This is a genomic window from Spirillospora sp. NPDC000708, from assembly GCF_040299565.1.
In the GTDB taxonomy this organism is placed as follows: Bacteria; Actinomycetota; Actinomycetes; order Streptosporangiales; family Streptosporangiaceae; genus Spirillospora.
This window is the reverse complement of the sequence record NZ_JBEPCJ010000010.1, coordinates 1-57671: the sequence shown is the minus strand read 5'-3', so window position 1 is coordinate 57671 and position 57671 is coordinate 1. Positions and strand designations below refer to the sequence as shown.

Below are 57671 nucleotides of genomic sequence, written 5' to 3'. Positions count from 1 at the left end.
GCCGGGTCGTTCTGCAGGAACAGCGCGTCGTTGAGGCCGGGGAGCCGCTGCGTGGCGTAGCCGGTGTCCATGCCCGGGGCGTAGATCTGGTGCCGGTACCAGGGCCGGCCCGGCAGGCCCGACTGGGCCAGCAGGTCGCGCTCGTCCTGCATGAGCTTGGCGTTCAGCCGCCGGAACTCCGCCGTGTCGCCCTTGCCGAGGGCCTGCTGCGCGCGCGCCTGCAACGCGTCGGCGGCCTTCTGCCACGCCTTGGCCTGGTCGATGTCGCGCGAGACGTCCACCACGACCTTGCCGAGCCGCGTGCGCTGCTGCTCGGTGAACGCGGTCAGGTACTGGGCGGTCTCGGCGGCGTACGGCGAGTACCGCATCGCGATGACGTCCGCGTCGGCGAGCCGCAGCGCCGCGATGCCGACGAGCCGGGACATCGCCGCGTGGTACTGCCAGGTCGGGTCGCCGAAGTGCGACATCCAGTAGAAGTCGTCGCACGAGCAGTGGTAGTTGCCCGACGACCCCGGCGACGAGGAGCCGAGGTTCATCGCGGGCACGCCGTAGCGCTGGAAGAACGCCTGGAAGTCCGAGCCGCCGCCGATGCGGTCGATCGGGGTCTTGCCGTCGTTCTGCGCCTTCCACGCGTCGTAGGCCGTCCCGCTCGTGCCGGGCCAGGCGACCTCCTTGGCCGCGTCGATGACGGACTGGTCCAGCGCGGGCGTCGCCTCGGCGCCGAACTGGGAGCCGCCCGCGCCGTCCATGTTCACGTACGCGACGGCGTTGCGGAGCCGTTCGCCCTGCTGCTCGGCGTACTCGGTGGAGCCGAACAGGCCGTACTCCTCGCCGTCCCAGGTGGCGAGCACGACCGTCCGCTTGGGCCGCCAGCCCTGCTTGAGGAGCGTGCCGAGCGCGCGGCCGATCTGCAGGACGTTCTCCGTCCCGGACAGGTTGTCGTCGCTGCCGTACGCCCACGCGTCGTGGTGCGCGCCGAGCACGACCTCCTGGTCGGGGCGCTCGCTGCCGGGGATCGTCACGGTGACGTCCCACAGCTTGCGGACCTGGAAGGTGTTCTGGAGGTCGAGGTGCACCTTCGTGCCGCCGGGGCCGAGGCGGTAGGTGAAGGGCAGGCCGCCCTGCCAGCCGTCCGGCGCCTGCGCGCCGGTGAGCGAGCGCAGCAGCGGCTCGGCGGCGCCGTAGGAGATCGGCAGCGTCGGGACGAGTCCCTGCAGCATCGGCGCCTCGGACGGCTTCAGCCGCCGGGCCTTCGGGGAGTCGTCCGACCAGCCGGGCGTCAGCGGGTCGCCGGAGGCGAGCTGGATCTGCGCGACGCTGCCGCGCTGGATGCCGTCGGACGCGCGCCACGGCCCGTCCGGGTACACCGGGCCCCGGGCGAACCCGTCGTCGGCCGGGTCGGAGTAGATCAGCACGCCCTTGGCGCCGTACCGGGCGGCGTCGCGCGGCTTGATCCCGCGGAACACCTGCCCGTACCGGACGAGGACGATCTTGCCCTTGACCGAGACGCCGGCCTTCTGGAGCTGCTCGAAGTCCTGGGGGCGGCCGTAGTTGGCGTAGACGACCTCGCCCTGCACGTCCCCGGACGGCGACAGCCCGTTGTGCGCGGGGATGACCTCGTCGAAGTGCTTCTGCCAGGGCCTCGGCTTCTCCTTGACCGGCAGCGTCGCGGACTGCGGCGCGGTCATCTGGAGGCTGACCTTCTTCGGCAGGGACGTGTAGGCGTAGTAGGTCTTGACCTGCGGCTTCAGGCCGTACGACGCGAACCGCTTCACGATCCGCCGGACGCGATGCCAGTCGCCGGTCGTCGTGGTGACGGCGGGCTCGCTCGACAGCTCGGCGTCCAGCGAGCGGGCCACCTGCGGTGACGGGAGGGCGCTGAAGAGCTTCTCGTACTGGCGCTGCCAGCGGGAGCCCTGCGCGGTGAAACCGGCGATTGGATCGTTCCCAGCAGCGGGCTGGGCGGTGGCGGGGGCGGCGTCGAGGGCGGCTGCGGCGAGAGTGACGGCGGCGGCGCTCAGGGCCGCCAGTGCCGGGGTTCGGGAGCGGAACACCAGCGTTACCTCCCAGTACGTGCGGTACGGGTGCGCCCGGAACGTACGTCGCGATCAACGGAAGATCCAGAACCGCTGCCGGATCCGGCCACGGTCCGGCCGACAAGATCACTTCCCGACCGCGATGATCTGCATGTTCCGCTGACGATCAAGAAAATCGGCCCGGCCGCGCCGCACGGACCCGAGATCCGGAGGTTTGCGCCGACACGTCCCGCGAACGCCCGCCCGCGTCGTCCCCGCGCCGGGATGTCGAACGAGCCGTCAGGGATCGGGTCGGAGCGGTGCCGCGGATCCGACATCATGAGGTTCGTGACGTCGCGCCCCCCGAACCCGGCTCAGCCCGAACCGCCGCGTCCGGTCGTGCTGGAGGCGGTGCTGGAGCGCGTCACCTATGCCAACGAGGACACCGGCTACACCGTCGCGCGGGTCGCGACGGAGCGGACCGGCGGCGACCTGCTCACCGTGGTCGGCGCGCTGCTCGGCGCGCAGGTGGGGGAGAGCCTGAAGCTGACCGGGCGGTGGCGGTCGCACCCGAAGTACGGCAAGCAGTTCGAGGTCGACTCCTACACCACCGTGCTCCCGGCGACCGTGCAGGGCATCCGCCGCTACCTGGGCTCCGGCATGATCAAGGGCATCGGGCCGGTGATGGCGGACCGGATGGTCGGCCACTTCGGCACCGACATCCTGCGGATCATCGAGGAGGAGCCGGAGCGGCTCGTCGAGGTCCCCGGGCTCGGCCCCAAGCGGACGAAGCGGATCGCCGACGCGTGGGAGGAGCAGAAGGCCATCAAGGAGGTGATGGTCTTCCTGCAGGGCGTCGGCGTCTCGACGTCGCTCGCCGTCCGCATCTACAAGCAGTACGGAGACCGGTCGGTGGAGACCGTCCAGAAGGAGCCCTACCGGCTCGCGGCGGACGTGTGGGGCATCGGGTTCAAGACCGCCGACACGATCGCGCAGGCCGTGGGGATCCCGCATGACAGCCCGGAGCGCATCAAGGCGGGCCTCCAGTACACGCTGTCGGAGGCCGCCGACGACGGGCACTGCTTCCTGCCCGAGCCGAACCTCGTCACGGCGGCGGAGAAGATCCTCGGCGTGGAGCGGGAGCTGATCGTCCCGGCGCTGGACGAGCTGGCCCGCGACGAGGGCGTGGTCCGCGAGCCGATCCCGGGGGAGGGCGACGACGCCGCGACGATCCCGGCCGTCTACCTCGTCCCGTTCCACCGGGCGGAGCGGTCGGTGGCGCGCGGCCTCCGCGAGCTGCTCGACGCGAAGGAGGACCGGCTCGGGGCGTTCGCGGACGTCGACTGGGACAAGGCGCTGCCGTGGCTGAAGAAGCGCACCGGGCAGGCCCTCGCGCCCGAGCAGGAGGAGGCCGTCAAGCTCGCGCTGACGTCCAAGGTCGCGGTCCTCACCGGCGGGCCCGGCTGCGGGAAGAGCTTCACCGTCCGGTCCGTCGTGGAGCTCGCCGCCGCGAAGCGGGCGAAGATCGTGCTGGTCGCGCCGACCGGGCGGGCCGCCAAGCGGCTCGCCGAGCTGACCGGGCACGAGGCCGCGACCGTGCACCGGCTGCTGCAGCTCCAGCCCGGCGGGGACGCCAAGTACGACCAGGACAGCCCGCTCGACGCCGACCTCGTCGTGGTCGACGAGAGCTCGATGGTCGACCTGATCCTGATGAACAAGCTGGTCAAGGCGGTCCCGCGCGGCGCGCACCTGCTGCTGGTCGGCGACGTCGACCAGCTCCCGTCGGTCGGCGCGGGCGAGGTGCTGGCCGACCTGCTCGGTGCCGAGGCGGTCCCGCGCGTCCGGCTGACGAAGATCTTCCGGCAGGCGCAGCGGTCGGGGATCGTGGTGAACGCGCACCGCGTCAACACCGGCGAGCACCCGCAGACGCGCGGCTACCCCGACTTCTTCCTGTTCGCCTGCGACGAGCAGGAGGAGGCTGCGGACCTGACCGTCGACGTCGTCGCCAACCGGATCCCGCGCAGGTTCGGCCTCGATCCGCGCCGCGACGTCCAGGTCCTCACCCCGATGCACCGCGGCGTCGCCGGGGCGGGGGCGCTGAACGCGCAGCTCCAGGAGGCCCTCACCCCGCACCGGGACGACCGTCCGGAGCGCCGCTACGGCGGGCGCGTGTTCCGCGTCGGCGACAAGGTCACGCAGCTGCGCAACAACTACGACAAGGGCGAGGCGGGCGTGTTCAACGGGACGGTCGGCGTCGTCACCGCCGTGTCCCTGGAGGAGCAGTCGCTGACCGTCCTCACGGACGAGGACGAGAGCATCGACTACGGCTTCGACGAGCTGGACGAGCTGGCGCACGCCTACGCCATCACGATCCACCGGTCGCAGGGCAGCGAGTACCCGGCGGTCGTGATCCCGCTGACGACCGGCGCGTGGATGATGCTGCGCCGCAACCTGCTCTACACCGGCATCACCCGCGCGAAGAAGCTGGTCGTGCTGGTCGGGTCGCGGCGGGCGCTCGCCGCGGCCGTCCGCACGGCGGGCGCGGGCCGCCGCCACACGGCCCTCGCCCACCGCCTCAACCACCCGTAGCGGGCGGGCGGCTCAGCAGCCGCACCGGACGGACGACGAGGAGACGAGCGTCGCCTCCTCCGCTTCGGACGGCGGCGCGTCGGGCGATGGCGCGTCCGCGTCCGCCGGGGCGGGGGGATGGGCGACGATGCCGCCGCGGTAGGGGTGGACGAAGCGGGGGGAGTGCCCGTTCAGCCCGTGGACGACGGCGTGGACGCTGAGGGCGGTGATGTCGCAGACCTCTCCGATGGAGAACAGCGACCTCGTCTCGCTGATCACGGCGCTGTCGCCCGCGCGCAGGACGACGTGCAGGCGCGGGGCGATGGCCAGGGCCGCGATGGCGACCTCGACGTTGTCGAGGTCGTCGGCTCCCATCGCGGCGAGCGCGCGGGCCCGTTCGAGGCCGAGCCCGGCGAGCACCTCGCGGTCCTGCGCGTGGGCGATCAGGACGGGGATGCCGGCGGACCTGGCGAGCCGGAGGTTGGCGGCCCGGGGGTCGCGCTCCACCGCGATCACCGGGATGCCCAGCTTCCTGAGGGCCATGCACAGGCGCAGGCTGACCTGCCCGAGCCCCACCACCACGACGTGGTCCCGGCTCGGGCGGATCCGCGGGCCGACGATGTCGATGCTCCGCGCGGACAGGAAGCGGTTGACGATCCCGGCGGTAAACAGCGCGGTGTAGACGACGCCGAGCAGCATGTTGACGCTGGCCGCGGCGAGGTACCAGCCGGGCGCGTGCCCGGTCTCGCCCGGCCCGACCGTGGCGACGATCCGGGTCGCCGTGTAGAAGGCGGTGAGCGGGTCGGCGTGCAGCGCGAGGGTCGCCAGCAGCCATTCCACCAGCAGGGTGAAGGCCAGCCCGCCGAGCCCGGTCAGCAGGAGGCGGCTCGTGCGGTCGTGCGGGCGGATCTGTCCCGCGAGCGTCCTGGCGAGGTTGCGGACGCGGTGCCGCGGGCGCCAGTCCCGGGTGTCGATCCCGTCGGGCGTGCCGCTGATGACGCGGGGCGGGGAGGACGCGGTGTCGACGGCGAGGACGGGGTCGCCCATGCAGGCGCCGATGATGGCCGGCACCGCGATGTCGGCGGGGGAGGTGATCTGGCAGTTGGGCATGGTCGTCAGCAGTTGGTCGGCGATGGTGCGGTCGAACAGCAGGACCACCAGGCGGATCCCGGGCCGCAGGTACTCGACCAGCAGCGCGTACCGCAGCGCGATCACGTCGCCGCGCACCAGCAGCGCCACCGCGTCTACGTCGTCGGTCAGCGCGCTCTGGAGCCGCTGGTCGTCGGGCTGGGGCAGGTGGAGGGCGCGCGTCCCCTGCCGTGTCAGTGCGCCGCAGGTGCGGCGGGCTATCTCGGTGTCCCCTACCACGAGCACGCGCTGTTGACGGCTCACGTTCCTCCGCTCACTCGAAGCCGATGTCCCGGCCGGGCATGCCGACGAGGGCGCCCGGGACGTCTCGTGATGACAGTCCCGGACACCCTTGCGATCGCACTGCGGTGAAGAACGACGGCTGGTCAGGGGCGGTGGGCGCCGGCTCGGGCGCGGCGCCCCCGTTGGTTCACCGGTAGCGGGCGAACTCCCAGGGGTCGTGCGCCGAGAACACCTCGACGCCGCTGCCGGGGTCGAGGACCAGTTCGCGCAGCCTCGCCACACCGGCGAGCCGCTGCTCCCGGTCGACCTCCCCGCTCGCCTGGACGAGGTCCATCAGCGGATGCCCGACGGGATCGGGCCGGTCGACCTCGCCGTGGTACATGTACGCGTCGCCGGCGTGCAGCAGCCAGCGGTCCCCGTCCCGCACCGCGACCCCGGCGTGGCCGGGCGTGTGCCCGTGCAACGGGATCAGCAGGACGTCCTCGGCAATGCCGTCGAGCGGCCGCACGCCGTCGAACCCGTTCCAGTGCTCGCCGGGCCCGCTGTCGTAGGTCACCCACTTCGGGCCGTGCGCGAGCTGCGCCGGGGTCTTGCCGCCGTCCGCCCGCTCCGCCTCGAACAGGTGCACGGCCGCGTCGGGGAAGTCGCTCAGCCCGCCCGCGTGGTCGCGGTGCAGGTGCGTCACCACGATGTGCCGGACGTCCGAGGGGGACAGGCCGAGCGCCTCGATCTGCGCGGCGGCCGTCGTCGCGGGGTCGAGCGCCGGCCGGGTCATCTCCACCCAGTCGTCCATCAGCCGCCCGGACGGGTCCGCGATGTCGCCGGTGCCGATCCCGGCGTCGACCAGGACGAGCCCGGACGCGTCCGTCTCCACGACGAGGACGTGGCTGACGCCGTGGGCGGGTCTCAGCGGGCTGTCCGGCCCGTCGGCGGGCTCGATCTCCCGCATCCGGGCGCAGTCCAGATGGTGCACGCGCATGACGAAACGCCTCCCTGTATGCGCTGATCCGCGGCGGCTCGCCGCGGGTCAGCGAGTGGTGGTCTGCTCGACGAGGTCGGCGAGGTGGGCGGTGACCGTGTCGATGACGGTCGTGTCCTTCTGGACGCGGGCGAGCATGATGGCGCCCTGCAGCGAGGACAGGACCGTCGCGGCGAGCGGCTCGGCGCGGTCGTCCGGGACGCCCCAGCCGCGCAGCGCCAGCGCGATGCCCTGCCGCCACTCCCCGTAGACGGTGTCGCACGCCGCGCGGATCGGCTCGCTCTCCGCGGCGGAGTCCAGGGCCACGGTCGCGACCGGGCACCCCTTCGCGAAGTCCGAGTCGAGGAGGTTCTGGGCGAAGTACCCGCCCATCGCCGCCAGGCCGGACCGCGCGTCCCCGGCGGCGAGGACCGCCTCCGCGAGGGAGTCGCCGACATCCCGGCCCGCCAGCGCCACCGACTCCGACGCCAGCTGCTCCTTGCCCTCCGGGAAGTGGAAGTACAGCGATCCCTTCGGCGCCCGGCTCTCGGCCAGCACCTGGTTCAGCCCGGTGCCGTGGTAGCCCTGCCGCTGGAACAGCTCCGCCGCCGTCCGCAGGACCCGTTCTCTCGTCTCGCCCCGTGGTGCCATGCCGCCACTCTAGACCGACCGGTCTAACGATTCAATAGACCGGTCGCCCTATTTTTGGAGCGCTCGAGAGTTCGGTGCGGTTACGAGGCGTACCGCTCGATGGCGGCGATGAAGATCTCCTCCGCCAGGTCGTACACCTCTTCGACGCCCTCGGGGTCGCCGGTGAACCGGCCGTTCGCCTCCGAGGCGGCCAGGCCCATGCCGACCGTGTCGAGCAGCCGCTGTAGCGGGCGGACGACGTCCTCCGGCACCCCGGCGTCGCGCAGCATCGCCTGGATCGCGTTGCGCGGGCGGCGCGACTCCTCGGTGACGGTCGGCCGGGTGAGCAGCAGCATGAACAGGTCGGGGTGCCGGCGCGCGATCGCGCGGATGCCGGACCCGAACGCGCGCAGCCGGTCCCGCCAGGGGAGCGCCGGGTCGTCGTCCGGCATGTCGCGCAGCAGGCGCTCGACGAGCCCGTCCAGCAGCCCCTGCTTGTCGCCGACGTAGCGGTACAGGGCCATCGGGGTCACGCCGAGCCGGTCGGCGACGGCGCGCATGCTCACCGCGTCGAGGCCGCGCTCCTCCGCGAGGTCCACGGTCGCGTCGAGCACCTCGTCCCTGGTGAGGCCGCGGGTGCCGCGCCCGCGCTGGGCCGGGGTCTTCACGGATCGCAGTCTAGCCCTTAATATACGCCGTATATCTACGCTGTATATTAAGGAGGCGCCATGCGCGTCGCGCACCGTCCGGCCTGGACCACGGCCGTCGCCTCGGCGGCCGGCTACCTGCTCGTCCTCGACCTCGTCGGGGTCAACGTCGCGCTGCCCGACCTGCGGCGGCGCCTGGACGCGGGGCTCAGCGGGGTGCAGTGGGCCATCGACGCCTACGCCATCGCGCTCGCCGTCCTGCTGCTGCCCGCCGGGGCGCTGGCGGACCGGCTCGGACGCCGCCGGACGCTCCTGGCCGGCCTCGCCGCGTTCACGGCCGCGTCCCTGGCCTGCGCGCTCGCGCCGACCGCGGGCGCGCTGGCCGCGCTGCGGGCCGTCCAGGGCTGCGGCGCGGCCGTGCTGTACGGGACGGCGTCGCCGCTGCTGGCCGCCGCCTACCCGGCGGGCCGCGCCCGCAACCGGGCGATCGGCGTGTTCGCCGCCGCGTCCGGCGCCGCGATCGCCACCGGCCCGCTCGCCGGCGGCGTCCTCACCGGGCTGTTCGGCTGGCGGGCGATCTTCCTGCTGAACGTGCCGGTCGGGCTGGCGGCGCTCGCCGTCGCCCTGCCGGCCGTCCGCGAGTCCCGCGACCCCCGGCCCCGCCCGTTCGACGCGGTGGCCGCGGCCTGCCTCACCACCGCGCTCGGCGGCCCGATGTGGGCGCTGATCGAGGGGCCGCGCCTCGGCTGGGACGCCCCCGGCGTGCTGCTCCCGCTGGCGGCGGCCGCCGTGGGGGCCGCCGTGCTCGCGGTGCGCCGCGTCCCCGAGCCGATGATCGACCTGTCGCTGCTGCGCGACCGGCTCTACGCGGCCAACGCGGCGGCCGCGTTCGCCTACCACGCGGCCGGAGCCGCCGCCCTCGGCTACTTCTCGCTCTACGCGCAGGGCGAGATGAGCACCTCGCCGGCGCGGGCCGGGACGTGGTTCCTCACCTACAGCCTCCCCGCCCTCGCGACGCCGCTGCTGCTCGCCCGCGTCTCGCACCGGTTCCCGCCGGCCGTCCTCGTCGCGCTCGGCCCGCTGCTGATCGCGGTGTCCTCGCTGCTGCTCCTGGCCGCCTACCCGGCCCGCTCGTGGCCGGCGCTGGTGCCCGGATTCGTCGTGGGCGGCCTCGGCGGGATCGGCAACCTCGTCTCCAGCCAGGTCGCGCTCGCGGCGGCGCCGCCGGAACGCGCGGGCGTCGCGGGCGGCATCACCAGCGCCGCCAAGCAGGCCGGGATCGCCGCGGGCGTCGCCGTGCTCGGCGTCCCGTACCGGCTGGGCGGGCTGGGCGCGATGCTCGTCACCGCGGCGTGCATCGCCGTCCTCGGCGCCCTGCCCGCGCTGCGGCTGGCGCTCCGCCTACGCGCGCGGGGCGGCGAGGTGGGCGGCGAGCGCGCCGAGCGCTCCGGCGATCTGGTCGCGTAGGGCGTCGGCGTGGACGAGGCCGTCCGCGCCCACGTCCGGGCGCGTGACCGGGACGCGGGCGCAGGCGGCCTCGACGATCTCGGCGCTCGCGTAGCCGAGCACCTTGCGCAGCGACGCGTGCGCGTCCTCGCCTCCGGCCGGGGCGGCGGGCGACGCGACGTTCATCCACGCGACCGGCCTGCCGTACATCTCGCCGCCGCCGATCGTCCAGTCCAGCAGGTTCTTGAACGAGCCGGGCAGCGCGCCCGCGTACTCGGGCGTGCACAGCAGCAGGGCGTCCGCCGCGCCGATCGCGGCGCGCAGGCCCGCCACGGCCGGGTGCAGCGGCTCCCGGTCGTCGTCGGGGTTGAAGTGCGGGAGATCGCCCATTCCGGTGTAGATCGTCCCGTCCAGTACGGGCGGGGCCACGGCCAGGGCGGTGCGCAGCGCCGCCTCGTTCGTCGAGCCCTTGCGCAGGCTCCCGCAGATCATCAGCACCCGGAACGTCGCCATGATCCCAAACTAGCCGGGCCGGCGCCCCGCCGCGTTCAGCGGTAGAAGTCGTCGGAGTCGCGGGCGGTCCGCTCGGCCGCGGCGGCGGCGGACGCGGCCGCGCGGCGCAGCTGGTGCCCCGCCTGCTGGACGACCCGGACCGGCCGCTCCGGCAGGTGCCGGGTCGCGCCCCGGTGCCGCCGCCAGTGCTCGCGGGCGCGGGCGCGGTGCTCGACGCGCAGGTTCTCGATCAGCCGGTCGATGTCCATGGACACCTCGCCGTACAGCGGCCACAGGTCGCCCGCCGCGGCCCTCTCGTGCAGGCTGCGGGTGAGCCGGGCGCGCCGCTCGCGGGCGATGTCCACCCGCACCTCCAGCTCGTTCTCCGCCAGGTACGGGCGGGCGTCGGTGGCCAGGTCCGAGCGGGCCAGCCGGCCGTAGGCGGCGACGCTCGCGGCGATCCCCGCCAGCGCGTCGCCGAGCTGGCGGCGCAGCGTCGGATCGGTGAGCAGCCGGCCGCGCGGGCCGAGCCGCTCGTCGTCGGCCAGCGACCGGGTCAGCCCGCGCAGCGACAGCGTGAAGTGCTCCATCGTCTCGACGGCGTTGCGCAGCGCGACGCCCGCGTCCACCAGCCGCCGCGCCTGGGTGCGGGGGTTGAGCCGGACGCTCTCCTCCGCGTCCCGCAGGTCCTGGTCGGTGCGGCCGATGTCGCGGGCGAACCGCTCCGCCTCCTCCTGCCACCGGGCCGCCTCGCCCTCGGTGCGGTCGCCCTGCAGCCCGTCGGCGATGTCCTGGATCAGCTCGCGGAGCTGCTCGGCGACGTCCTGGACGGCCTCCTCCGCGGGCCGCACCCGCACCGACGGCACCAGGAACGTGGCGACCAGCCCGGTGGCGGCGCCGACCAGCGTCTCCAGGATCCGGTCGGTCGCGCCGGGCCAGTTGGACGCGCCCAGCGCGAAGATCAGCATCGCGCTGATCGGCACCTCCAGCAACTGGTCGCCGAGCCGCAGCACCTGCCCGATGACCAGCGCCGCGAGGATCGACAGGCCGAGGCTCCACCAGGAGAACCCCACCCCGTGGGCGAACAGGACGGCGATCATCACCCCGGAGGTGACCGCGCCGACCCGCAGCAGGCTGTGCTTGATCGTCTCGTAGACGGAGTGCTGGACGACCAGCAGCGCGGTCAGCGGTGCGAGCAGCGGCGGCTGGCCGGTGCTCGGCAGCACGAACCGGGCGATCAGGAACGCGGCGACGGCGGTGAGCGTCAGCCGCGCGATCCGGTACACCGACGACGGGGCTTCGGTCGCCACCTGGATCGGCGAGCGGACGGCGCGGCCGGACCGGTCGCGGAGACCGGGGCGGTCGAGGAAGCCGGGACGGCGGAAAACGAAAGGCATCTGTGCACACGTGGGTAGGGATCAGCGGTACGTGGGTCGGCATGCCCTTTCGGGCACTCGATACTCAAGAGGACGCCGATCCGCTTCCTTCCCGGTGCGGGGCAAAGTCCCGGCAAACCCCGCGATCGGGTGTGCCGAAGCGCTCCGGCCGGCCGCCTCGGCCGCCGGCGGCGGGCCGCGGTCAGCCGCGGCGGCGGGCGCGGAACGCCGCGACGTTCGTCCGGTTCGCGCACGACTCCGAGCAGAACCGGCGCCGCCCCGCCCGCGACGTGTCGGCGTACACGCGGTCGCAGCCCTCGGCGTCGCAGACGCCCGTCCGGTCGATGCCGTGCTCGACGACCAGCTCCGCGAGGTGCATCAGCGTCGTCGCGCGGAACCGGTCCGGCAGCCGGGACGAGGGCGGCGCGTAGTGCATGTGCACGCCGTGCGGGTCGTGCTCGGCGAGGTGCGGGTGCAGCGGCAGCTCCAGCATCAGCCCGTTCAGCAGCCGCATCGCCTCGTCGAGGTCGGCGGCGTCGAAGAACCGGCGCAGCGTCCGCCCCCACCGGCGGAACTCCCCGGCGTCGGCCGGGTCGAACTCGTGCCAGAAGAACCCGTTCACGCGCAGCAGCTCGCGCAGCGCGTCCACGGAGTCGTCGCCGTCGGCGCTGGTCACGGCGTTGACCAGGGCGACGGCCGCCGCCACCCCGTGGCTTTTGTACCCGGTTATCCGCATTGCCCCGGCTCCCGCTCCCATGCCATCCTGTAAATGGCATCCTGATTTTAACCCTTACAAGCTTCCCTGAGGACGCGCCGTGGAGGATTGCCCGCACTGTGGCTGGCCCCGCTCCGAGGTCTACGAGGTGCTGTCCCGGCACCTCACCTCCGAGGGGGTGGTGAGCTACACCCGCTGCGCCTGCGGCGAGCTGGAGGTGCGCGTCCAGCCGTTCGCGCCCGGCGCCGTCGCCGGCACCGCCGGCACCGCCGACCCGCCGGAGCCCGGCCGCTAGTGCCGCCAGCGGGTCGCGGCCGCGATCTCCTCCGGCGCCGCGCCGTCGAACAGCGCGACCTCGCCGCGCCGGACGGCCGCGACCGTGTCGGTCACCGCCTCGCCCAGCGCGTCCCGCAGGATCGCGTCCTCCTCGAACACCGCCACCGCCTCCGCCAGCGAGACCGGCAGCGGCCGGACGCCGCGCGCGGCGCGCTCCTCGCCGGAGAGCCCGGCCGGGTCGACCTCGACCGGGTCCGGCAGCGTCAGCCCCGCGTCCAGCCCGGCCCGCCCGGCCGCCAGCAGCCCCGCGAGCGCGAGATAGGGGTTCGCGGCCCCGTCGAAGCACTTGACCTCCAGGTTCGCCGCATGGTCGCGCTCGCCCTCCGCGCCGGTGACGAACCGGAGCGCCGCCTCCCGGTTCTCCAGCCCCCAGCACGCGAACGCCCCCGCCCAGTGCGACGGGACGAGCCGCAGGTAGCTCGCCGCCGCCGGCGCCCCGATCGCCAGCAGCGCGGGCAGCCGGTCCAGGATCCCCGCCGCGAACGCCTGGCCCGCGTCCGTCATCCCGCAAGGCCCCGGACCGCCCGCCATCGCGTTCGCCGGGCCGTCCCCGGTGTCCTCCCGCCAGAGGCTCAGGTGGACGTGCGCGCCGTTGCCGACGGAGCCCGCCACGACCTTCGGGGAGAACGAGGCGTGCATGCCGTGCTCCAGCGTCACCGCCCGGATCGTCTCCCGGACCAGGACGGCGGTGTCGGCGGCGCCGACCGGGTCCTCGGCCGCCACCGACACCTCGTACTGCCCGGCGGCGTACTCGGGGTGCAGCTGCTCGACCGAGACGCCCGTCCGGTCCAGCGCGATGAGCAGCGCCCGCAGGTAGCCGGCCAGCTCGCTGACGCGGGTCATCCCGTACGCGGGGCCGTGGCAGGCGGGCGTGAACTCGTCCGGGGTGGCCGACACCGCCCATTCGATCTCGAACGCCGTCCGGGCCGCCCAGCCGCCCGCGGCGAGCCGGTCGGTCTCGCGGCGCAGCAGCGCCCGCGCGTCGAGCGGGTGGGCGGCGCCGTCCTGCGCGTACCGGTCGGCGGGGGCGTGCGCCCAGCCCGGCAGCGCCGCCAGCGGGACGAGCCGGTCCAGGTCGGGGTGCAGCCGCAGGTCGCCGACCGGGCCGCCGGCGTACCGGCCGGACACGATCGAGTCGTCCAGCAGGAACACGTCGAACACCGGCGACATCCCGACGCCCCAGGTCGCCGCGTGCTCCAGCCGCCCGACCGGGACGGTCTTGGTGCGCGTGATCCCGCTGACGTCCACCCAGGTCAGCGCGACGGCGGCGATGTCCTCCCCGGCCAGCCGCCGGGCGGCCTCGGCCGCCCGCGCGCCCCGCCGGGCGCGCTCCTGCCCGTCGAGGACGGTGTCGAAGGTCTGTTCCACGGTGCGGCTCCCGGTCATGGCGGCGGACGCGGGCCTTCCCGCAGGGCGGGTGCCCGCAGAGGCATCGTAGGAAGAACGCCCCGCGATTTCAGGGACGCCGCCGCGTTTCCGGGGACGTAGGGAGGGTGCTCGAATACCTGGAGTCGCTGCCGCTGATCGACCACCACTGCCACGGCGTGTACGAGGACGACCTCGACCGCCCGGCGTTCGAGGCGATGCTCACCGAGGCCGGGTCGGGCGGGCCGCCCGGGACGAGCATGTTCGACACGCAGGTCGGGTTCGCGCTGCGGCGCTGGTGCGCGCCCGTCCTGGACCTGGACGCGCACGCGGAGCCGGACGCCTACCTCGCCCGCCGCGCCGAGCTGGGCGCGGCGGAGGTGAACCGCCGGTTCCTCTCCGCCGCCGGGCTGGAGGCCCTGTGCGTGGACACCGGCTACACGCCGCGCGCCCTGCTGGACCCGCCCGCCCTCGGGCGCCTGGCCGGGGCGCGGGCGCACGAGATCGTCCGGCTGGAGACGGTCGCCGAGCAGGTCCTGTCGGACGGCGTGGACCCCCACCGGTTCGCCGACGAGGTCCGCGCCCGGCTCGCCGCCCGCGCGCCGGACGCGGCGGGCGCCAAGTCGATCGCCGCGTACCGCGCCGGGCTGGAGCTGTCGGGGGTGCGGCCGTCGGACGCGGAGGTCACCGGCGCGGCCGGGATCCTGCTGCGCCAGGAGGAGATGCGGGTCTGCGACGAGATCCTGCACCGCTTCCTCATCTGGTCCGCGGTCGACCTGGGGCTGCCGGTGCAGTTCCACGTGGGGTACGGGGACGTCGACGCCGACCTGCGCCGCGGCGACCCGCTGCTGCTCATCTCGCTGCTGCGGGCCATGGACGCGGCGGGCGCCCCCGCGCTGCTGCTGCACAACTACCCGTTCCACCGGCAGGCCGGGTACCTCGCACAGGTGCTCCCGAACGTGTACGTGGACGCGGGGCTCGCCACGCACAACCTCGGGCACCGGGCGCCCGCCCTGATCGCCGAGCTGCTGGAGCTCGCCCCGTTCGGCAAGGTGCTGTACTCCTCCGACGCGTTCGGCCTGGCCGAGCTGTACCACCTGGGCGCGCTGCTGTTCCGGCGCGGCCTCGCGGGGCTCCTCGCGGGCGGCGTCGAGGACGGCGCCTGGACGTCCGCCGACGCCGAGCGGGTCGCGGGGCTCGTCGCGTCCGGCAACGCCCGCCGCGTCTACCGCCTCTGACCGGCGCCGTGCCGCACCGGTGCCGCGTCCGGCCGGCGGGGCGCCGCGGATACGCTCGGGGAGCGATCTTCGGGAGGTGCCCATGGCAGGACGCGAGCGGCTGCTCGTCATCGGGGGCGACGCGGCCGGGATGAGCGCCGCGTCGCAGGCGCGCAGGCGGCGCGGGCCCGGCGAGCTGGACGTCACGGTCGTCGAGCGCGGGCATTTCGCGTCGTACTCGGCGTGCGGCATCCCGTACTACGTCGGCGGCGTGGTCGACGACGCGGACGCGCTGATCGCCCGGACGCCCGCCGAGTTCCGCGACCGGGGCATCGACCTGCGCCTGTGCACGGAGGCGACGGAGATCGACCCGGAGCGCGGGCGGGTGCGCGTCCGCGACGTGGACGGCGGCGGCGAGACCTGGGAGCCCTACGACCAGCTCATGATCGCGACGGGCGCGGTGCCGACCCGCCCGCGGCTGCCCGGCGCCGACGCCGAGGGGGTGCACGGCGTCCAGGTCCTCGACGACGGGATCGCCATCCGCCGCGTGCTGGAGCGCGAGAAGCCGCGCCGCGCCGTCGTCGTGGGCGGCGGCTACATCGGCCTGGAGATGGCCGAGGCGATGGTGACGCGCGGCCTCGACGTGGCGATCGTGGACGGCGCCGAGCAGCCCATGAGCACGCTCGACCCCGACATGGGCGCGCTCGTCGCGGACGCGATCCGCGGCATCGGCGTCGACCTGCACCTCGGCGACCGGGTCGAGGGCTTCGACACCGGCCCGGACGGGCGGGTCGCGGCGGTCCGCGCCGGGGGCCGCACGCTCCCCGCCGACCTGGTGATCCTCGGCCTCGGCGTCCGGCCCGGCAGCGACCTCGCCCGCGCCGCCGGGATCGAGACGGGCCCGACCGGCGGGATCGTCACCGACCGGCGGATGCGGACCCGGACCGAGCGGGTGTGGGCGGCGGGCGACTGCGTCGAGACCCGCCACCTCGTCTCCGGCCTGCCGGTCGCGATCGCGCTCGGCACGCACGCCAACAAGCAGGGCCGCGTCGCGGGGATCAACCTCGGCGGCGGCTACGCCACGTTCCCCGGCGTGGTCGGCACCGCCGTCTCCAAGATCTGCCACGTCGAGGTCGCGCGGACCGGCCTGAACGAGCGCGAGGCGGCCGCCGCCGGGTTCGACGCGCTGAGCGTCGTGGTCGAGTCCACGACCCGCGCCGGCTACCACCCGGGCGCCACCGCCATGAAGACCAAGCTGATCGCCGAGCGCCGCTCCGGGCGGCTGCTCGGCGGGCAGATCGTCGGCGAGGAGAACGCCGCCAAGCGGGTCGACGGGCTGGCCATCGCGCTGTGGCACGGGATGACCGTCGAGGAGATGACCGGCCTGGACCTCGGCTACGCGCCGCCGTTCTCGCCCGTCTGGGACCCCGTCCTCATCGCCGCCCGCAAGGCCGCCGAGCGCGTCGAGGAGGACATGCGCCGCTTCCCGTGACGCCGGCTTGATCGTTCCGGTGCCGGTTTGTCGGTGATCTCCCCTACGGTGCCGTCATGAGCACGACGGACGCCGCGGCCGAGGCCCGCCCCGACGAGAACACCCTGGTGATGCCCGACGCGTGGCTGCGCAGGCTGCACCCCCGCCGCGACCGGCCGCACGCCTGGCCGGCGGTGCCCGCCGACCGGAAGGGCGCCGAGACGGCCAGGGCGATGCTGAAGGAGTTCCGGCCGGACGTGGAGGCGGTGCTCGCGCTGCCGGGCACGCCGCCCGCGGTGGCCGAGGCCGGGCGCGCGTACCTGCGCGGCGAGCCCGACCCGCTCGGCGCCGCGGCCGTGGCCCTCGTCGCCGCGCCGCTCGGGCAGGTCATGTACACGCGGCGGGACCCGTTCATCGACGCGTGGGCCGAGGAGCACGGCGTGGTCTTCGCCGCGTGCGCCTACGTCGCCCGCGCCGGACTCTGGGCGCCCTTCGACGTCGTCGGCATGGAGCGCCGGTGGGAAGGGGTGCGCGAGCGCCGTCCCGAGGAGAACTGGTCGGGAGGATGGGCGCAGGAGGACAGCGCCCGGCGGCTGCGCGCCCTGCTCGCCGCCGCGGAGGACGAGGTGTACGCCGAGGCGGCGGACGGCCTGGCGCGCCATCGCGGCACCCTCGTCCAGAAGGCCGTCGCCTCCTACCTCATGCCCGAGCGGCGGGCCTGGTTCGCCGACCTGCTCGCCGACCCGCAGGCGACGGCCGCCGCGGTCCACACGGCCGAGCGGTGGCTGCTCCAGTGCGCGGTGGCGGACCGCGCGGAGTTCGACGCGCTCGGGCTGGCCCTCGACTTCCAGAGCCGGAGCGCCGCCGTCATCACCAGCCTCGTGGACGGGATCGGCCCGGACGGGGTCGTGGACCTGCTGGCCGATGCGCTCGACGACCCCTACCTCGACGGCGACACGTCGCGGACCCTGCTCGACGCGCTCGCCGTGCTGCCGGTAGACGCCGCGTTCCAGGCGCTGCTGGACCGGCTCGACCGCAAGTACGCCGAGGCCGCGGTCCTGGCGGCGGCGCGGCGGTTCCCGGCGCGGGCGCTGCGGCTCCTCGCCGCCGCGTCCGACCGCCCGGCGGCGTCCGACCTGCTGACGGTGCACGTGCGCGCCGAGGCGGCGCTCGCGAACGAGCTGCTCCCCGCTCTCCCCGAGGCGTCGGGGGCGGCGGTCCGGGCCGCGCTGGACGCCGGCGCGCGCGTCCCGGAGGCCGATCCCGCGTCGCTGCCGCCGCTGCTCGTGGACCCGCCCTGGAACCGCCCGCGCGCGAAGTCCAAGCCGGTCGTCCTCAAGGACCTGCCCGCGCCCGGCATCCGCGCGATCGCGTGGCAGCCGGGGGAGCGGGAGGAGTGGAAGGTCGACCTGCACCACTACTGGCGGTGGGTGGAGCGGCTGGACTGGTCCACGCAGGTCGCGAAGTTCCGGAGGGGCGAACTGCTCGACCACATGCAGCCGATGCTGTTCGTCGAGGGGCCCGAGGAACTGGTCCGGCCGCTGCTGGCCGACTGGGACCCGCCCGAGCCCTGGTACGTGGACGAGTGGATGCGCGTCGTCGTCGCCCGGTTCGAACTGGACGCCCTCGACGCCGCCGTGGTCGCGGCGCGGCGCGATCCCGCGGGCGTCGGAGCGATCCTGATGCCGTACGTGAGCGACGAGACGGCCCGGCTGATGGCGGACTGGCTCGTCCGGCTCAAGCAGGCGGGCCGCACGGCGCGCGCCTGGTTCGTCCGGCACGGCCTCGCGGCCGTCCCGGCGCTGGTGCCGCCCGCGCTCGGCAAGGCGGGCGCGGAGCGGCGGGCGGCCGAGGCCGCGCTGCGGTTCGTCGCGTCCCACCACGGCACCGGCGGCATCGTGGACGCGGCGCGCGCGCACGGCGACGAGGCCGCCGACGCGATCGAGGCGCTGCTCGCCGTCGATCCGCTGGAGATCCTCCCAGCGAAGATCCCCGCAGTGGGCGACTGGGCCGACGTCCGGATGCTGCCGCAGATCCTGCTCCGCGACCGCCAGCGCGCGCTTCCGGAGACGGCGGTCCCGCACGTGCTGACGATGCTGGCGATGTCGAAGCCCGGCGAGGTCTACGCGGGGGTCGGCGCCGTCCGCGAGCTGTGCGACCCGGCGTCGCTGGCCGGGTTCGGGTGGGCGCTGTTCCGGCGCTGGGAGGCCAACGGCGCCCCGTCCAAGGACGGCTGGGCGCTGGCGCAGCTCGGCCTGCTCGGCGACGACGGCACCGTCCGCCGCCTCACCCCCGTGATCCGGGCCTGGCCCGGCGAGGGCGGCCACACCAAGGCGGTGACCGGCCTGGACGTCCTCGCCGAGATCGGCACCGACGTCGCGCTGATGCACCTGCACTCGATCGCGCAGAAGGTGAAGTTCAAGGGGCTCCGGACGCGCGCCCAGGACAAGATCGCTGAGGTGGCGGCCGGGCTGGAGCTGACCGCCGAGCAGCTCGCCGACCGGCTCGTCCCCGACTTCGGCCTCGACGACGCCGGGACGATGACGCTCGACTACGGTCCGCGCCGGTTCGTCGTCGGGTTCGACGAGCAGCTCAGGCCCTACGTCGCCGACGAGGACGGCAAGCGCCGCAAGGCCCTGCCCAAGCCCGGCGCCAAGGACGACCCCGAGCTCGCGCCCGCCGCGTACAAGGCGTTCTCCACGCTGAAGAAGGACGTCCGGACCGTCGCCGCCGACCTGATCGCCCGCCTGGAGACGGCGATGGTGCGGAACCGCCGGTGGTCCCTCACCGAGTTCCGGGACCTGCTCGCCGGGCATCCGCTGTTCCGGCACCTCGTCCGGCGGCTGGTGTGGATCGCCGTCGAGATGGACCAGTACAAGAGCATCACGTTCCGGGTCGCCGAGGACGGCACGTTCGCGGGCGTGCACGACACCGCCCTGAACCTTCCGGAGACGGTCGTGGTCGGCGTCGCCCACCCGGTCCACATGCAGGCCGGCGACCTGGTGGCCGCCTGGGCGGAGGTGTTCGCCGACTACGAGATCCTGCAGCCGTTCCCGCAGCTCGGACGCCCCGTGCACGAGCTGACCGACGAGGAGCGCAAGAGCGGCCACCTCGCCCGGTTCGAGGGCGCCGCCGTCCCGGCCGGCCGGTTGCTCGGGCTGGTCAAGCGCGGATGGGAGCGCGGCGCGCCGCAGGACGCGGGCGTCGAGTGCTGGATCTCGCGTCCCGCCGGGACGGGCCGGCACGTCGTCATCGACCTCGACCCGGGCATCCCCGTCGGAGAACCGGACGCGCTCGGCGACCAGACGCTGCGGCAGGTGTGCCTGTGCCGCCGCCAGGACGACCTGTGGATGCACCACGGGAACCCGCTGCCGTTCGGCGAGCTCGACCCGGTCACCGCGTCCGAGGTCATCGCCGATCTGACCGCGCTCACCGCCGACGCCCGCTGAGAGGAACGCCGTGAAGGACGCCGTGCCGGACGCGCCGCTCGACGCGCTGCCCGCCGACCTCGTCGACCCGCCGTGGCTGCGCAAGCCCGCCGCGCCGAAGGCCGCGGCGGGCGGCGCGGCGGGGGACGCGGTCGTGCCCGGCCTCGAACCGCCGGGCGACCGGCGCATCGTCTGGGAGCCGGGCGAGCGCGAGCGGTGGGCGGCGATGCGGCCCTTCGGCGGGCCGTGGGCGGACGGCGACTGGGAGCGGGAGGCCGAGAAGGTCCGCGACGGGTCGATGTACCTGCCGAGCCAGGCCGGGTTCCTGGCGAGCGCGCCCGAGCACCTCGCCCGCCCGCTGCTGGCCGCCTGGGAGCCGCCCCCGGTGACCTGGGACTTCGACCATTCGCTGAAGCCGATCGTCGCGCGCTTCGGGGAGGCGGCGTGGGACGTGTCGGTCCGGATGGCGCGGGCCAACCCGTTCGGGACCGGGCCCGTCCTCCTGCCGTTCCTGGGCGCGGACGTCGCCCGGCTGATGGCCGACTGGCTCTACCGGCTCAAGTCGGCGCAGGAGGTGTCCCGGACGTGGTTCGCCCGGCACGGGCTCGGCGCCGTCCCGTACCTGGTGCCGGACGCGCTGGGCAAGCGCGTCGGCCCGCGCCGCAACGCCGTCCACGCCCTGCGCCTCATCGAGGGTGACGTCGTCGGCGCGGCCGGAGTGCACGGCGAGGAGGCCGCGAAGGCCGTCGCCGCGCTGCTCGCGGACGCGCCGGAGCAGGCCGAACCGGCCCACAAGCGGCCGAAGCCGCCGGACCTGCCCCGCTGGCTGGACACCGAGGCGCTGCCCCGGCCCGTCCTGCGGGACGGGCGCCGCCTGCCGCCCGGCGCCGCCCGCAACCTCGTCCACCTCTGGGCGATGGCGCTGCGCCCGGACGCGTTCCCCGGCGCGCACGAGGCCGCCGAGGAGACCGCCGCGCTGTGCGACCCGGCGTCCCTCACCGCCTTCGCCTGGGCGCTCTTCGAGGCGTGGCGGGACGCCGGGACGCCGGGCCGGTCCGCGTTCGTCCTGCCCGCGCTCGGCCGGTTCGGCGACGACGAGACCGTCCGCCGCCTCACCCCGCTGATCAAGGAGTGGCCCGGCCAGTCCGGGCACGACCGCGCCACCGCGGGCCTCGACGTGCTCGCCGCGATCGGCACCGACCTCGCCCTGCTGCACCTCGACGGCATCGCGCGGGCCAGCCGCTACAAGGGGTTGCAGCGGCAGGCGCAGGCCAAGCTGCGCCAGGTCGCCGCGCGCAAGGGGCTGAGCGACGGGCAGCTCGCCGACCGGCTGGTCCCCGACTTCGGCCTCGACGACGCCGGGACGATGACGCTCGACCACGGCCCGCGCCGCTTCACCGTCGGCTTCGACGAGCTGCTCCGGCCCTACGTGACCGGCGAGGACGGCAAGCGCCGCAAGACCCTCCCCAAGCCCGGCCCCGGCGACGACCCGTCCGCCCACCAGCGGTTCACGGCCCTGAAGAAGGACGTCCGCACCGTCGCGTCCGTCCAGATCGCCCGCCTGGAGACCGCGATGGTCGAGGGCCGCACCTGGACGCCCGCCGAGTTCACGGCGTTCCTCGTCCGGCACCCGCTGATGTGGCACATCGCGCGCCGCCTGGTCTGGACGTCCGGCGGCACCGCGTTCCGGCTCGCCGAGGACCGCACGCCCGCCGACGTCCGCGACGACGCCTTCGAGGTCTCCGCGGACGTGCGGATCGCCCACCCGCTGCTGCTCGGCGACGCCCTGCCGGCCTGGGCGGAGGTGTTCGCCGACTACGAGATCGTCCAGCCGTTCCCGCAGCTCGCCCGGCCCGTGCACACCCTCGCGGACGGCGCGGGCCGCGACGGCCGCCTCGCCCGCTTCGAGGGGCTGCGCGTGCCCTACGGGAAGATCCTCGGCCTGACCCGGACGGGCTGGGAGCGCGGCGCCGCCCTCGACGGCGGCGTCCAGCGCTGGATCTCCCGCCGCGCCGGCGCCCACCACGTCGTCGTCCAACTCGATCCCGGCATCGTGGCCGGCTACGTCGACCTGCACCCCGAGCAGAGGCTGGAGCACGTCTGGATCGCACCCGCGCCCGGCGAGTACGACCCGGCGCTCCCCGTCGAGAACGGCTTCGCCGCCGCCGACCCGGTCCTGCTGTCAGAGATCCTCGCCGACCTCGAGGGCCTCGGCTGACGGGGCCTTCCCGGCCTCGTCGAGGGCGGCGAGGACGTCGGCGACGAGGTCGCCGGTGTTCTCCACGCCGACCGAGAACCGGACGAACCCCGGGTCCACGGCGTCGCCGCCCCAGCGTCCCCTGCGCTCGGCGGAACTGTGCACCGACCCGAAACTCGTCGCCTGGTTGACGAGCCGCATCGCGCCGAGGAAACGCTCTGCGAACGCCTCGTCCGGAAGCACGAACGAAACGACGCAGCCGAACCGCCGCATCTGCCTCGCCGCGACCTCGTGGGACGGGTCGTCCGCCAATCCCGGATACCGCAGCCCGGCGACCTCCGGCCGTTCCCGCAGCGCCTCCGCCAACGCCATCGCATTGACGTCCTGGCGGTCCAGGCGCAATTCCAGCGTGGCCAGGGAACGGTGCGCCAGCCACGCCTCCATCGGCCCAGGAACGGCGCCGACCGTCTTGCGCCACAGCCGCACGCTCTCCGCCAGCGCCGCGTCCCGCGTCGCGACGTGCCCGAGCAGCAGGTCCCCGTGCCCGGTCAGCGCCTTGGTGTCGCTGGCCACCGAGAAGTCCGCGCCGAGGTCCAGCGGGCGCTGCCCGAGCGGCGTCGCCAGGGTGTTGTCGACCGCGACCAGCGCGCCCGCCTCGTGCGCCGCCTCGACCAGCCTTGCGATGTCGCACACGTCCAGATTCGGATTGGACGGCGTCTCCAGCCACACCAGCCGGGCGCCGTCGAGCAGTTCGATCTGCGCGTCGCCCGCCGTCGGCGCCATCCGCACGACCGCCCCGTACGATTCGAGCCGCTCCTTCAGCGCCCGCGTCGTCTGGTAGCAGTCGTCCGGCAGGACGACCACGTCACCGGACCGCACCTGCGACAGCACCACCGCCGCGATCGCCGCCATTCCCGACGAGAAGGAAACGACCTCGGCGCCGCCCTCCAGTTCCCCGATCGCCGCTTCCAGCAGCGTCCATGTCGGATTGGTGTCGCGCCCGTACGTGTAAGGCCCGACCGGCTCGCCCGGCAGATGGAAATGCGCCGCGAAGACCGGCCCCGGCAACGGCGGCGCGTACTTCTTCGCGGGCGGCCTCCCGGCCCCCACCGCCAGCGTCCCGTCCCCAAGCTCACGCGTCACACGTCCTCCTCTTCGTCGCCACCATCGTTCCGCACGCCTCCCACCAGCACGAAGACGCCCCCGCCCGACAGCCCGCCCCACCACGACGCCGGCCGCCCGCACGTCCGAGCACGGCCCCACGAGCCGTCCCACCGAATCACGGAACCACGGCGTCCCGTCCACGACCACCACCATGACACTCTCCCCGACGTGCGGCGCCGACCGGTGGGACAACCGCAGCAGCGGCGGATCCCCGAGCCGCAGCGCGACCGTCCACCCCTTCCCGGCCAGCTCGCCCGCCAGCGCGTCGAGGTACCGCAGCGCGTTCACCGGGCCGTCCACACGACGCCGCCGTCCAGCCGCGCCGCCTCCGCGACCTCGCCGAGGTCGATGTACGCGCCGCGCCCGATGAGGCTGACCCGCACCCGCCGGACGACGCCGCGCGCCCCTCCCGGCGCCCCGCGCAGCGCGGCGTCCACATGCCGCGCCACGGTCGCCCAGTCGTCCGACACCCCGCCCGCCGACGCCTCCGGCACGTCCCACGAGTAGAGCACCGGCGGCTCGCAACACCCCCGCCTCATGCACCCTCCGCATCCGTCTCGCATTCCGTGATGAGACGAACACGCTAAGTACGGTTCCGGGCCCTCGGTTTCGCCCCCGAAACCCGCCGCGACTCAACGCTCAGGCGAGGTTCATGCGCCAGGCCAACCCGCGCAGGTCCCGGTTGACGGCGCGGTCGTGGAGGTCGGCGACGAGGTCGCGGACCAGCGGGTTCTTGTAGACCTTCACCGGCGCGTGCCTCTCGGCCTGGCGCAGCTCGCGGACGGCCTCCCTCGGCCTGCCGAGCATCGCGAAGGCGCGCGCCTTCTCGATGAAGAGCGCGGCCCTGCGGGTCCTGGAGGGGAGCGCCTCGACGTCGACGCGGGATGCGGCGTCCACCGCCGTCTCCGGGTCGGCGGCCTCCACGGCGAGCATCGCGCGCCAGACGCCGACGTTCGCCGCGCCGAAGCTCTGCCAGCCGTCGCCGGGGGACGACTCGGGCTGCTCGCCGATCCGCGCGGCGGTCCGCTCCGCCTCCTCGACGTGCCGCGCCGCGGCGGCGTGGTCGGCCTGCACCTGGCACGCGAGGGCGGCCGACAGTTGCAGCATGCCGTACACCTCGTGCGCGGTGCGGTCGTCACCGAGATGCGGCTCCAGCCGTCCGGCGCTCCGCGCCGCGTCGCGCATCGGCCGCGACAGCGCGGCGGCGGGACGGGAGTGCGCGCGGGCGAAGGCGGCGGCCGCGGTCATGACGGGATCGTCGAGCAGGCGGGCGGCGTGCCCGGCGCGGTCCGCCGCGATCCAGGCCAGGTCGACCTGCCCGAGGTTGCGCAGCATGAACGTCGCCGCGGTGCACGTCTCCACCAGCAGCCGCAGTGCCGCCGCCCGCTCCGCCTCGTCGCCCGCCGCCGCGTGGACGTGCAGCTCCGCCACCACCGGCGGCAGCGTCACCCCGAGCCCGGGGTAGTCCGACGTGCGGCGCTGCCGCCGGATCCGCCCCTCGATCAGGTCGGTCAGCGCGCCGAGAGGCCGGGCGGGGACGTCCGGCGGATCGTCCAGCGCCGTGTCGAGGAGGACCTCCCGCAGCCGCACCGCGTCACCGTACGCGCGCTCCTTCGGGCGGATGATCGGAGCCGGCTCGCCCATGAGGTCGGAGGGGGAGACCTGGAGGGCTTCGGCGAGGGCGCGGATGTCGCTGCGCCGTTCGAGCCGCAGGTGCCCGTTCTCCACGCGGGACAGCCATCCCTTGGTGCGTCCCACGAGCCCGGCGAGCACTTCGAGCGACATGCCCCGGTAGAGCCGGGCGGCGCGGATGTTGTCGCCGATGCGCCGCACGTCGTCCGTCATGGTCGACCACCCCGATCATCCAACGTACGCCGGACCGCGCAGGATAGGGGGTGGCGGCGGGGCGGGGTTTCCGTGCGGAAACGGGGACGGCGCGAATCCTTTCGGGGGGTCGGGGCCTCCTATGGGCGTGCCGGTGGACCGGCCGGCACGGAACGGAGGTCATCATGATCGTCGCAGTGGCCGTCGCGGGTGCGGCGGTGCTGGTGTGCGCGTGCACCGCCACCGTCGTGCGGCGCAGGAGGAGGGCGCGTGGCTGAGCGGGCCTGGCCGGGGGAGCGGCTCGTCGCCGCGGCGCAGCGGGGCGACGCCGAGTCGATCGCGGCGCTGGTGTCGGGGTCGCACCCGCACGTCCGGCGGTTCGCGCACGCGCTGTGCGCGTCGCCGCAGGACGCCGAGGACGCCGCGCAGGAGGCGCTGATCATCCTGTACCGGAAGATCGGGACGCTGCGGGCGTCGGGCGCGCTGGCGTCGTGGATGTTCCGGATCGTCCGCAACGAGTGCCTGCGCCGGGCGCGGCCCGTGCTCGGCGTACGGGACGTCCCGGACGGCGCGGTGCCGTCGGCGGAGGACGACGTGCTGCGGCGGCTGGAGGCCGAGCGGGTCGCGGCGGCGATCGCCGCGCTGCCCGCGGACCAGCGGCGCGTCCTGATCATGCGGGACGTGCAGGGGATCCCGGGAAGGATGACCGCCGGCGCGCTCGGGCTGAGCGTGCCCGCGATGAAGTCGCGCCTGCACCGGGCGCGGGCGGCGGTCCACGAGGCGCTGGAGGGCGGCCATGTCGGGTGAACCGCTGGGACGGCATCTGGTGCGGGGCGCGGTGGGGTTCGGCGCGCTCGCGGGCGCGGTCGCGCTCGTCCCCCTGATCGGGATCGCCGGGCTGGTCCTGGCGCCGGTCGGCCTGGTGGCGCTGCGGGGCTGCCCGGCCTGCTGGTTCATGGGGCTCGCCGAGGCCCTGTCCAGGGGCCGCCTTGAGCGGACGTGCGAGGACGGGACGTGCGATCTGCGGAGCGGCTGACCGGCGTCCGGTGCCCGCCGGAGCCGGGGGCCGGCGCGCACGGGGCATCGCGCGTTCCGGGCGGGTGGTGAAACGTCGGTGGATTGTCGGCGCGCTCCTCTACCGTGGGGCGCCATGGAAGATCACCTCCCGCGGGCGGGGCGGCGGGCGCTGCCCGGGCGGCGCCGTCCCGACGCCCGCACCGAATCCGCCGCCTGACCCGGAACGGACACCATGCCTGAAGAGACCGCCGACCACCAGAGGCCGCCCGCGGAGGTGCGGTTCGCCGACGAGCTGGAACGGCTCCGCGAGCACGACGACGGGCCGCGCCCGCCCGGCTGGGCGCTGAGCCTGACCGGGGCCCGCCGGTTCATCGTCGGCGACGACGCGCTCGGCGTGACCCGCAAGTTCGTCGGCGACACCGCGCTGATCGACCGCGCGCTGGTCACCCTCGCCACGAGCCGCGGGCTGATGCTGGTCGGCGAGCCCGGCACCGCGAAGTCGCTGCTGTCGGAGCTGATCGCGGCGGCGGTGTCCGGGACGTCCACGCTGACGATCCAGGGCGGAGCGGCGACCACCGAGGACCAGATCAGGTACTCGTGGAACTACGCGCTGCTGGTTTCGGAGGGGCCGTCGACCCGTTCGCTGGTGCCGGCGCCGCTGCTGACCGGGATGGCCGAGGGGAGGGTCGTCCGGTTCGAGGAGATCACCCGCTGCCCGCTGGAGGTCCAGGACTCGCTGCTGTCGCCGCTGTCCGACCGCGTCCTCGCCATCCCGGAGCTGTCCGGGCCGGAGTCGATGGTGTTCGCGCGGGAGGGCTTCAACGTCATCGCGACCGCGAACACCCGCGACCGCGGCGTCAACGAGATGAGCGCCGCGCTGAAGCGGCGGTTCAACTTCGAGACGGTGTTCCCGATCGCCGACTTCGCGACCGAGCTGGACCTGGTCGAGCGGGAGGCGGCGCGGCTGCTGGAGCGCAGCGGCGTCGGCGTCGCGCCGCGCCGCGACGTCCTGGAGGTGCTGGTCACCACGTTCCGGGAGCTGCGGAACGCCACCACCGAGGAAGGCCGGCCGATGGACCGGCTGTCCGCCGTGATGAGCACGGCGGAAGCGGTGTCGGTCGCGCACGCGGTCGGCGTGCGGGGCTGGTTCCTGCGCGGCGAGCCGGGCGGCGCCGCCGACATCGTCGAGTGCCTCGCCGGGACGGCCGCCAAGGACAGCGCCGACGACCTGACCCGGCTGCGCCGCTACCTGGAGCAGGCCGCCGGCCGGCGCGACGGCGAGCAGTGGAAGGCGCTGCACGCGGCCCGGCACCGGCTGCCCGGCTGATGGCCGTCACGTTCATCGGCGTCCGGCACCACAGCCCGGCGTGCGCGCGGCTCGTCCGCGACACCATCGCGCGGCTGCGCCCCGCGTACGTGCTCGTCGAGGGCCCCGCCGACTTCAACGGGCGGCTGGACGAGCTGCTCCTCGGCCACACGCCGCCGATCGCGATCTACAGCTTCCACCGGGACGCCGAGCGGGTGCACGCGTCGTGGTCGCCGTTCTGCGACTACTCGCCGGAATGGGCGGCGCTCAACGCGGGCCGGGCCGCCGGCGCGGAGCTGCGGTTCATCGACCTGCCCGCGTGGCATCCCGCGTTCGCCGAGCGCGGCAACCGGTACGCCGACGCCGAGCGCCGCTACGCCGACGCCACCGAGCGGCTGTGCCGCGAGTTCGCCGTCGACAACACCGACGTGCTGTGGGACCACCTGTTCGAGATCGACGCCGACGACCTGCCCGCGCGCCTCGACGCGTACTTCGACCTGGTGCGCGGCGAAGCGGAGCCGGGGCCCGACGACTCCGCGCGCGAGTCGTACATGGCCGCGTGGGTCCGCGCGGCGCGGGCCGACGCGGGGGACCGGCCGGTCGTCGTGGTGACCGGCGGGTTCCACAAGCCCGCGCTCGAAGCCCTCACCCGCACCGGCGGCACCGGATGGCCGGAGGTCCCCGCGCCGGAGGAGGGCGCGACGGGCGGCGGCTTCCTCGTCCCGTACTCGTTCCGGCGGCTCGACGCGTTCACCGGCTACCAGTCCGGCATGCCGTCGCCGGAGTACTACCAGCGGCTCTGGGAGGACGGCCCGGACGGCGCCGCCGCCGCGCTGACCGAGACCGTCGTGACGCGGCTGCGCGAGCGCAGGCAGGTGGTGTCGACCGCCGACCTGATCGCCGCGCGGACCCTCACCGAGGGCCTCACCCGGCTGCGCGGGCACCGCTCGCCCGCCCGCACCGACCTGCTCGACGGGCTGGTGTCCGCGCTGGTCGGCGAGGACCTCGACCAGCGGCTGCCGTGGACGGCGCGCGGCCCCCTCGCGCCGGGCGCGCACCCCGCGGTCGCCGAGATGGTGGCCGCGCTGAGCGGGAACCGCGTCGGCCGCCTGCACCGCGACACGCCCGCGCCGCCGCTCGTCCACGACGCCGCCGCCGAGCTGGAACGGCTCGGCCTCGCCGCCGCCGGCCGGATCACGCTGAAGCTGACCACCGCGCGGGGCCTGGAGCGCAGCCGCGCGCTGCACCGGCTGCGCGTCCTCGGCGTCCCCGGCGCCCGCCGCGAGTCGGGCCCGGCGACCGGCGCCGACCCGGAGCTGGAGGAGGTCTGGCAGCTCGACCCGTCCGACCCCGACGGCGCCCGGCTCGCCGCGCTGATCGAGGCGGGCGCCTACGGCCCGACCCTCGGCGACGCCGCGGCGGCCGCCCTGGACGAGCGGACGACCGCCGCGGGCGGCGACATCGAGCGGCTCGCGGAGTCGCTGTTCGACGCGGCGCTGTGCGGCTGCGCCGGGCAGTCCGGCCGCATCGCCTCGTCCATCGCCGCCGGGATCGCGGGCGCGTCCGACCTCGGCGCGCTCGGCCGTGCGCTGGACGTCGTCCTCGGCCTGTGGCGGCACGACCACGTCCTCGGGACGGCCCGCAGCCCCCTGTTCGGCGCCGTCATCGAGGAGTGCACGGAACGGATCCTGTGGCTCGCCGAAGGGATCCGCGGCGGCCCGGCGCCCGCCGACCGCGCCCGGCTGCGGGCGCTCGCCGCGGCCCGCGACGCGCTGCTGCACGCCGCCGGGACGCTGCGCGTCGACCGGGACGCCGCGCTCGGCGTGGCCCGCCGCGTCGCCGCCGCCCCCGACGCGCCGCCCGACCTGCGCGGCGCCGCGTTCGGCCTCGGCCGGGCGCTCGGCGACACCGCCGACCCCGCCCGCGCGGTGCGCGGCGCCGCCGGGCCGCGGGTGTTCGGCGACTGGCTCGCCGGGCTGTTCGCGCTGGCCAGGCAGGAGGTCCTCGACCCCGGCGGGACCGTCCTCGCCGTCCTGGACGAGCTGGTCGGCGCGCTCACCGACGAGGACTTCCTCGTCGCGCTGCCCGCGCTGCGGCAGGCGTTCGAGTTCTTCCCGCCGCGCGAGCGGGAGACGATCGCCGAGCGGCTGCTGGCCCGCCGCGGCCTGCGCGGGTCCGCCCGCGGGCTGCTGCGCGCGCCCCGCGACCCCCTCCTCATCGCCGAAGCGCGCGCCCTGGAAGAGCGCGTCGACCGCGCCCTCGAGGCCGCCGGACTCACCGGAGGACGACCATGACCCCACCCGGGACCCCGCCCGGCACCGCCGCCGGTGACCTGGAGCGCTGGCGGCTCATCCTCGGCGCGCCCGCCGGGCACGCCACCGGGACGCTCGGCGCCGACGCCGCCGCGCGCGACCGCGCCCTCGACTGGCTCTACGGCCGCGACCCCGAACTCGCGCGGCGCGGCGTCCGGCGCGGCGGCGCGGGCTCCCGCTCCGCGCCCGGGGACGGCCGTTCCGGCGACCGGACCGGCGGCGACGGGGAGTCCGCGCTCACCACCGTCGACTGGCTGGACGACGTGCACCGGCTGTTCCCCAAGGAGACCATCGAGCGGCTCGAACGCGACGCCGTCGAGCGCTACGAGATCCACGACATCGTCACCGACCCCGCCGTGCTGGAGCGGATCGAGCCGGACCGGTCGCTGCTGCGCGCCGTCCTGCGGACCAAGCACCTGATGAACCCGGAGGTCCTCGCGCTCGCGCGGCGGATCGTCGAGGCCGTGGTGCGGGAGCTGATGGAGAAGCTCGCCACGGAGGTCAGGCAGGCGTTCCACGGCACCCGGTCGCGGCGCCCGAGCCGCATCCGCAACTCCCGCAACTTCGACTTCCACGGCACGGTCCGCGCGAACCTCGCGCACTACCGGCCCGACGAGCGCCGCCTCTACATCGAGAACCCGAGGTTCGTGTCGCGGACGCGGCGGCACGTCGAGCAGTGGCAGATGATCCTGCTGGTCGACCAGTCCGGCTCGATGCTCGACTCGGTGATCCACTCCGCGGTCACCGCCGCGTGCCTGTGGGGGCTGCCGGGCCTGAAGACCCACCTCGTCGCGTTCGACACCGCCGTCGTCGACCTCACGTCCGACGTGACCGACCCGGCGGAGCTGCTGATGAAGGTGCAGCTCGGCGGCGGCACCGACATCGCCCGCGCGGTCGCCTACGGCGCCGGTCTCGTCGACAACCCGCGCCGCGCGATCGTCGCCGTCATCAGCGACTTCTACGAGGGCGGCGACGCGGGGCGGCTCGTCCGGGAGGTCCGGCGCCTCGTCGAGCAGGGGACCTGCGTGCTCGGCCTCGCCGCGCTGGACGAGGACGCCAATCCCGCGTTCGACCGCGACATGGGGCGGCGGCTCGCCGCCGTCGGCGCGCACGTCGGCGCGATGACGCCCGGCCGGCTCGCCGAGTTCGTCGCGGAGAGGATCGGATCGTGACGCGCGCCGACCTGCTCGCCCTGACGCCGGACTCCCTCGCCGCCCTCGCCAACCGGGGCCTGGTCAAGCGCGCGGCGAAGGACCTGGACGCGGGCAACGGCCCCGAGCTGACCGTCTCGCCGGACGGCGGCGTCGAGGGCAGGTACCCCGACGGGACCACGGCGGCGCTGCCGGCGGGCGCGGGCCTGGAGGCCGCGACCTGCACCTGCGCCGCGACCGGCACGTGCCGCCACCAGATCTGCCTCGTCCTGGCCTACCAGCGCGACGCCGCAGCCGGAGCCGCCGACGCTCCCGAGGAGGAGCCCGGCGAGCCCGCCGCGGCGGAGGTCGCCGACTGGTCGCCCGGGACGCTCGACGACGACGCGCTCGCCGCCGTCCTCGGCCGCCGCGCCCTCACCGCCGCCCGCCGCGCCCACCGCGCCGGGTACGCGGCGGCGATCCACCGGCCGACGCCGGACGACCCCGTCGCACGCGTCGAGCTCCAGACCTGCACCGTCCGGTTCCTCGTGCCGGGCGAGCTCGGCTACGTGCACACCGACGCGGTCGCGTCCGTCCGCGGCGAGATGACCGTGCTGGCCGCCTGGGCGTTCCGCGCCGCCGACGAGCGGGGCCTCACCGGCGCCGACGTCCGGCTCGACGTCGGCGGCGAGGCGAAGGGCGGCGACCGCTCCGGCGGGCTCGACGCGGCCGCCCGCCTCGTCGACCAGGTCCTGCTGGAGGGCGCCGTGCACGCCGGGCCCGTCCTGGCCACCGCGCTGCGCCGCACCGCCGCCGAGCTGGCCGCGCGGAACCTGCACTGGCCCGCCGGCGCCGTCGACGACCTCGCCGGGCAGCTCGCCGCCTACCACGAGCGCGACGCCGCCCACGACCCCGCCCGGTTCGCCGCGCTCATCGCCGAGGTGCACGCCCGGCACCGCGCCTCCGCCGCCGGCGGCACCCGCTCGCAGGTCCTCGGCACCGACGAGTCCGCCGAGACGCCGCTGCGCCGCGTCCGGCTCACCGCGCTCGGCTGCCGCGTCGGCGGCACCGGCCTGGTCCGCACCGCCGACCTGTTCCTCGCGCACGCCGGCACCGGCGTCGTCCTCGTGCTCAAGCGCCGCTGGAACGTCCCGGAGGGCGAGGCGCTCACCGGCGCCGACCTCGCCGGGCGCCGGATCCTCGGCTCCCCGCTGCGCGCGCTCGCCGCCGCGAACGTCGTGTCCGAGAGCGCCTCCCGGAGCGCCGGACGGGTCGTCCGCGTCGCCGCCGGACGGATCGCCAAGACCACCGTGACCCCGCTCGGCAACGCCTGGGAGGGACTGCCCGCCGGGCTGCTCGTCCGCGACCTGAAGGCCGAGGAGCGGGCGCTGGACGCGCTGCCGCCCCGCCTGGTCCGGCCGCGCGTCGAGGCCGAGTTCGTCCGCGCGGTCGAGATCGCCGAGGTGCGCGACGTCGGCTACCACCCCGGCGCGCAGCGCCTCGAAGCGGTCGTCGCGGACGCGGCGGGCGCGACGGCGGTCGTGTCCGCCGAGCACGGCCCGTACCGTCCGGCCGCGCTCGACGCGCTCGCCGCCGCGCTGGCCGACGCGCCCCGCATCGTGACCGGCGCCGTCCGCCGCGACCGGGGCGGGCTCGTCATCGACCCGTTCGCGGTGCTGACCGCGTCGGGCCCCGTCGTCCCCGACCTGGCGCCCGGCGACGGCGCCGCCGTGCTGGACGGCCCGTCCCCCGCCCCGCCCGACCCGCTCGGCGACGTCGTCCGGGCCGCGCTCGACGTCTGCGCCGAGGCCGCGCACCGCGGGCTGCTGCACGCCACGCCGGGGCTGCGCGACCGGCTCGCCCGCGCCGGCGAGGACCTGCGGCGCACCGGGCTGCGGGCCGCCGCCGGCGCCCTCGCCGACCTCGCCGGGACGGTCGGCTCGGACGACCCGGACCGCACCGCGGCGGCCTGGGCCACCGCCCACATCCGCCTGCTCACGACCGCCGAACTCCGCTGACGAGATCCAGACCGCGGCGACCCTGGAAACGGAGAGTAATGATACGGTCACACATGTGAGGATAGTTGTGCAGGTCAAGCTTTTGCCGGATGCTGTCCAGGCATCGGCTTTGGAGCGCACCCTGCACACGGTCAACAACTGCGCGAACCGAGTCTCGGCCGCCTCGTTCGAGGCGTACGGCCTTAAGGGATCGATCCGTGATCTACGGTCACTGGCCTATGGGGAACTCAAGGCTCATGGTCTGGGGGCGCAGGCCGCGCAGCACGTCATAAAACGCGTCGTCGACGCCTACAGCACGCTACGAGCGAACATCCGCGTCGGGAACCTCGGCGGTGAGGGCTCCAAGCGGCGCCGCAAAGCCACATCCAAACCCATCGCGTTCCGGCCTGACGCGGCGCACACTTACGACGACCGGTGCCTGTCGTGGAACTACGACGCACTGACTGTGTCCATCTGGACCATGGACGGGCGGCTCAAGACGGTCCGCTTCGCCTGCTCGCCGGCGGCGCTCAAGCGGCTCGTCGCATACCGGAAAGGCGAGTCCGACCTGGTTCGCCGGGACGGGAAGTGGTTCCTGGCCGCCACTTGCGACGTTCCCGAGGCTGAGCAGTACGAGCCGAGGGACTGGATAGGTGTGGACCGGGGCATCGCCAACCTGGCCACGACCAGCGATGGCGGCAACCATTCGGGGCGCCGTCTGGACCGCTACCGCCGCTGGCGGGCCCGCAAGAAGGCCGAGATCCAAGCCAAGAGGACACGCTCGGCCAAGCAACTCCTCAAGAAGCGCGCACGGCGCGAGTCGCGACATGCCGCCCACATCAATCACATGATCTCCAAGACCGTCGTTGCTGTCGCCCAACGCACCGAACGCGGCATCGCCCTGGAACATCTTCAGGGCATCCGCGAGCGGGTCACGGTTCGACGCGACCAGCGAGCACGGCAGTCGTCCTGGCCATTCCACCAGTTGGGGGCGTTCATCGCCTACAAGGCCCGCCGTGCCGGCGTGCCGTTCATCGAGGTGGACCCGGCCTACACCTCGCAGCGCTGCCCGCGCTGCGGCCACACCGCCAAGGCCAACCGGCCTTCGCGAGACGCTTTTCGCTGTCGTCGGTGCGGTCTCGCTGGGCCCGCCGACGTCGTCGCCGGGGTCAACGTGCGCGACCGCGCACGCTCGGCGTGGGTCCCGGTCCGTCGAGGATGAGCAGTTGACCAAGTGCTTCGTCGCGATGCTGCGGCCTTCGGGTCGCGGTCAGCGGGCGCCGTCGTCGAAGGCGGCCAGCATCTCCTCGCTCCAGGTGAGCCGGCCCGCGCGCAGGTCGTCCACGACCGAGCGCACCCAATCGGCCTCCGCGGCGGTGACCGCCCGCAGGTACTCGGTCTCCAGCATGGTGACGCGCGGCAGGCCCATCGCCTCCTCCTCGCCGAGGCCCGCGTCCAGCCCGGCGAGGTCCGCCTCCAGCGCCCGCAGCCGCTCCTCCAGCACCTCCAGCAGCTCCTCCGGCGGCAGCAGCATCGTGTTCGACACCGCCGCCGGGAACTCGGGGAACTCCCGCTTCGGCGCCGCGACCATCTCGCGGAGCCAGGTCCGCGCCGCCTCCCGCCCCGCCTCGGTCACCTCGTAGACGGTCCGCTCCGGGTACTGGCTGCCGCGCTCGGTCTGCCGGACCGCGATCAGCCCGGCCGCGTTGAGCCGGTCGATCGTCCGGTACAGGCTCGCGCGCTGCTCGACGTTGACGACCTGCTCCTTGCCCCACTCCTTGATCAGCCGCTGGATCCCGTAGGGGTGCAGCGGCCGGTTGTGCAGCAGGGCCAGCACGGTGAGGGCCAGCGGCGAACGGCGGACGGGTGCGCTCATGCGCCGATACTAGCCGCACCAGCACTAGTTGACATGCAACTAGTTTCAGTGTGACTATCAAGCCATGACGACCCGAGGAGACGGCATGAACCCGGTACGGACGGCCCTGGTGATCGGCGGCGGCATCGCGGGCCCGGTGACGGCCCTGGCCCTGCGCAAGGCGGGCATCGACGCGACCGTGTACGAGGCGCACCCGGCCGATCAGGACGGCGGCGCGGCGCTGACCGTCGCGCCGAACGGGCTCAACGCGCTGGAGCTGATCGGCGCCGCCGACGCGGTCCGCGCCGCGGGCCGCCCGGTCCCCGGCATGGCGATGGGCGACGGCGAGGGCAACCGGTTCGCCGAGTTCGGCGGGCTGCCCGGCCTGCCCGCGAGCCACGTCCTGGCCAGGGCCGACCTGAACCGCGCCCTGCACGACCACGCCGCCGCGCACGGCGTCCCGATCGAGTACGGGAAGCGGCTCACCGGCGCGGAGGAGACCGCCGGCGGCGTCACCGCGCGGTTCGGCGACGGCACCACCGCCACCGCCGACGTCCTGGTCGGCGCGGACGGCATCCGCTCCACCGTGCGCGGCCTCATCGACCCCGCCGCCCCGGACCCCGAGTACACCGGCCTCATCGGCCTCGGCGGGTTCGCGTCCGGCAGCGGCGTGACCCCCGACCCCGACCTCATGTACTTCGCGTTCGGCGCCCGCGCGTTCCTCGGCTACTGGTGGACGCCGGACGGCCGGGTCGCGTGGTTCAGCAACGTCCCCGAACCCGACGCCGCCACCGCGCACGCGTCGCGGAACACGCCGCCCGCCGAGTGGCTGGAGCGGCTCCGCGACCTGCACGCCGACGACGACCCCGGCGCCGCGCTGCTCCGGCACAGCCGCGCCGAGGACCTGTTCGTCCTCGGCGGCATCGAGATCATGCCGCCCGTCCCGCACTGGCACCGCGGCCGCATGGTCCTCGTCGGCGACTCCGCGCACGCGCCGTCGCCCAGCTCCGGGCAGGGCGCGTCGCTGGCGATCGAGAGCGCCGTCGAACTCGCCCGCTGCCTGCGCGACCTGCCCGGCCCGTCCGCCGCGTTCACCGCCTACGAGGGCCTGCGGCGCCCGCGCGTCGAGGCGATCGCCGCCGCGGCCGCGCGGACGAACAAGGAGAAGTCGGCCGGCGGGCCCGCCGGGCCCGTCGACCCGGAGCGGATGTTCGGCTTCGTGCAGCGCTTCCGCATCGACTGGGACGCGCGCGTCACCGCCTAGCCCACCGCGTCACCGCCCGGCCGGCCGCGTCACCGGCCGGCGGGGCCCGTCACGCCCGGCAGGTCAGGGGACGGCCGCCGTTGTAGTCGACCATCTCCAGCAGGGCCGTCGCGGTGTCGATCTCGCCGCCCGGCTCCAGGCCGTCCAGCTCGGCGTACGCCCGGTGCAGGTTGCCCACGATGCGCTCGGAGTCGGTCAGCTCCGCGTACTCGCCGAGGCCGGCCTCCCGGGCGGCCTCCAGCGGGGACAGCCCGGCGGCCTTGCCCTCCGCCGCCGTCGCCTGGAGGAACCGCAGGTAGCCGAGGACGCGGCCGATCAGCTCCGGGCCCGCGACGGGGCCGTGGCCCGGGACGATCGTCGCCGCGTCCAGCGGCGCGACGACCTCCTCCAGCACCCTGATCGCGCCCGCCACCGAGCCCTGCATGACGAACGGGGTGCCGCCGTTGAACAGCAGATCGCCGCAGAACAGGACGCGGCGCTCCGGGATCCACACGATCGAGTCGTTGGTGGTGTGCGCGGCGGTGCCGACGTGCCGCACCTCGCAGCGCAGGTCGCCGGCCCACAGCGTCACGCCGTCGGTGTAGGTGAGGAACGGCGGCTCGACCTCGACGCCGCCCCACTCCACCTTCGTCCAGAACGGCTCGTCGAACGGCTTCCCCCACGCGAGCGCGCTCTCGCGGGTCCGCTCGTGCCCGACGATGGTGGCGCCGGAGAACAGGTAGTTGCCGAACGTGTGGTCGCCGTGGTGGTGGGTGTTCACCAGCGTCCGGACGGGCCGGTCGGTGACGGTCCGGATCGCGTCCAGGTAGGCGCGGGTGCGGCGCTCGGTCGAGCACGCGTCGACGCTGATCACGCCCCGCTCGGCGGCCAGGAAGCCGGTGTTGTTGATCCACCACGTGCCGTCCGGCTGGAGGTAGGCGAACACGCCGTCCGACACCTCCTCGAGCCGGGGCTCGCCGGGGCCGTCGCGTCCGGGCGCGTCGCTCATCGGTGCCTCCAGATCCTCGGACGTACCTTACGAGGCCCTCCTCGCGAGCCGCTACGCGTCCCGGTCGATCCGGATCGTCTCCACCCACCGGGGCGGGTCGGGCGCGCCGTCGCCGACCAGCGCGGCGATCAGCCGGCAGGACGGGGACTCCGCGGGCCACGGCGTGAAGCCGTCGGTGAGGACGATCACCACCTGCGGGCGGTCGCGCTGCGCGAGCGCCCGGGCGATCCCGACCCGCATGTCGGTGCCGCCGCCCCCGCCGAGCTCGACCTGCTCGGCCGAAGTCACCCGCGACACCGCGTGCACGTCGGCGTCGCAGGCCAGCACGCTCACCCGGTCGCCGCGGACGCCGACCTCCCGCAGCACCCCGTTGACCTCCGCGAGCGCCGCCGCCAGCTCGTCGTCGCCCATCGACCCCGACGTGTCGATCACGATCGCGACGCGGGGCACCGGGCGGCGCAGGCTCGGCAGCACCGCGCCGCGCAGCGCCGGGGTGCGGCGCGACGGCCGCCGGTAGGTGTAGTCGACGGCGCCGCCCGCCCACGCGACGGCCTCCCGCACCGCGCCCGCCAGCACCCGCCGCCAGTCCACGACCGGTTCGAGGACCTGGTTGGCCCACCGCCGCCACCCGGCGGGCAGGTGCCCGCGCGCCCGCTGGTGCGCGCGCATCGCCTCCGCGGTCGCGCGCCGCAGCGCCTCCGCCTCGGTCGCGCGGACCGACGGCGCGCCCGCCGCGTCCAGCTCCCACGGCGCCGGCACGCCGTGCGCGCCCGACCCGCAGTCGTGGTGCGGCTGCGGCGGGACGCCCGCCAGGTACTCCTCGAACATCCGGCCTTCGGGCAGCCCGAAGTCGCCGGGGTGCACCCGCCCGGCGGGCAGCGGCAGCCCGTCGGCGAGCAGGTCGTCGTTGATCTCGCAGTCCTGCGCGATGTTGACCCGCCCGCGGTCGCGCTGGTCGGCGGCCGGGAGCCGGGACGCGCGGCCGTGGTGGTCGCGCAGCAGGTGCGCCGCCTCGTGGATCCACACGCCCGCCAGCTCCTCGACGGGCGTGGCGTCCACGAACGCGGGGGAGACGTAGCACCGCCAGTGCCGGTCGACGCCCATCGTCGGCACGCGGTCGCTCGGCACGACCGTCAGCGAGTACAGCGCGGACGCCAGGTAGGGGCGGTCGCCGGCGGCCTTGTAGCGGGCGGCGAGCAGCTTCGTGCGGTCCAGCACGGCGGTCACGCGCCGGGCAGGGCGCCGGACAGCTGCAGGATGTCGAGGAACGCGTCGATCCCCGGCGGCACCGGCCAGCGCACGTCGCGCAGCGCCGCCAGGTCGGACGCGGCGCGCGCCGCCACGTCCGGGACGCCCGCGTCGACCGCCTTCGCCAGCACCTCCCAGCCCGCCTCCCACCGCCTGCGGGTGCAGTCGCCCTGCACCGAGGAGACCACCGCGGTCAGGAACGCGAGCTGCCGGTCGCCGCGCTCGGGCAGCGCGAACGCCTTCGGGTCGGCCAGCACCCGGTCGGGGTCGGGCAGGTCCAGCTCCTCCAGGTAGGAGAGCAGCTCGATGCCCGCGCCGTCGCCGATCGCGCCGATCACCGCGGCGGCCACCGCGTCCTGCCCGGCGTCCGTCGCGTACCCGGTGGCCAGCAGCCGCAGCGCCATCTCCCAGCTGCGCGGCGACGGCCACGCCCCGCCGCGCGCCTCGGCGTCCTCGGGCAAGTGGTGCGCCAGGCCCGGACGCGCCGTGAGGAACCCCGAGACGGCTCCGCGCGCGCGGGCGATCGCGGCGGACGCCTTCGTCCCGTCCACCACCGGGACGGTCAGCTCCGGCCACGTGCCCGCCATCCCGCGCGCCACCGTGCGCGGGTCGTGCGTCCAGTGCAGGTGGACGAACCGGTTCGCCAGCGGCGGCGACAGGTGCCAGCCGTCCGCCGCGCTCGCCGGCGGGTTCGCCGCCGCGACGACCCGGACCGGCTCCGGCAGCCGCAGGCTGCCGACCCGCCGCTCCAGCACGACCCGCAGCAGCGCCGCCTGCACCGCCGGCGGCGCCGACGACAGCTCGTCGAAGAACACGACGCCGCGGCCCGCCTCCGCGAGCCGCACCGCCCAGTCCGGCGGCGCCATCGGCACCCCGGTCGCGGCCGGGTCGTCCCCGATGATCGGCAGCCCGGCGAAGTCGGACGGCTCGTGCACGCTGGCGATGACCGTCTCCAGCGGCACCCCGAGGCCCTCCGCCAGCCGCTCCATGCCCGCGGACTTGCCGATGCCAGGCTCGCCCCACAGCAGCACCGGGATGTTCGCCGACACCGCCAGGGCGAGCGCCTCCAGCTGCACGCTGCGCGCCGGCTCGGCCCGCCACGCGCCGGCCCGCCGGTTCAGCTCGTCCGCCGCGTCGAGCGGCCCCGTCACGGTCTCCGTGGTCACCGGATCGTCCAGAGGGTGCTCCAGCCCTCAGAGCCGGTCTTGTGCAGCCTCAAGGGTGAGGCGGGTGTGGAGGCTGCCGGGAAGCCGCAGTGTGATGCGTTTGTCATGCATGACCTCACAGTAGCTTTTTGAATACTTAGCGTTGGCATATGGTTGATGTCGTGACGACACCGGAAAGCAGTGAAGTCGGAACCGGGAACGTCCGGTACGGCTATCGGTTGCGGTTGTCGTCGACCGCTGAGCGCGCGCTGCTGGCCGAGTGGGACAGGTGCCGGTGGGTGTGGAACGAATGCGTCGCGCGATCCAGGGCCGCGCACGCGGCCGGTGAGCCGTGCGGGCCCGCACGGCTGGACAAGATGCTGACCGGCTGGCGCGCCGAGCGGCCCTGGCTGCGCAAGGGTGCTTCGGTGCCGCAGCAGCAGACCATCCGGGACTTCGCCACTTCCCGGACCAAGGCCCTGGCCGACATCAAGGCCGGGCTGCCGGTACGGCGGCGGGCCGGAATGCCCCGCTTCAAGAAGAGGGACCTGGCCGCCCCGACGCTGAACTACACCCGCCGCGGATTTCGGGTGCGGGATGGGCGCCTCCGTCTGGCAGGCGGGATCGCGGTGACGGTGGTGTGGTCGCGCGACCTGCCCGCCGACCCCACCTCGGTGCGGATCCACCGCGACCCGCTCGGGCACTGGTACGCCTCGTTCGTCGTCCCCGCCCGGATGGAGCCGCTGCCGGCCACCGGCCGGATCATCGGCGTCGACTGGGGCGTGCGGGAGACCGCCACCACCACCTCCGACGAACACGACCTGCCCCACAGTGAGCACGGCGTGAGGGCCGCCGCGCGGCTGGCGCGCTATCAGCGGCAGATGGCGCGGCGCCGCGCCCCCAAGGGCAAGGCGCAATCCAAGGGGTATCGCAGAGCACGGTTGCAGGCGGCCAAAGCCTGTAAGAAGGTCGCCCGGCAGCGGCAGGACGACGCCCGCAAGTGGGCAAAGCGGGTCGTGCGCGACCATGATGTGGTAGCGATCGAGGACTTTCGGCCGAAGTTCCTGGCCAGGTCGACGATGGCGCGCAAGGCCGCCGACGCCGCGATCGGCGCGACCAAGAAGGCCTTGGTCGAGATGGGCCGCAAACACTGCCGGGACATTCGCCTGGTCGACCCGGCGTACACCACTATGGACTGCGGCGAGTGTGGTGCGAGAGCCAAGCACCGTCTGCCGTTGTCGGAGCGCATCTACACCTGCACCGCGTGCGGAAGCTCTTCCCCACGGGACAAGAACTCCGCACGCGTGATGCTGGTCCGGGCGGGTCTGGATCCGGACGGTGCCGATGGCGCAAGACCTCTCGCCCCGCCGGGCCCAGAGGCGGCCTGAGCCGTGAATCCCCGCACTTCTCATGGCGGGAGGGGATCCCGAAGATCCCGTCCCTTCGGGGAGGGGAGCAGTCAAAGCAGAAACTCCAGATCGTCGCGTTTCGCCCGCTTGATCGCCGTCGCCAGCGTGCGCGGGCGGCCGGCCGGCCGCGCGGTGCCGCCCGGCGCGTCCGTGCTCGCCCCCGCGTCCAGCAGCCCCCGCACGACGGCGGGCGAGCCGTGGTTCAGCACCGCTAGGAGGAGCGGCGTGCATCCGTCCTGGTCGGTGGCGTCGACGTCCAGGCCCTCGTCCAGCAGCCGTGGCAGCAGCACCTCGTGGTCCATCGTGTGGAGGGCGTGCAGCAGTGTCCATCGGCGCCCGTCGCGGAGGTGCGGGTCGAGCCCCGCGTCCAGCAGCCGCAGGACGCCGTCGGTGTCGCCGTGCGCTGCCCGCAGGAACACCTCCCGGCGGTGCGCGCGCAGGGCGCGCGGCAGCCATCCCGTTCCGGCCGTCCAGGACCGGTGGGCGACGAAGCAGCCGTTCACGGTGCCGCCGAACGCCCCGAGCGCCTGCTCCCGCCGCCGTTCCTCGGCGCCGTGCGGGATCTCCAGTCCGCCCCCGGCCGAGCGGACCATGTGCCACTCGCCCTGGCACCGGACGCGGACCGGCGGCGGCGACTCCGCGAGCGGCGGACCGGACGGCCGGTCCCGGGCCGGGTACGCGGGGAACAGCGCCGACCGCACGAGCGGATGCAGCTCGTCCGGCGCGACCAGCCCGGCGCGCAGCAGGGCGAGGTCGGGAAGGGCGTGCCAGCAGCCCGGGGACGAGCGGCGCCGCATGGACTCCTCGCGGGGCGCCACCCACATCAGCGGGCGCCGGTGCCGTCCCCCCGCCTCCACGTGCAGGCCGAAGCCGTGACCGGGCAGGCGGATCGACAGCGACGCGGGACCGTCCCCGGCCACGCGCTCGATCTGGTGCGCGAACATGGGCGCGCATCCGGCCAGCAGGGCGAGCCTGGACCAGGTCTGCCGCTCGGTCGGCCGCCCGCCGGGCCGCTCCTCCACGATCACCCCGATGCCGGCGGCGGCGTAGGCGGCGGCGACGGCCTCGTCACCGCCGTCCGGACGCTCGGCGAGCAGCGCGGACCACTCGCCGCGAGCCGCGCGGTCACCGGTGTCCGGCTCGGACGCGGGCAGGTCGGCGGGGTCGCGGGGCGTGCCGTCCGCGGCGAAGAACGGCGCGCGCACGTCGCCCCCGTAGTGGCCGAGCAGCGCGCGGTGGTGCCGGTCGTCGAACAGGTACGGCACCACCGACCAGTCGGCGCGCTCCCGGACGGCGGTCCCGAACTCCAGCGTCAGCCGCTGCGGCGCCGACGGCGAGGGCGGCGCCGCGACCCCGAGCACCGGGACCGGCCCGCGGCGGCCCGTCCCGTACCGGCCGAGGACCGCCCGGAACCCGGCGGTGAGCGAGGTGGCGCCGCCGTGGCCGGTCACGTCCCGGGGCAGATGCCAGTGCAGCAGGTCGGGGACGAGGTGGCGCAGGTCGTCCTCCAGCCGGGCCCGCACCTCCGCGCCGAACTCCCGGCCGGCGTCCGCCGGGTCGAACGCGACGTCCACGTTCGCCGCCGCGCAGGCGCCCCGCCAGTCCCCGGCGAGCCGCCGCTCGGCGGCCCGCTCGATCCACCCGCGGGGTACCGCGTACCGGCGGACCTGGCGCCACGCCCGCAAGGACGCGGGGAACGCCGGGTCCCGGCCCGAACGCGTCAACGGTAGACGCTCGCGATCGCGTGCACGTCGGGGTGCGGGCGGGCCGCCGGGCGCAGCCGCTGCGCGAACGCGCGCTTCACCTTGCGCGGGACGCCGGGGCCGAGCCCCACGTACTCCAGCCGGCTCTCCGCGCCGACGCCCGCCAGCAGCGTCTTCGCGCCGCGTCCCGTGAGGCCGGTGTGGCTCAGCCCGAGACGGCGCAGCGGGCTGCCGGGCAGCGCCGCCGCGAGCGCCGCGGCGCCCTCGTCGCCGGTGGCGTTGGGCGGCGCGCCGAGCGCCCGCTCCGACGGCGGGCGGCTCAGGTCCAGCGCCTCGATCGCGTCCAGCGCCCCGGCCAGCGACCGCGCGCCGTCCGGCCCGACGCCGTTGCCGCCGAGCCCGAACCGGACGGGCCGCCCCGCCGCCCGCGCGGCCGAGGCCAGCACCGCGGCGCCGCGGTCGCCGAGGTGGTTGGCGGGCGCGTACAGCTCGCGGACGCCCGCGTCGCGGACCAGCGCGGCCAGCAGGTCCGCCGCGTCCGGCCCGATGCCGTTCCCGCCGAGGAACAGCCGCTCCAGCGGCGCGTCCCGGTCCATGAGCGCGTCGAGCAGCGCGCGCAGGCCCTCCAGGCCGAGACCGGTGTTGACCAGGTCGAGCGTCCGGATCGCCGCGTTGCGGCGCAGCATCGCGGCGAGCGCCCGCGCTCCCGCGTCGCCGACCGGGTTGCGCTTCAGCCACAGCGCCCGCACCTCGCCGTCGGACGCGAGCCGGTCCGCGAGCACCGCCGCGCCGTCGCCGTCGATGCGGTTGCAGCCCAGGTAGAGCGTCCGGACGCCGTGGCCCGGCTCCAGCGCCGCCGCGATCGCCCGCGCGCCCTCGCCGCCCATCGCGTTCGTCCCGAGCAGCAGGTGCACCGCGTGCGGCGACGCGACCGCCGCCGGGACGAGCCGCGCCACGCCCGCCGCGCCGAGCCCCTGCTTGCACAGGTCCACCCGGCCGTCGCCGCGCAGCGTCCCGACCGGGAACGCCTCGTCGCCGCCGACCGGCGCCGCGTCGGCGAGCCGCGCCAGCAGCGGCGCGAGCGCGGCCGGGTCGGCGGGCGGCACGTCCGGGTGCTCGATCGCGGGGCAGCGTACGGGGGTCGGCTCCATGCTGTTCACCACTCCACCGGTCGGTAGTCCTTCAGGAACACGCCGGACAGCCGCTCGCCGCCGACGCCCCGCACGACCGGGTCGTAGACCCGGGCCGCGCCGTCGATCACGTCCAGCGGGGGCCGGAACCCGGCGGCGAACTGCTCGAGCTTGCCGGGGTGCGGCCGCTCGTCGGTCACCCAGCCGGTGTCCACGCTGGTCATGTGGATGCCCGCCGCCGCGTAGTCCGCGGCCGAGGTGCGGGTCATCATGTTCAGCGCCGCCTTCGCCATGTTCGTGTGCGGGTGGCGGACGGTCTTGTGCTCGCGGGAGAAGCTGCCCTCCATCGCCGACACCTGCACCGCGTACCGGTCGGGGAACGGCGACGCCTCCAGCAGCCCGCGCAGCCGCGAGGTCAGCAGGAACGGCGCGAACGCGTTCACCATCTGCACCTCCAGCCACTCGCCCGGGTCGACCTCGTGCAGCCGCAGCGTCCAGCTGTTGCGGTCGCGCAGGTCGAGGGGCTGCCCGGTCTCGTCGGTCAGCCCCGCCGGGAACAGCGCGTCGTCGGACACGGCGAGCGCGGCGGCGGGGCCCGCCTCCAGCGCGGCCCGGCCGCCCTCGGCGACGTCGACGCGCGCCGCCGCGCCGGTCAGCGGCAGCGCCTCCGCCGCGCGCACCTCCCGGTGGTAGGCGGGCGGCCGCCGGACGGTCTGCGCCGCGTTGTTCACCAGGACGTCCAGGTGGTCGAACCGGGCGTGCACGGCGTCCAGCAGGCCCGCGACGCCCGGCAGGTCCAGCAGGTCGACGCCGTGGACGTGCAGCCGGGAGAGCCAGTCGGCGGAGTCGGGGACGGCGGCGAACCGGCGCGCCGCGTCGCGCGGGAACCGGGTGGTGACCAGCACCTCCGCGCCGTCGCGGAGCATCTTCAGCGCGACCTGGAAGCCGATCTTGATCCGGCCGCCGGTGACGAGGGCGCGCCGCCCGCGCAGGTCGCAGCGGGCGTGCCGGCGCGCCAGGTTCTCCGCCGCGCACTCCGGGCACATCAGGTGGTAGTCGGGGTGCACGTCCCGGTACGGCGCCTTGCAGACGTAGCAGGTCCGCGCCCGTTTCAGCGTCCGCCCGGACGCGGGCCTCGCCGGAGCGGGCTCCGGATCGGCTCCGGGGTCCTGGTCCTGGAAGCGGGTGGCGGCGGCCATCGCGTCGAGGTCCTCGGCGCGTCGCTGCGTCCTGCGGGCGGCCTTCCGCGCCTTCTTGCCGGACCGGTGCAGCTGCGACGCCGCCTCGTGCACGGCCCGCCAGCGCGGGTCGTCCGGGTCGGTGGCCCGCGCGCGCTCCAGCAGCCGCAGGCAGGCCGCGAGCTCCTCGGGGCGGGGCGCCTCGTCCTCGACCGGCGGTCGCGGCCCGCCGGCTCGCGCAACGGCCGTCACTGCACTCCCTCGTCCCCGTCAGCCGGATCGGGGCGGAGCCGACCGGATTCGAACCGGCGTCCTCCAACATGCAGTATTGGTGCGTCGACCTCTGCGCTACAGCCCCGCCACCGGCAGCGTAACGGAACCAACCCGGCGAACCACCCGAATTTCGGTGATCTTCACGGCGTGGCGAGCAGCGGTTCGAGGTCCTCGCGCCCGCTGCGCCGGACGAGCCACGCGAACGTCCCCCGGACGCGGCGGCCGCCCGCCTCGGCGTCCCGGCTCGCGCCGGCCTGCAGCAGGGCCCGGACGGTGTCCGGGGAGCCGTGCTCGGTGACCGCCGTGGACAGCGGCGTGCGGTCCGACCGGTCGCGCGCGTCGACGTCGAGGCCGGCGGCCAGCAGCCGGGGAAGGACCAGGCGGTGATCCATCGCGTGGACGAAATGCAGCAGGGTGCGTCCCTCGCCGTCGCGCGCGCGGGGGTCCATTCCCGCGTCCAGCAGGCGGAGCACGCCGGGGGCGTCGCCGTGCAGCGCCCGCAGGAACAGCTCGCTCCGCTGGCGCCGCAGCTCGCGCGGCAGCCGGTCCGGGCCCGTCCGCCACGCCTCCCGCACGGCGAAGCAGCCGGAGAGGTCGCCGCCGAGCGCGCGCAGGGCCTGCTCGCGCCGCTCCTCCACGGGTCGGTGCGGCAGTGCCAGCGCTCCGCCGCACCAGCGGACCTCGTGCCACTCGCCGCGGCAGCGGACCCGCACGGGCCTTGGCGGCTCCGGATCCGGCGGCCCCACCGGCCCGTCGGCGGCCGGACGCGCCGGGAACAGCGCCGACCGGATCAGCGGATGCAGCTCGTCCGGCGTGACCATGCCCGCGAGCAGCAGTTCGGCGTCGGGGAAAAGCCGCCAGTGGTCAGGCGCCGCCGAGCTGCGGTACTCCCCGGGCGCCGCCGGCCTCAGCAGCGGGCGCTCGCCCCCGCCGCCCGCCTCGACGGTCACCGCCCCGCGCGGCGTGTACGGCGATCCGAAGACCGCGGTGACCGGATCCCCGCCCTGCCCGGCGGCGAGGCGGCGGGCGCGGGCCGCCAGCACGGGCGGCCGTCCCAGGCGCAGCCGCAGGGTCTCCATGAACGCTCCGCGCTCGGCCGGATCCGCGGGCTGCCGGAGCTCGAAGCCCGCGGCGGTGAAGGCGCCGGCGACGTCACCGCGCTCGTGGCGCATGACCGACCATTCCGCCCGTGCCACGGTGTCGCCCGGTCCGGGATCGGACGCGGGCAGTTCCTCCGAGGCCAGAGGCGTCCCGTCGGCGTGGAAGAACGGGATGCGGCCGGCGCCGCCGCAGTCGTCGACCAGCTCTCCGCAGTGCCGGTCGTCGAACAGGCGGCGCGCGCCCGTCCAGTCGCGCGCCCTCCGGTCGGCCATCGCGGTGAACACCAGCCGCAGCCGCTGCGGCGCCCGCAGGGACGGCGGGCCGAACACCTGGAGCACCGGGCCGCCGTCGCCGTACCGCGCGAGGACGAACCTCAGATGCTCGTCGAAGACGCTCAGGTCGCCGGGCCCCCGGGGCAGGTGCCAGCGGAGCAGGTCGGGCACGAGATGCCGCAGGTCATCGGAGAGCCGCCGGGCCACGGCGGACCCGTGCTCGCGCGCCACGCCGTCCAGTGTGAAAGCGACGTCCATGTGCGCCGCCGCGCAGGCCCCGCGCCAGTCGCCCGCGCGCCGCAGCCGCGCCGACCGCTCGATCATCCACCGGGGGACCCGGTGGCGGCGCGTCCGCTGCCAGGCGCGCAGCCACGCCGCCGGCATCGCCGACCGGGCGGCGGGCCCGTCGGACGCCACCTGCACCCCCCATCGCCGTTCGAGGGGCAGGACCGGCCGGAATCGAACCGGCGTCCTCCGCTGTGCAGGCGGTGCGTCGACCTCTGCGCTACGGCCCTGCCGGGCGGCAGCCTAGCCGCCCCGGCGGGACGGCGCGATCCGTCACTGCTCGGGCACGGTGGTGAGCAGGTGCGGGCGCGGGGAGCTGCGGCGGGCGGGCGGCTCCTGCGACCCGGACGAGCGCAGCACGTCGGCCGCGCCGATGACGGCGGCGTCGCCGGTGTCGTCGCCGATGCGCGCGGCCAGCCCCGTGCGCTCCTGGATGAGCTTGTCCAGGCCGGGCAGGCGGGCGGTGCCGCCGGTCAGGGTGATGCCGACGCCGAGCAGCTCCCCGGAGATCTCCGGCCCGCAGCCCGCCAGCCCCTGCTGGACCGCCGCGACGATCTCGCCGACCGGCGCGGCGATGGCGCGGGCGACGTCGGCGGTGGTGAGGACGATCCCGCGCGGCATGCCGGTGGTGAGGTCGCGGCCGTGCACGACGGTCTGCCGCAGCGGGCGGCGCCCGATCGGCGGCACCGCGCCCACCTCCAGCTTCGCGGCCTCGGCGCTGGCCTGCGAGATCCGCACCTCGTGCTCGCGGCGGACCAGCGCGACGATCGCCCGGTCCAGGGACGAGCCGCCGACGAGCGCGGTGTGCGAGGTGACCAGCCCGCCGAACGAGATGACGCCGACGTCGGTGATGTCGGCGCCGATGTCGGCGACGACCACGACCTCCGGCCGCCCGGAGGAGGTGAGCCCCATCCCGATGGCGGCCGCGATCGGCGTCGGCACGAGGGTGAGGCGGCGCGCGCCTGCCTGGAACGCCGAGAACTGCAGCGCCCGGTAGTGCACGGACGACATGCCGCTCGGCACCGTCACGACCAGCCGGGGCCGCGCGGTGTAGCGGCGCTTGTGGTGGGTGCGGACGAGGGCGCGCATCAGGTACTCGGCCTCGTCGGTCTCGGTGGGGGCGCCCTCGCGGATGGGCCGGACGAGGCGGACGTCGGGGTTGCGCCCGGCCATCTCCTGGGCGGGGAGGCCGAGCGCGAGGATCTTGCCGGTGTGCAGGCAGCGGGCGAGCAGTGACGGTTCTCGCGCGACGACCCCGCGGTCCCGCACATGCATGCGCACCGTCGAGCTCCCCAGGTCGATGGCGGTGTCCCGGCCCGCGAAGTCCCACATCGCGTCCCCTTCTTCCCTCTCGGCCTGCAGTCGCAGAGAGCTGATGCCCTGCCGACCTGCGGCGATGCCCATCGGCGGGTAAGCGAATCGCAACGTCCCGGCGAACAGGGATCGGGAATTCCGGATAACGCGACCGGCGGGCCGGGCCCGCCCGGCCGCCAGTGCCGAGCGGGCGTCAAGAGATCATGTGGGGACGGTGTCGCGCCGCCGGGCGTGCGCGCGGGACGGCCCGCCGCGCCGGGCCCGGAGGGCGCCCGCCGCGCGGCACGCCGCGTACAGCGCGAACGAGATCGTGGTGACGTACGGGCTGATCGGGACGCCGGCGCCGAGCGACAGCAGGATCCCGCCGACCACCGACACGGTCGCGAGCGCGGCGCTGAGCACCGGCACCAGCACCGGCGACGCGGTCACCCGCACCGCCGCGGCGGCCGGCGTGCAGATCAGCGCGAGGACCAGCAGCGCCCCGACGACCTGCACGGACACGGCGACGGCGAGGCCGAGGACGAGCATGAACAGCGGCGACAGGGCGCGCACCGGGACGCCGCGCGCCGCCGCCACCTCCGGGTCGAGGCTCGCGAACGCCAGCGGCCGCCACATCACCGCCAGGCACACCAGCACGACCGCCGACGTGCCGAGCAGCCACGACAGCCGGGGCGTGTCGATCGCGACGATCTGCCCGGTGAGGATGCCGAACTTGTTGGCGGCGCGCCCCTTGTACAGCGACAGGAACAGCACGCCGAGGCCGAGCCCGAACGGCATCAGCACCCCGATGGCCGAGCCGCGGTCGCGCGCCCGGCCGCCCAGCACGCCGATGAGCGCGGCGGCCAGCAGCGCGCCCGCGATCGAGCCGCCCGCGACGCCGGCGCCGAGCAGCAGCGCGGCGGCCGCGCCGGCGAACGACAGCTCGCTGATGCCGTGCACCGCGAACGCCAGGTCGCGCATCACGACGAACGTCCCCGCGAGCCCGCCGACCAGCCCGAGCACCGCGCCCGCGATCAGCGAGTTGCGGACCAGGCCGAGCAGCGCGCCGTAGTCGTCGAAGTTGACGATCTCATGCCACATCGCGCGCCTCCGGCCCGCCGGGCATGCGCAGGACGCGGTCGGCGAACGGCAGGACCGGGTCGACCTCGTGGGTGACGAACACGACGGCGGTGCGGTGCTCTCGGCACCGCCTGGCGACCAGCTCGCTGACGGACCGCTGGTGCGCGGCGTCCAGCGAGGCGAGCGGCTCGTCGCAGAGCAGCAGCCGCGGATCGGACGCGAGGGCCTGCGCGACCCGGACCCGCTGCAGCTCGCCGCCCGACAGCAGCTCGATCGGGACGTCCGCGAACGCCTCCGCGCCGACGTCGCGCAGCGCCTCGCGGACGCGGCGCCGCGCGCCCCGGTCCGGGGGCCGCGGCCCCCAGCGGTGCCCGTCGACGCCGAGCCGCACCAGGTCGCGGGCCCGCAGCGGGGTGTAGGCCGGGACGCTGCGGTGCTGGGGGACGTACCCGATGAGGGGGCCGCCGCGGCGCGGCGGGCGCCCGCCGACCGTCACCGTCCCGGCCGACAGCCGCCGCAGCCCCAGCAGCACCTTCAGCAGGCTGGTCTTCCCCGATCCGTTGGACCCGAGGACGGCGACGAACTCCCCGGCCGCCACGTCGAGGTCGAGTCCGCTCCACACCGTCCGGTCGCCGTAGCGAAGCGCCCCGCCGCGCATCGAGATCACGACAGCGCCTTTCCGAGCGCGGCGATGGTGCCGGCCATCCAGCCGATGTAGTCCTGCCCGGACGGGAGGGTCTCGGTGACCGGCACGACCGCGACGCCGTTGTCCTTCGCGGCCTTCTCGACCTGCTCGGTCTGCGGGCCGCTCGTCTGCGCGTTGTAGACGAGCGCCTTCACCTTCTTCCCGCCGAACAGCCCGAGCGTCTCCCGCAGGGTGCGCGGCGCGACGTCGTCGCCCTCCTCGATGGCCTCGCTGAACGCCTCCGGCGTCTCGTTGCGCAGTCCGGCCGCTTCGAGGAGGTAGAGGGGGACCGGCTCGGTGATGGCGACGCCGTCGCCGGAGTGCGCGGCCTTGAGCGCCGCGACCCGCCCTTCGAGGTCCTTCAGCTTCGCCTTGAACGCGGTGGCGTTCGCGGTAAACGCGGCGGCGCGGGCGGGGCGGGCCTTCGCGAGCGCGGCCGACAGCCGGTCGGCCAGCAGCGCCATGGACGGCAGGTCGTACCAGACGTGCTCGTTCAGCTCGCCGCCCGCCGGCGCGGTCCGCCCGGAGATCCGCACCGCGTCGAGGACCTCGGCCTTGGACGACGACGCCTTCAGCATGGTCGTCATGAAGTCGTCGTAGCCGCCGCCGTTCTCGATCACGACTCCGGCCCGGCCGAGGGCGAGCCGGTTGCGCGTCCCGGCCTCGTAGGAGTGCGGGTCCTGCCCCGGGTCGCTGATGAACGAGGTGACGCGCACGTCGGCGCCGCCGATCGTCCGCGCGATGTCGCCGTAGACGTTGGTCGAGGCGACGACCGGCACCGCCCCGCCGGACGTCCCTGCGGGCGCGGCCTCGGACGGCGAGCCGCAGGCGGCGAGGGCGAGCAGGGGCACGGCCGCGGCGGCGGCGCCGGCCGTGCGGAGGGCCGCCCGGCGCGGTCGCGGGTGCGGGGGCAGGGGCAGGGGCAGAGGGGGCATGGGTCGCTCCTGAAAATGAAAACGGTTTTCAGTGCAACTTAGCATGATGTGTCCGGATGCGTCCCATGGCGGGGGGGAGGGGACGAGCGGCGGCGCGCGCCAGAGACCGCCCGGCGGCGGTGCGCGGAAACGCGAACGGGCCGCCCTTCACCTGGGTGAAGGACGGCCCGTTCGGGTCCGGCGGGCGCCGTGGCGCCCTAAAGGGAAAGCGGTCCGCGGCCCTCGATCGGACCGGCGGGTGCGGGTCAGCGCTTGCGCAGGACGCCGCCGTACTCGTAGATGCCGGTGTCCAGCTTGGAGGCGCCCTCGTACTTGCGCAGCTCCTCGGGGACGGGCGCGAGCGGCGGCTGCAGGTCCATCGGCCGCCAGTCGACGAGGTTGCACAGGCCCGGCTCGACCGGGTCGAAGTCCGACAGCAGCGCGTCGATCTCGGCCGGCGTCCGCGTCTGCCACGGGATGCCCGCGCCGGTGACCTGCGCGGTCATCTCCGCGCTGCGCACCGGGTCGTCGCACGCGACCTGCGAGAACGTCAGGTGGCTGCCCGGCGCGGCACGGTCGATGACGGCGTGCAGGATGCCCCTCGGGTCGTCGGAGTCCGGGAGGTGGTGGCCCACGGAGAGGAACAGCGTCGCGACCGGCTCGGAGAAGTCGATGAGCCGCTTGACGTCCTCGTGCTCCAGGACGGCCTCCTGGTCGCGCATGTCCGCGGTGATCACCGTGGTGGACGCGTCGCCGGCGAGCAGCGCGCGGCCGTGCGCGAGCACGATCGGGTCGATGTCGACGTACACGACGCGGGCGTCCGGCGCGAACTGCCGCGCGACCTGGTGGACGTTGGCGTCCGTCGGCAGGCCGCACCCCATGTCGATGAACTGCCGGATGCCGGCCTCGGCCGTCAGGTAGCGGACGGCCCGGTAGAGGAACAGCCGGTTCTGCCGGGTGATGTCCAGCCCGGCCGGATGGTGCTCCAGCTGCCCCCGGATGAACTGCCGGTCGACCTCGTAGTTGTCCTTGCCGCCGAGCAGCCATCCGTAGGCGCGCGCCGAGGTCGGCACGTCGTTGGGGATGTCGGCGATCGAGGGCTGGTCGTCGTTCACAACCCGCTCCGCATCTGCGCAGTAAGTGGGGATCAGTGTCGGTTGGAACGGTATACCGCTTCGCCGCCTCGCGTTCGATCTTTGGTCCGTCCGGTTCCGCCGTCCCGGCGGCCATGCGTCCGCGCTCGGGCGGCCGCAAGGCCATCTCATCACCAAGTTGCTTGTGAAACGTGTTCCGGCGTGCTTCTCTGGCGTGCGTGGCGCACCTCTCGCTCCGGTACGCGGCTGGCACGGACATCGGCAGGCGGCGGCGCGTGAACGAGGACTCGGCGCTCGCCGGGCCGTCGCTGCTCGCCGTCGCCGACGGGATGGGCGGCCACCCGCACGGCGACGTCGCCAGCGCCGCCGCCGTCACCGCGCTCACCGAGCCGCCCGCGGCCGGCGAGCCCGCCGCCGCGCTCGCGGCGGCGGTGGCGCGGGCGGCCGCGCGGCTGGAGGAGCTGGCCGCCGCCGACCCGGAGCTGCGCGGGATGGGCACCACGCTGACCGCCATGGCCTGGGACGGCGCCGGGTTCGCGGTGGCGCACATCGGCGACTCCCGCGCCTACCTGCTGCGCGGCGGCGACCTCTTCCAGATCACCCGCGACCACACCATGGTCCAGACGCTCGTCGACAGCGGGCGGCTCACCCCGGAGCAGGCGGCGGACCACCCGCTCGGCTCGACGCTCCTGCGCGCGCTGCAGCCCGGCGGCGACCAGCACCCCGACCTGTTCCGGCAGGACGCCGCGCCCGGCGACCGCTACCTGCTGTGCTCCGACGGCCTCTCCGGCTTCGTCCCGGCCGGGGCGATCCGCGACGCGCTGGCCGGGGCCGCGCGTCCCGAAGACGCCGTCACCCGCCTCATCGCGCTGGCCGACGCGGCGGGCGCCCCGGACAACGTCACCTGCGTCGTCGCCGACGTCGCCGAAGGCGCCGCGGACCCGGCGCGGCGGGAGCCGGAGCTGCTCGGCGCCGCCGCCGGGAGGGGACGCCGTGCCCGCCGGACCCGCCGGACCCGCCGCGCCTGAGCCGCGCCCGGACGAACCCGCGCCGACCGTGTTCGCGGGACGGCCGAGCCGGCCGCCGTCGCGGCTCCCGGGCGTCCTACCAGGCGAAGGCCTCGGGCGCGGGGCCCGGGCCGGGGAAGATCTCGTCGAGGGCGGCGAGGAACTCCTCCGACAGCTCCAGCTCGACGGCGCGCAGCGCGGAGTCGAACTGCTCCTGGACGCGGGGGCCGACGATGGGGCCGGTGACGCCGGGACGGGTCAGCAGCCAGGCGAGGCCGACGTCCCCCGCCTCGACGCCGTGCTTGTCGCAGAGGTCCTCGTAGGCCTGGATCCGCGCGCGCTCCGCCGGGTCCTCCAGCATCTTCGCCCACAGGCCGGACCCGGACCGGGCCGTCCTGCCCTCGCTCTGCTTGCGCAGCACGCCGCCCAGGATGCCGCCGTGCAGCGGCGACCACGGGACGACCCCGAGGCCGTACGCCTGCGCCGCCGGGATCACCTCCATCTCCGCGCGCCGCTCGACCAGGTTGTACAGGCACTGCTCGCTGACCAGGCCGAGCGAACCGCGCCGCGCGGCCGCCTCGTTCGCCTGCGCGATGCCCCAGCCGGGGAAGTTCGACGACCCGGCGTACAGCACCTTGCCCTGCTGGACGAGGACGTCGACGGCCTGCCAGATCTCCTCCCACGGCGTCGTCCGGTCGATGTGGTGGAACTGGTACAGGTCGATGTGGTCGGTGCCGAGCCGCTTCAGCGACGCCTCGCACGCGCGCCGGATGTTCAGCGCCGAGAGCCGGTCCCGGTTGGGCCACGGGTCGCCCTCGGGGCTCATGTCGCCGTACACCTTGGTCGCCAGGACGGTCTTCTCCCGCCGCCCGCCGCCCTTGGCGAACCAGGCGCCGACGATCTCCTCGGTGCGGCCCTTGCCGCCGTAGATGTTGGCGGTGTCGAAGAAGTTGACGCCCGCGTCGAGCGCGGAGTCCATGATGGCGTGGGCGTCGGCCTCCTCGGTGTGGCGGCCGAAGTTCATCGTGCCGAGGACGAGGCGGCTGACCTTCAGGCCGGTGCGGCCGAGCTGCGTGTACTTCATGGCACCAAGCCAAGCACCTGGAGTGCGCTCCAGATCAAACGGGCGCGCCGCCCTGGACGCCGGACGTCCGAGGCGGCGCGCGGGCGGCGCCCGCCGCGGCGGAGCGTCGCCGGGGCGGTGCCGGTCGTGGTGCCGGTCGTGGTGCCGTGTGCGGTGCCGCTGGGGATCAGTCGGGTACGTGTCCGGGCGCCTTCAACGCCCCGGAGTGCGCGAACGGTGTCCAGGACCGCCATCCGGAATCGGGCCGGGAGCCGTCCCCGGGGCGTCCGTGCGGTCGGTTCACGTGGTTCGCGGTGTTCGAGTGGTCCGCGTGCGCGTGGTCCGCGTATTCCGCGTTCGCGTGGTGCGGATGCTGCGCGGCGGGCCTGACGTGCCTCGGCCGCGGGGCCGGATCTCTGTCCGGTCTGCCAGGTCTGATGTGGTTCGACGTGTCGTCGCTTCGCGGTGCCTGGGCCGCGGGATGTGCGGGGGTGTTCGCCGAGGGGTTTCTCGGGTGGTGCGCTGGTCTGTCGGCGGATGGCGGAAGATGGGGGGTCCGCTGCTTATCTGGCGGCTTTCGCCGGGCCTCGCGATCCTGCGCCGCCATTCTGTCTATCTTGTCGACGAGCTCGCGGATGGACGGGGAAAATGTCTGTTTTGCCGGTGCGCCGGGCCGTACCGCCCCGGCGAACTCCCGTTTTCGGGCCGCGCCCATCGCGTCGATCCTCACCCGGGCGCCGGTATGCGGGGCGTGCAGGAAGCGGCCGTGGCCGACGTAGATGCCGACGTGACTTCGCCCGTGGAAGAACACGAGGTCGCCCGGTCTCAGGGCGCCCAGGCCCACCTTCCGCTCCACCGACCGGTACTGCGAGTAGGTGACGCGCGGGAGCCGTACCCCCGCCCTGCGCCAGGCGGCCATCGCCAGGCCCGAGCAGTCGTAGCTGGACGGCCCGGCCGCGCCCCACCGGTACGGCTTGCCGATCTGCCTGCGCGCGAACGCCAGCGCCTCCCTGGCGCCGCTGCGCTGCTCGGCGAGCTTGGTGCGGTAGTGGTCGTAGGCCCTGACCTTGCTCAGCGTCCCGGCGTCCAGGTTGAGCCGCTTCAAGACGATCGGGTTGAGCTGTGCCCTGGCCGGGGCGCCCATCGGGACCGACAGCGCGAACCCGGCCGCGGTCGCGGTGACGGCGACGGCGATCGCCCGGTGCTTCCGGACCGCCGGCCCGGTACGGCGCGCGGCCCCGCCGGCGCGTGCGGTGCGGCCGGCGCCGTCCCGATGTGAGTGACGTGCGATGCACATTCGCGTGCTCTCCGTTTTCCCTCGTCGGTTGATCATCCCGCCGACAGTTCGGGTACCCGGTGGCCGCACTTGAATGGGGGAGAACCGGCCGATTTTGCGTGATCATGGAGGGGAATTGATGCCGGAATTCGGTGTCTTTGATCAAGCGGTCAGATGGGCCAGCGACTTCAGCGGGACCGGCAGCCACGCCGGCCGATTCCGCGCCTCGTACCGCACCTCGTAGACCGCCTTCTCGAATTCGAAGGCGCGCAGCAGGACCGCGTGCGCGGCCGGGTCGGCGCCGCCGGCCGCCGCGTACCCCCGGCAGAACGCGACCCGGTTGCGGGCCGCCCATGCGTGCGCCCGCGTCTCCAGGTGGCCGCCCGACTCCAGCGGCACCGTCCCGGACCGGGTGATGAGGAACCGCGCCGCGTACTCGAACGAGCGCAGCATCCCGGCGACGTCGCGCAGCGGGTGCGACAGGGCGCGGCGCTCGCTCTGCGTGCGCGCCGGCTCGCCCTCGAAGTCCAGCAGCGACCAGCCCGACTCCGACCGCAGCACCTGCCCGAGGTGGTAGTCGCCGTGCACCCGCTGCACCGGCAGCGGCTCCGCCTGTGCGGCCAGGTCGATGAAGGCGCCGGTCAGCGCCTTGGCGTGCGGGGCGAGGCCGGGCACGGCGCGGCACGTCCCGGTCAGCTCCTCGTTCATCCGCGCGGCCAGCGCGCGGACCTCGTCCGCCGGGACGACCGTCACGCCGAACGCGTCGGCGAGCGCGCGGTGCACGTCCGCCGTGGCGGCGCCGAGCCGTTCGGCCTCGGCGGCGAAGTCGCCGCCGGCGGCGCTGGCGTCCAGCTCCGCCCACTCGTCGTCCAGCGGCGTCGTGTGCGCGAACCAGTCGCGGACGCTCGCGATCGCCAGGCTCCACCCGTCCGCGCCGGTGCGCAGGTAGTCCGACAGCAGGCCGAGGGTGACGGGTTCGCCGCCGGTGCCGTCGCCGCCGGGCGCCAGTTCGATCCAGCCGTGCACGGCGGGGACGTGCTCGCAGCCGGCGCGGGTCAGCGCGAGATTGACCTCCAGGTCGAGGTTGACGCCCTCGCTGAGCCGGCGGAACAGCTTGCAGATGTACGCGTCGCCGAACAGCAGCGAGGTGTTGCTCTGCTCCGCCGTGATGGGCAGGCTCGTCAGGTCCGTCCGGATGCGGGCGCCGGGGACGTGCCGGAAGCGCAGCGGGCCGACCGACGCACCGGCGGCCAGGTGCTCCAGCAGCGTCCGGGTCAGGTCCGGGTCGTGCACGGCGTCGTAGGTGTGCTGCCTGATGGCGGCGCCGCCGCCGGGCGGGCCGCCGATCCGCGCGTACCCGAGCCGTCCGGGCAGGTCGCGGCGGACGCCGAGCAGGAGCTGGTAGCGGTCGGTCGCGCCGTCCTGCCGGACGTCCAGGACGAGGTGGTACAGGCCCGGGTCGCCGGCCCGCAGCTCGGTGGCGGTGCCGATGGACAGGTCCTCGATGGGGCTGTCCTTGCCGCCGAACCAGCGCTGCCGGGGCAGCCATTCCGCGAGGTCCCGCGTGAGGACGCTTTCGGGTGGCAGCACCTTCAACCGTCCTTCTCCGTGCCGCTTCCGGGTTCCCCGGCGGTGTCCGCCGGGCCGTCCCCGCCCGCCGGAGCCACGGGCGGGGCCGCGGGCGGGTCGGCGGGCGGGCCCGGGGGCAGGTCGTCGAGCGGATCGACGGGCGCGGCGTCGGGGGGCATGAGCTGGAACCAGTAGAAGCCGTGGCCGGGGAGGGTGAGCAGGTAGGGCAGTTCGCCGATGGCGGGGAACTGCACGCCGCCCATGCACTCCACGGGGGAGTACCCCTCGAACCGCCGCATGTCGAGCTCGACCGGCTGCGGGAAGCGCGACAGGTTCGCCACGCACAGCACGGTGTCCATCCCGCCCCAGCGGTCCTGGTCGGCCTCGTCGATCTCGCGGGTGAAGGCGAGGACGGAGGGGTTGGAGGCGGACAGTTCGACGTAGGTGCCGACGCCGAAGACGGGGTGGCGCTGCCGGATCTCGATCATCTTGCGGGTCCAGTGCAGGAGTGATCCGGGGTTGTTGACCTGGGCTTCGACGTTGACGGCCTGGTAGCCGTAGATGGGGTCCATGATGACCGGCAGGTAGAGGCGTGCGGGGTCGCATTGGGAGAAGCCGGCGTTGCGGTCGGGGGTCCATTGCATGGGGGTGCGGACGGCGTCGCGGTCGCCGAGCCAGATGTTGTCGCCCATGCCGATCTCGTCGCCGTAGTACAGGACGGGTGAGCCGGGCAGGGACAGCAGCAGGGCGGTGAAGAGTTCGAGTTGGTTGCGGTCGTTGTCCAGGAGGGGGGCCAGGCGGCGGCGGATGCCGATGTTGGCTTTCATGCGGGGGTCTTTGGCGTATTCGGTGTACAT

At 75.0% G+C, this 57671-nt stretch carries 46 protein-coding genes and 2 tRNA genes (1 of these 48 running past the window's edge); 17 read left to right on the top strand and 31 right to left on the bottom strand.

The genetic code is table 11. The annotated features are described in order from the left end of the window. Nucleotides 1-2054 carry the 5' portion of a M28 family peptidase gene (locus ABT299_RS10120; protein WP_500250434.1) on the bottom strand. Its footprint begins 70 nt before the window's first position, so the window shows 2054 of its 2124 coding nt (coding positions 1-2054); the start codon lies at nt 2052-2054; its stop codon lies off the left edge, out of view. Nucleotides 2055-2354: 300 nt separating this feature from the next. Here ABT299_RS10120 and recD2 point away from each other — a divergent pair, with 300 nt between their 5' ends. Continuing rightward, nucleotides 2355-4604: an SF1B family DNA helicase RecD2 gene (gene recD2 / locus ABT299_RS10115; protein WP_500250433.1), complete on the top strand. Its 2250-nt coding sequence runs from the start codon at nt 2355-2357 to the stop codon at nt 4602-4604. 12 nt (nt 4605-4616) lie between these two features. Here recD2 and ABT299_RS10110 read toward each other — a convergent pair whose 3' ends face one another. The 4 genes from ABT299_RS10110 to ABT299_RS10095 all read right to left on the bottom strand — a co-directional run bounded on the left by ABT299_RS10110 (nt 4617) and on the right by ABT299_RS10095 (nt 8210). Continuing rightward, nucleotides 4617-5975, bottom strand: coding sequence for a potassium channel family protein (locus ABT299_RS10110; protein ID WP_500250432.1), 1359 nt, complete (start codon nt 5973-5975; stop codon nt 4617-4619). Nucleotides 5976-6141: 166 nt separating this feature from the next. Beyond that, complete coding sequence (locus ABT299_RS10105; protein WP_190858947.1) at nt 6142-6933, bottom strand: MBL fold metallo-hydrolase; 792 nt, start codon at nt 6931-6933, stop codon at nt 6142-6144. A 48-nt stretch (nt 6934-6981) separates the two neighbouring features. Continuing rightward, nucleotides 6982-7563 carry a TetR/AcrR family transcriptional regulator gene (locus ABT299_RS10100; RefSeq protein WP_500250431.1) on the bottom strand — a complete coding sequence of 194 codons (582 nt, stop codon included), beginning with the start codon at nt 7561-7563 and terminating at the stop codon, nt 6982-6984. A gap of 80 nt (nt 7564-7643) precedes the next feature. Beyond that, entirely contained in the window at nt 7644-8210 is a 567-nt protein-coding gene (locus tag ABT299_RS10095; RefSeq protein WP_206700055.1) for a TetR family transcriptional regulator, read from the bottom strand. A 60-nt stretch (nt 8211-8270) separates the two neighbouring features. Between ABT299_RS10095 and ABT299_RS10090 the strand changes: the two genes are divergently transcribed. Next, nucleotides 8271-9656, top strand: a complete 1386-nt coding sequence (locus tag ABT299_RS10090) for an MFS transporter (protein WP_500250430.1) — start codon at nt 8271-8273, stop codon at nt 9654-9656. Here the strand turns inward: ABT299_RS10090 and ABT299_RS10085 are convergent. The 3 genes from ABT299_RS10085 to ABT299_RS10075 form a co-directional block, all read right to left on the bottom strand. Then, nucleotides 9591-10148: an NADPH-dependent FMN reductase gene (locus tag ABT299_RS10085; RefSeq protein ID WP_500250429.1), complete on the bottom strand. Its 558-nt coding sequence runs from the start codon at nt 10146-10148 to the stop codon at nt 9591-9593. The genes ABT299_RS10090 and ABT299_RS10085 overlap by 66 nt on opposite strands. 35 nt (nt 10149-10183) lie before the next feature. Continuing rightward, nucleotides 10184-11524 carry an FUSC family protein gene (locus tag ABT299_RS10080; RefSeq protein ID WP_190858939.1) on the bottom strand — a complete coding sequence of 447 codons (1341 nt, stop codon included), beginning with the start codon at nt 11522-11524 and terminating at the stop codon, nt 10184-10186. 181 nt (nt 11525-11705) lie between these two features. After that, nucleotides 11706-12239 carry a CGNR zinc finger domain-containing protein gene (locus ABT299_RS10075; protein WP_190858937.1) on the bottom strand — a complete coding sequence of 178 codons (534 nt, stop codon included), beginning with the start codon at nt 12237-12239 and terminating at the stop codon, nt 11706-11708. 79 nt (nt 12240-12318) lie between these two features. On the opposite strand from ABT299_RS10075, the gene ABT299_RS10070 reads away from it, so the two are divergent. Next, the gene (locus tag ABT299_RS10070; protein WP_190858935.1) at nt 12319-12513 is read left to right on the top strand and encodes a hypothetical protein; all 195 of its coding nucleotides are present in this window, start codon (nt 12319-12321) and stop codon (nt 12511-12513) included. On the opposite strand, the gene ABT299_RS10065 is transcribed toward ABT299_RS10070, so the two are convergent. Then, on the bottom strand, nt 12510-13922 hold the full coding sequence (locus ABT299_RS10065) for a type I glutamate--ammonia ligase (protein WP_500250428.1): 1413 nt from the start codon (nt 13920-13922) through the stop codon (nt 12510-12512). The genes ABT299_RS10070 and ABT299_RS10065 overlap by 4 nt on opposite strands. 125 nt (nt 13923-14047) lie before the next feature. Here ABT299_RS10065 and ABT299_RS10060 point away from each other — a divergent pair, with 125 nt between their 5' ends. The 4 genes from ABT299_RS10060 to ABT299_RS10045 all read left to right on the top strand — a co-directional run bounded on the left by ABT299_RS10060 (nt 14048) and on the right by ABT299_RS10045 (nt 22253). After that, entirely contained in the window at nt 14048-15157 is a 1110-nt protein-coding gene (locus ABT299_RS10060; protein ID WP_387023303.1) for an amidohydrolase family protein, read from the top strand. A gap of 82 nt (nt 15158-15239) precedes the next feature. After that, a complete protein-coding gene (locus ABT299_RS10055) occupies nt 15240-16628 on the top strand; it encodes an FAD-dependent oxidoreductase (RefSeq protein ID WP_500250427.1) in 1389 nt (462 codons plus the stop codon). A gap of 56 nt (nt 16629-16684) precedes the next feature. Beyond that, entirely contained in the window at nt 16685-20056 is a 3372-nt protein-coding gene (locus tag ABT299_RS10050) for a DUF4132 domain-containing protein (protein ID WP_500250426.1), read from the top strand. Between the two features lie 10 nt (nt 20057-20066). Further along, nucleotides 20067-22253, top strand: coding sequence for a DUF4132 domain-containing protein (locus ABT299_RS10045; protein ID WP_500250425.1), 2187 nt, complete (start codon nt 20067-20069; stop codon nt 22251-22253). On the opposite strand, the gene ABT299_RS10040 is transcribed toward ABT299_RS10045, so the two are convergent. The 3 genes from ABT299_RS10040 to ABT299_RS10030 all read right to left on the bottom strand — a co-directional run bounded on the left by ABT299_RS10040 (nt 22218) and on the right by ABT299_RS10030 (nt 25241). After that, the gene (locus ABT299_RS10040) at nt 22218-23684 is read right to left on the bottom strand and encodes a cystathionine gamma-lyase (RefSeq protein WP_500250424.1); all 1467 of its coding nucleotides are present in this window, start codon (nt 23682-23684) and stop codon (nt 22218-22220) included. The two genes, ABT299_RS10045 and ABT299_RS10040, sit on opposite strands and share 36 nt — an antisense overlap. Next, complete coding sequence (locus ABT299_RS10035) at nt 23681-23935, bottom strand: hypothetical protein (protein ID WP_190858922.1); 255 nt, start codon at nt 23933-23935, stop codon at nt 23681-23683. The genes ABT299_RS10040 and ABT299_RS10035 overlap by 4 nt, the downstream gene beginning before the upstream one ends. Before the next feature lie 100 nt (nt 23936-24035). Continuing rightward, entirely contained in the window at nt 24036-25241 is a 1206-nt protein-coding gene (locus ABT299_RS10030) for a helix-turn-helix domain-containing protein (protein WP_500250423.1), read from the bottom strand. A gap of 249 nt (nt 25242-25490) precedes the next feature. Here ABT299_RS10030 and ABT299_RS10025 point away from each other — a divergent pair, with 249 nt between their 5' ends. From ABT299_RS10025 to ABT299_RS09995, 7 genes are all read left to right on the top strand, one after another. Beyond that, complete coding sequence (locus ABT299_RS10025) at nt 25491-26027, top strand: RNA polymerase sigma factor (protein WP_500250422.1); 537 nt, start codon at nt 25491-25493, stop codon at nt 26025-26027. Then, nucleotides 26017-26256 carry a hypothetical protein gene (locus ABT299_RS10020; protein WP_500250421.1) on the top strand — a complete coding sequence of 80 codons (240 nt, stop codon included), beginning with the start codon at nt 26017-26019 and terminating at the stop codon, nt 26254-26256. The genes ABT299_RS10025 and ABT299_RS10020 overlap by 11 nt, the downstream gene beginning before the upstream one ends. Nucleotides 26257-26469: 213 nt before the next feature. Then, a complete protein-coding gene (locus ABT299_RS10015) occupies nt 26470-27564 on the top strand; it encodes an AAA family ATPase (RefSeq protein ID WP_190858912.1) in 1095 nt (364 codons plus the stop codon). Beyond that, nucleotides 27564-29837, top strand: a complete 2274-nt coding sequence (locus ABT299_RS10010) for a DUF5682 family protein (protein ID WP_500250420.1) — start codon at nt 27564-27566, stop codon at nt 29835-29837. Before ABT299_RS10015 ends, ABT299_RS10010 begins: the two co-directional genes overlap by 1 nt. Then, complete coding sequence (locus ABT299_RS10005; protein WP_190868532.1) at nt 29834-31027, top strand: VWA domain-containing protein; 1194 nt, start codon at nt 29834-29836, stop codon at nt 31025-31027. The genes ABT299_RS10010 and ABT299_RS10005 overlap by 4 nt, the downstream gene beginning before the upstream one ends. After that, complete coding sequence (locus ABT299_RS10000) at nt 31024-33003, top strand: YehQ family protein (RefSeq protein ID WP_500250419.1); 1980 nt, start codon at nt 31024-31026, stop codon at nt 33001-33003. Before ABT299_RS10005 ends, ABT299_RS10000 begins: the two co-directional genes overlap by 4 nt. A gap of 67 nt (nt 33004-33070) precedes the next feature. Then, nucleotides 33071-34204, top strand: a complete 1134-nt coding sequence (locus ABT299_RS09995; RefSeq protein WP_500250418.1) for an RNA-guided endonuclease InsQ/TnpB family protein — start codon at nt 33071-33073, stop codon at nt 34202-34204. Between the two features lie 48 nt (nt 34205-34252). On the opposite strand, the gene ABT299_RS09990 is transcribed toward ABT299_RS09995, so the two are convergent. Further along, a complete protein-coding gene (locus tag ABT299_RS09990; RefSeq protein WP_190868530.1) occupies nt 34253-34858 on the bottom strand; it encodes a PadR family transcriptional regulator in 606 nt (201 codons plus the stop codon). A 64-nt stretch (nt 34859-34922) separates the two neighbouring features. Here ABT299_RS09990 and ABT299_RS09985 point away from each other — a divergent pair, with 64 nt between their 5' ends. Next, nucleotides 34923-36101, top strand: a complete 1179-nt coding sequence (locus ABT299_RS09985) for an FAD-dependent oxidoreductase (RefSeq protein WP_500250417.1) — start codon at nt 34923-34925, stop codon at nt 36099-36101. Between the two features lie 49 nt (nt 36102-36150). Here the strand turns inward: ABT299_RS09985 and ABT299_RS09980 are convergent, their stop codons facing one another. From ABT299_RS09980 to ABT299_RS09970, 3 genes are read right to left on the bottom strand one after another with little or no spacing between them, the layout of a single operon-like run. Next, on the bottom strand, nt 36151-37089 hold the full coding sequence (locus tag ABT299_RS09980; protein ID WP_433248946.1) for an MBL fold metallo-hydrolase: 939 nt from the start codon (nt 37087-37089) through the stop codon (nt 36151-36153). Between the two features lie 51 nt (nt 37090-37140). Further along, nucleotides 37141-38307: a vWA domain-containing protein gene (locus tag ABT299_RS09975; protein ID WP_500250416.1), complete on the bottom strand. Its 1167-nt coding sequence runs from the start codon at nt 38305-38307 to the stop codon at nt 37141-37143. A 5-nt stretch (nt 38308-38312) separates the two neighbouring features. Beyond that, complete coding sequence (locus ABT299_RS09970; protein WP_347257159.1) at nt 38313-39503, bottom strand: AAA family ATPase; 1191 nt, start codon at nt 39501-39503, stop codon at nt 38313-38315. A gap of 149 nt (nt 39504-39652) precedes the next feature. Here ABT299_RS09970 and ABT299_RS09965 point away from each other — a divergent pair, with 149 nt between their 5' ends. Next, nucleotides 39653-40870, top strand: a complete 1218-nt coding sequence (locus ABT299_RS09965) for an RNA-guided endonuclease InsQ/TnpB family protein (protein ID WP_500250415.1) — start codon at nt 39653-39655, stop codon at nt 40868-40870. A 71-nt stretch (nt 40871-40941) separates the two neighbouring features. Here ABT299_RS09965 and ABT299_RS09960 read toward each other — a convergent pair whose 3' ends face one another. The 11 genes from ABT299_RS09960 to ABT299_RS09910 form a co-directional block, all read right to left on the bottom strand. Continuing rightward, nucleotides 40942-42615 carry an ankyrin repeat domain-containing protein gene (locus ABT299_RS09960; protein ID WP_500250414.1) on the bottom strand — a complete coding sequence of 558 codons (1674 nt, stop codon included), beginning with the start codon at nt 42613-42615 and terminating at the stop codon, nt 40942-40944. Then, entirely contained in the window at nt 42612-43745 is a 1134-nt protein-coding gene (locus ABT299_RS09955; RefSeq protein ID WP_500250413.1) for a leucine-rich repeat domain-containing protein, read from the bottom strand. The genes ABT299_RS09960 and ABT299_RS09955 overlap by 4 nt, the downstream gene beginning before the upstream one ends. A gap of 5 nt (nt 43746-43750) precedes the next feature. Next, complete coding sequence (locus ABT299_RS09950) at nt 43751-45154, bottom strand: SDR family NAD(P)-dependent oxidoreductase (RefSeq protein ID WP_500250412.1); 1404 nt, start codon at nt 45152-45154, stop codon at nt 43751-43753. Nucleotides 45155-45187: 33 nt separating this feature from the next. Further along, nucleotides 45188-45260, bottom strand: a tRNA-Gln gene (locus ABT299_RS09945). A gap of 55 nt (nt 45261-45315) precedes the next feature. Next, nucleotides 45316-46965, bottom strand: a complete 1650-nt coding sequence (locus ABT299_RS09940) for an ankyrin repeat domain-containing protein (RefSeq protein WP_500250411.1) — start codon at nt 46963-46965, stop codon at nt 45316-45318. A 27-nt stretch (nt 46966-46992) separates the two neighbouring features. After that, nucleotides 46993-47063: transfer RNA gene (locus ABT299_RS09935), tRNA-Cys, on the bottom strand. A gap of 43 nt (nt 47064-47106) precedes the next feature. Beyond that, entirely contained in the window at nt 47107-48165 is a 1059-nt protein-coding gene (locus tag ABT299_RS09930) for a rod shape-determining protein (protein ID WP_387023257.1), read from the bottom strand. 183 nt (nt 48166-48348) lie between these two features. Next, the gene (locus tag ABT299_RS09925) at nt 48349-49227 is read right to left on the bottom strand and encodes a metal ABC transporter permease (protein WP_500250410.1); all 879 of its coding nucleotides are present in this window, start codon (nt 49225-49227) and stop codon (nt 48349-48351) included. Next, nucleotides 49217-49864, bottom strand: a complete 648-nt coding sequence (locus ABT299_RS09920) for a metal ABC transporter ATP-binding protein (protein ID WP_387024006.1) — start codon at nt 49862-49864, stop codon at nt 49217-49219. Before ABT299_RS09920 ends, ABT299_RS09925 begins: the two co-directional genes overlap by 11 nt. A 5-nt stretch (nt 49865-49869) precedes the next feature. Next, on the bottom strand, nt 49870-50826 hold the full coding sequence (locus ABT299_RS09915) for a metal ABC transporter solute-binding protein, Zn/Mn family (protein ID WP_387023253.1): 957 nt from the start codon (nt 50824-50826) through the stop codon (nt 49870-49872). 245 nt (nt 50827-51071) lie between these two features. Then, a complete protein-coding gene (locus tag ABT299_RS09910) occupies nt 51072-51920 on the bottom strand; it encodes an SAM-dependent methyltransferase (RefSeq protein WP_190868520.1) in 849 nt (282 codons plus the stop codon). Nucleotides 51921-52174: 254 nt separating this feature from the next. On the opposite strand from ABT299_RS09910, the gene ABT299_RS09905 reads away from it, so the two are divergent. Continuing rightward, the gene (locus ABT299_RS09905) at nt 52175-52927 is read left to right on the top strand and encodes a PP2C family protein-serine/threonine phosphatase (protein WP_500250409.1); all 753 of its coding nucleotides are present in this window, start codon (nt 52175-52177) and stop codon (nt 52925-52927) included. A 76-nt stretch (nt 52928-53003) separates the two neighbouring features. Here ABT299_RS09905 and ABT299_RS09900 read toward each other — a convergent pair whose 3' ends face one another. The 4 genes from ABT299_RS09900 to ABT299_RS09885 form a co-directional block, all read right to left on the bottom strand. Continuing rightward, on the bottom strand, nt 53004-53990 hold the full coding sequence (locus ABT299_RS09900) for an aldo/keto reductase (RefSeq protein WP_500250408.1): 987 nt from the start codon (nt 53988-53990) through the stop codon (nt 53004-53006). 166 nt (nt 53991-54156) lie between these two features. After that, complete coding sequence (locus ABT299_RS09895; RefSeq protein WP_500250407.1) at nt 54157-55266, bottom strand: C40 family peptidase; 1110 nt, start codon at nt 55264-55266, stop codon at nt 54157-54159. A gap of 141 nt (nt 55267-55407) precedes the next feature. Continuing rightward, nucleotides 55408-56835, bottom strand: coding sequence for a maltokinase N-terminal cap-like domain-containing protein (locus tag ABT299_RS09890; RefSeq protein WP_500250406.1), 1428 nt, complete (start codon nt 56833-56835; stop codon nt 55408-55410). A gap of 2 nt (nt 56836-56837) precedes the next feature. Continuing rightward, a partial coding sequence (locus ABT299_RS09885) for an alpha-glucosidase C-terminal domain-containing protein (protein WP_387023242.1) occupies nt 56838-57671 on the bottom strand: 834 nt, incomplete at its 5' end.

Bases quoted from the DNA above. Each gene is read 5' to 3' on its own strand.
- recD2 (WP_500250433.1), top strand. From the start codon at position 2,355: ATGAGGTTCGTGACGTCGCGCCCCCCGAACCCGGCTCAGCCCGAACCG.
- ABT299_RS10105 (WP_190858947.1), bottom strand. From the start codon at position 6,933: ATGCGCGTGCACCATCTGGACTGCGCCCGGATGCGGGAGATCGAGCCC.
- ABT299_RS10100 (WP_500250431.1), bottom strand. From the start codon at position 7,563: ATGGCACCACGGGGCGAGACGAGAGAACGGGTCCTGCGGACGGCGGCG.
- ABT299_RS10090 (WP_500250430.1), top strand. From the start codon at position 8,271: ATGCGCGTCGCGCACCGTCCGGCCTGGACCACGGCCGTCGCCTCGGCG.
- ABT299_RS10085 (WP_500250429.1), bottom strand. From the start codon at position 10,148: ATGGCGACGTTCCGGGTGCTGATGATCTGCGGGAGCCTGCGCAAGGGC.
- ABT299_RS10080 (WP_190858939.1), bottom strand. From the start codon at position 11,524: ATGCCTTTCGTTTTCCGCCGTCCCGGCTTCCTCGACCGCCCCGGTCTC.
- ABT299_RS10075 (WP_190858937.1), bottom strand. From the start codon at position 12,239: ATGCGGATAACCGGGTACAAAAGCCACGGGGTGGCGGCGGCCGTCGCC.
- ABT299_RS10055 (WP_500250427.1), top strand. From the start codon at position 15,240: ATGGCAGGACGCGAGCGGCTGCTCGTCATCGGGGGCGACGCGGCCGGG.
- ABT299_RS10050 (WP_500250426.1), top strand. From the start codon at position 16,685: ATGAGCACGACGGACGCCGCGGCCGAGGCCCGCCCCGACGAGAACACC.
- ABT299_RS10035 (WP_190858922.1), bottom strand. From the start codon at position 23,935: ATGAGGCGGGGGTGTTGCGAGCCGCCGGTGCTCTACTCGTGGGACGTG.
- ABT299_RS10030 (WP_500250423.1), bottom strand. From the start codon at position 25,241: ATGACGGACGACGTGCGGCGCATCGGCGACAACATCCGCGCCGCCCGG.
- ABT299_RS10020 (WP_500250421.1), top strand. From the start codon at position 26,017: ATGTCGGGTGAACCGCTGGGACGGCATCTGGTGCGGGGCGCGGTGGGG.
- ABT299_RS10015 (WP_190858912.1), top strand. From the start codon at position 26,470: ATGCCTGAAGAGACCGCCGACCACCAGAGGCCGCCCGCGGAGGTGCGG.
- ABT299_RS10010 (WP_500250420.1), top strand. From the start codon at position 27,564: ATGGCCGTCACGTTCATCGGCGTCCGGCACCACAGCCCGGCGTGCGCG.
- ABT299_RS10005 (WP_190868532.1), top strand. From the start codon at position 29,834: ATGACCCCACCCGGGACCCCGCCCGGCACCGCCGCCGGTGACCTGGAG.
- ABT299_RS09990 (WP_190868530.1), bottom strand. From the start codon at position 34,858: ATGAGCGCACCCGTCCGCCGTTCGCCGCTGGCCCTCACCGTGCTGGCC.
- ABT299_RS09985 (WP_500250417.1), top strand. From the start codon at position 34,923: ATGACGACCCGAGGAGACGGCATGAACCCGGTACGGACGGCCCTGGTG.
- ABT299_RS09980 (WP_433248946.1), bottom strand. From the start codon at position 37,089: ATGAGCGACGCGCCCGGACGCGACGGCCCCGGCGAGCCCCGGCTCGAG.
- ABT299_RS09965 (WP_500250415.1), top strand. From the start codon at position 39,653: ATGGTTGATGTCGTGACGACACCGGAAAGCAGTGAAGTCGGAACCGGG.
- ABT299_RS09955 (WP_500250413.1), bottom strand. From the start codon at position 43,745: ATGGAGCCGACCCCCGTACGCTGCCCCGCGATCGAGCACCCGGACGTG.
- ABT299_RS09930 (WP_387023257.1), bottom strand. From the start codon at position 48,165: ATGTGGGACTTCGCGGGCCGGGACACCGCCATCGACCTGGGGAGCTCG.
- ABT299_RS09925 (WP_500250410.1), bottom strand. From the start codon at position 49,227: ATGTGGCATGAGATCGTCAACTTCGACGACTACGGCGCGCTGCTCGGC.
- ABT299_RS09920 (WP_387024006.1), bottom strand. From the start codon at position 49,864: ATGCGCGGCGGGGCGCTTCGCTACGGCGACCGGACGGTGTGGAGCGGA.
- ABT299_RS09915 (WP_387023253.1), bottom strand. From the start codon at position 50,826: ATGCCCCCTCTGCCCCTGCCCCTGCCCCCGCACCCGCGACCGCGCCGG.
- ABT299_RS09900 (WP_500250408.1), bottom strand. From the start codon at position 53,990: ATGAAGTACACGCAGCTCGGCCGCACCGGCCTGAAGGTCAGCCGCCTC.
- ABT299_RS09895 (WP_500250407.1), bottom strand. From the start codon at position 55,266: ATGTGCATCGCACGTCACTCACATCGGGACGGCGCCGGCCGCACCGCA.